Origin of the sequence: Burkholderia sp. B21-005 (genome assembly GCF_020843965.1) — a bacterium.
GTDB lineage: Bacteria > Pseudomonadota > Gammaproteobacteria > Burkholderiales > Burkholderiaceae > Burkholderia > Burkholderia ambifaria.
Map to the genome: position 1 here is coordinate 744849 of NZ_CP086303.1, position 57671 is coordinate 802519.

Annotated in this window: 45 protein-coding genes and 1 pseudogene (2 of these 46 cut by a window edge); 18 read left to right on the forward strand and 28 right to left on the reverse strand. The window is 66.3% G+C overall.

From position 1 onward, the window contains the following. The 7 genes from LMA02_RS33855 to LMA02_RS33885 form a co-directional block, all read left to right on the forward strand. Window positions 1-912 carry the 3' portion of an iron-containing alcohol dehydrogenase gene (locus LMA02_RS33855; protein WP_228910239.1) on the forward strand. The gene continues 255 nt to the left of window position 1, outside the view, so 912 of the gene's 1167 nt are visible here — the last part of the coding sequence; the start codon falls outside the window, past its left edge; the stop codon is at window positions 910-912. Beyond that, entirely contained in the window at window positions 909-2192 is a 1284-nt protein-coding gene (locus LMA02_RS33860; protein WP_228910932.1) for a four-carbon acid sugar kinase family protein, read from the forward strand. Before LMA02_RS33855 ends, LMA02_RS33860 begins: the two co-directional genes overlap by 4 nt. Window positions 2193-2203: 11 nt before the next feature. Further along, a complete protein-coding gene (gene pdxA, locus LMA02_RS33865; RefSeq protein ID WP_228910240.1) occupies window positions 2204-3229 on the forward strand; it encodes a 4-hydroxythreonine-4-phosphate dehydrogenase PdxA in 1026 nt (341 codons plus the stop codon). Between the two features lie 130 nt (window positions 3230-3359). Continuing rightward, a complete protein-coding gene (locus tag LMA02_RS33870; protein WP_228910241.1) occupies window positions 3360-4778 on the forward strand; it encodes a sodium:solute symporter family protein in 1419 nt (472 codons plus the stop codon). Window positions 4779-4801: 23 nt separating this feature from the next. Then, window positions 4802-5989, forward strand: a complete 1188-nt coding sequence (locus tag LMA02_RS33875) for a sialidase family protein (RefSeq protein WP_228910242.1) — start codon at window positions 4802-4804, stop codon at window positions 5987-5989. A gap of 104 nt (window positions 5990-6093) precedes the next feature. After that, the gene (locus tag LMA02_RS33880; RefSeq protein WP_228910243.1) at window positions 6094-6900 is read left to right on the forward strand and encodes a DeoR/GlpR family DNA-binding transcription regulator; all 807 of its coding nucleotides are present in this window, start codon (window positions 6094-6096) and stop codon (window positions 6898-6900) included. 11 nt (window positions 6901-6911) lie between these two features. After that, window positions 6912-7622 (forward strand): SDR family NAD(P)-dependent oxidoreductase, encoded by a 711-nt coding sequence (locus tag LMA02_RS33885; RefSeq protein WP_228910244.1) that lies wholly within the window; start codon window positions 6912-6914, stop codon window positions 7620-7622. A gap of 30 nt (window positions 7623-7652) precedes the next feature. Here the strand turns inward: LMA02_RS33885 and LMA02_RS33890 are convergent, their stop codons facing one another. Continuing rightward, complete coding sequence (locus LMA02_RS33890; protein WP_228910245.1) at window positions 7653-8708, reverse strand: aldo/keto reductase; 1056 nt, start codon at window positions 8706-8708, stop codon at window positions 7653-7655. Between the two features lie 473 nt (window positions 8709-9181). Then, a complete protein-coding gene (locus LMA02_RS33895; RefSeq protein ID WP_228910246.1) occupies window positions 9182-10222 on the reverse strand; it encodes a lipase family protein in 1041 nt (346 codons plus the stop codon). 390 nt (window positions 10223-10612) lie between these two features. Between LMA02_RS33895 and LMA02_RS33900 the strand changes: the two genes are divergently transcribed. The 3 genes from LMA02_RS33900 (at window position 10613) to LMA02_RS33910 (ending at window position 12920) form a co-directional block, all read left to right on the forward strand. Beyond that, window positions 10613-11359 (forward strand): SDR family oxidoreductase, encoded by a 747-nt coding sequence (locus LMA02_RS33900; protein ID WP_228910247.1) that lies wholly within the window; start codon window positions 10613-10615, stop codon window positions 11357-11359. Between the two features lie 102 nt (window positions 11360-11461). Continuing rightward, entirely contained in the window at window positions 11462-12316 is an 855-nt protein-coding gene (locus tag LMA02_RS33905; RefSeq protein ID WP_228910248.1) for a DJ-1/PfpI family protein, read from the forward strand. 121 nt (window positions 12317-12437) lie between these two features. Further along, entirely contained in the window at window positions 12438-12920 is a 483-nt protein-coding gene (locus LMA02_RS33910; protein ID WP_228910249.1) for a YybH family protein, read from the forward strand. Between the two features lie 66 nt (window positions 12921-12986). Here LMA02_RS33910 and LMA02_RS33915 read toward each other — a convergent pair whose 3' ends face one another. Continuing rightward, window positions 12987-13934, reverse strand: a complete 948-nt coding sequence (locus tag LMA02_RS33915; protein WP_228910250.1) for a GlxA family transcriptional regulator — start codon at window positions 13932-13934, stop codon at window positions 12987-12989. 59 nt (window positions 13935-13993) lie between these two features. Continuing rightward, window positions 13994-14392, reverse strand: coding sequence for a RidA family protein (locus LMA02_RS33920; RefSeq protein ID WP_166724516.1), 399 nt, complete (start codon window positions 14390-14392; stop codon window positions 13994-13996). Between the two features lie 126 nt (window positions 14393-14518). On the opposite strand from LMA02_RS33920, the gene LMA02_RS33925 reads away from it, so the two are divergent. Continuing rightward, the gene (locus LMA02_RS33925) at window positions 14519-15436 is read left to right on the forward strand and encodes a LysR family transcriptional regulator (RefSeq protein WP_228910251.1); all 918 of its coding nucleotides are present in this window, start codon (window positions 14519-14521) and stop codon (window positions 15434-15436) included. Between the two features lie 65 nt (window positions 15437-15501). Here LMA02_RS33925 and LMA02_RS33930 read toward each other — a convergent pair whose 3' ends face one another. The 5 genes from LMA02_RS33930 to gltP form a co-directional block, all read right to left on the reverse strand. Next, window positions 15502-16377: an HpcH/HpaI aldolase/citrate lyase family protein gene (locus LMA02_RS33930; RefSeq protein ID WP_228910252.1), complete on the reverse strand. Its 876-nt coding sequence runs from the start codon at window positions 16375-16377 to the stop codon at window positions 15502-15504. Continuing rightward, the gene (locus LMA02_RS33935) at window positions 16367-17326 is read right to left on the reverse strand and encodes an electron transfer flavoprotein subunit alpha/FixB family protein (protein WP_228910253.1); all 960 of its coding nucleotides are present in this window, start codon (window positions 17324-17326) and stop codon (window positions 16367-16369) included. The genes LMA02_RS33930 and LMA02_RS33935 overlap by 11 nt, the downstream gene beginning before the upstream one ends. A 16-nt stretch (window positions 17327-17342) precedes the next feature. Further along, window positions 17343-18092, reverse strand: coding sequence for an electron transfer flavoprotein subunit beta/FixA family protein (locus LMA02_RS33940; protein ID WP_228910254.1), 750 nt, complete (start codon window positions 18090-18092; stop codon window positions 17343-17345). A gap of 175 nt (window positions 18093-18267) precedes the next feature. Continuing rightward, window positions 18268-19545: an aminotransferase class V-fold PLP-dependent enzyme gene (locus tag LMA02_RS33945; protein ID WP_228910255.1), complete on the reverse strand. Its 1278-nt coding sequence runs from the start codon at window positions 19543-19545 to the stop codon at window positions 18268-18270. Window positions 19546-19598: 53 nt separating this feature from the next. Continuing rightward, window positions 19599-20927, reverse strand: coding sequence for a glutamate/aspartate:proton symporter GltP (gene gltP / locus LMA02_RS33950; RefSeq protein WP_006762250.1), 1329 nt, complete (start codon window positions 20925-20927; stop codon window positions 19599-19601). A 176-nt stretch (window positions 20928-21103) separates the two neighbouring features. Here gltP and LMA02_RS33955 point away from each other — a divergent pair, with 176 nt between their 5' ends. From LMA02_RS33955 to LMA02_RS33965, 3 genes are all read left to right on the forward strand, one after another. Next, window positions 21104-22021 carry a LysR family transcriptional regulator gene (locus LMA02_RS33955; RefSeq protein ID WP_228910256.1) on the forward strand — a complete coding sequence of 306 codons (918 nt, stop codon included), beginning with the start codon at window positions 21104-21106 and terminating at the stop codon, window positions 22019-22021. 311 nt (window positions 22022-22332) lie between these two features. Continuing rightward, window positions 22333-23640, forward strand: coding sequence for a dicarboxylate/amino acid:cation symporter (locus tag LMA02_RS33960; protein ID WP_175734489.1), 1308 nt, complete (start codon window positions 22333-22335; stop codon window positions 23638-23640). Between the two features lie 13 nt (window positions 23641-23653). Further along, window positions 23654-24595 (forward strand): amino acid ABC transporter substrate-binding protein, encoded by a 942-nt coding sequence (locus LMA02_RS33965; protein WP_228910257.1) that lies wholly within the window; start codon window positions 23654-23656, stop codon window positions 24593-24595. Between the two features lie 80 nt (window positions 24596-24675). Here LMA02_RS33965 and uvrA read toward each other — a convergent pair whose 3' ends face one another. The 13 genes and pseudogenes from uvrA to LMA02_RS34030 form a co-directional block, all read right to left on the reverse strand. Continuing rightward, a complete protein-coding gene (gene uvrA, locus LMA02_RS33970) occupies window positions 24676-30579 on the reverse strand; it encodes an excinuclease ABC subunit UvrA (protein ID WP_228910258.1) in 5904 nt (1967 codons plus the stop codon). Between the two features lie 221 nt (window positions 30580-30800). Then, a complete protein-coding gene (locus LMA02_RS33975) occupies window positions 30801-32261 on the reverse strand; it encodes an amino acid racemase (protein WP_228910259.1) in 1461 nt (486 codons plus the stop codon). Then, on the reverse strand, window positions 32258-33532 hold the full coding sequence (locus LMA02_RS33980) for a dicarboxylate/amino acid:cation symporter (protein WP_228910260.1): 1275 nt from the start codon (window positions 33530-33532) through the stop codon (window positions 32258-32260). Before LMA02_RS33980 ends, LMA02_RS33975 begins: the two co-directional genes overlap by 4 nt. Window positions 33533-33715: 183 nt before the next feature. Then, window positions 33716-34630 (reverse strand): LysR substrate-binding domain-containing protein, encoded by a 915-nt coding sequence (locus LMA02_RS33985; RefSeq protein WP_228910261.1) that lies wholly within the window; start codon window positions 34628-34630, stop codon window positions 33716-33718. A gap of 124 nt (window positions 34631-34754) precedes the next feature. Further along, window positions 34755-35068, reverse strand: a pseudogene (locus LMA02_RS33990) (high-potential iron-sulfur protein). Window positions 35069-35098: 30 nt separating this feature from the next. Beyond that, on the reverse strand, window positions 35099-35440 hold the full coding sequence (locus LMA02_RS33995) for a cytochrome C oxidase subunit IV family protein (protein ID WP_166724102.1): 342 nt from the start codon (window positions 35438-35440) through the stop codon (window positions 35099-35101). Between the two features lie 8 nt (window positions 35441-35448). Then, window positions 35449-36171, reverse strand: a complete 723-nt coding sequence (locus LMA02_RS34000; RefSeq protein WP_228910262.1) for a heme-copper oxidase subunit III family protein — start codon at window positions 36169-36171, stop codon at window positions 35449-35451. Next, the gene (locus LMA02_RS34005; protein WP_228910263.1) at window positions 36168-36779 is read right to left on the reverse strand and encodes a cytochrome c oxidase subunit 3; all 612 of its coding nucleotides are present in this window, start codon (window positions 36777-36779) and stop codon (window positions 36168-36170) included. The genes LMA02_RS34000 and LMA02_RS34005 overlap by 4 nt, the downstream gene beginning before the upstream one ends. After that, on the reverse strand, window positions 36776-38536 hold the full coding sequence (gene ctaD, locus LMA02_RS34010; protein ID WP_228910264.1) for a cytochrome c oxidase subunit I: 1761 nt from the start codon (window positions 38534-38536) through the stop codon (window positions 36776-36778). The genes LMA02_RS34005 and ctaD overlap by 4 nt, the downstream gene beginning before the upstream one ends. 13 nt (window positions 38537-38549) lie before the next feature. Further along, complete coding sequence (locus LMA02_RS34015; RefSeq protein ID WP_228910265.1) at window positions 38550-39698, reverse strand: c-type cytochrome; 1149 nt, start codon at window positions 39696-39698, stop codon at window positions 38550-38552. A 351-nt stretch (window positions 39699-40049) separates the two neighbouring features. Then, window positions 40050-40565 carry a hypothetical protein gene (locus LMA02_RS34020; protein WP_228910266.1) on the reverse strand — a complete coding sequence of 172 codons (516 nt, stop codon included), beginning with the start codon at window positions 40563-40565 and terminating at the stop codon, window positions 40050-40052. A gap of 238 nt (window positions 40566-40803) precedes the next feature. Continuing rightward, window positions 40804-41313 (reverse strand): DUF1269 domain-containing protein, encoded by a 510-nt coding sequence (locus LMA02_RS34025; RefSeq protein ID WP_228910267.1) that lies wholly within the window; start codon window positions 41311-41313, stop codon window positions 40804-40806. A 48-nt stretch (window positions 41314-41361) separates the two neighbouring features. Next, window positions 41362-41604, reverse strand: a complete 243-nt coding sequence (locus tag LMA02_RS34030; RefSeq protein ID WP_228910268.1) for a DUF3820 family protein — start codon at window positions 41602-41604, stop codon at window positions 41362-41364. A 142-nt stretch (window positions 41605-41746) separates the two neighbouring features. On the opposite strand from LMA02_RS34030, the gene LMA02_RS34035 reads away from it, so the two are divergent. Further along, a complete protein-coding gene (locus LMA02_RS34035) occupies window positions 41747-41935 on the forward strand; it encodes a hypothetical protein (RefSeq protein WP_006756519.1) in 189 nt (62 codons plus the stop codon). A 210-nt stretch (window positions 41936-42145) separates the two neighbouring features. On the opposite strand, the gene LMA02_RS34040 is transcribed toward LMA02_RS34035, so the two are convergent. Together LMA02_RS34040 and LMA02_RS35490 are read right to left on the reverse strand one after the other, a co-directional pair. Then, window positions 42146-42808: an OmpA family protein gene (locus tag LMA02_RS34040; RefSeq protein WP_228910269.1), complete on the reverse strand. Its 663-nt coding sequence runs from the start codon at window positions 42806-42808 to the stop codon at window positions 42146-42148. A gap of 125 nt (window positions 42809-42933) precedes the next feature. Further along, a complete protein-coding gene (locus LMA02_RS35490; protein ID WP_229050919.1) occupies window positions 42934-47607 on the reverse strand; it encodes a YadA-like family protein in 4674 nt (1557 codons plus the stop codon). A 1465-nt stretch (window positions 47608-49072) separates the two neighbouring features. Between LMA02_RS35490 and LMA02_RS34060 the strand changes: the two genes are divergently transcribed. Continuing rightward, on the forward strand, window positions 49073-49906 hold the full coding sequence (locus LMA02_RS34060) for a response regulator (protein ID WP_228910270.1): 834 nt from the start codon (window positions 49073-49075) through the stop codon (window positions 49904-49906). Next, window positions 49899-52226, forward strand: coding sequence for a sensor histidine kinase (locus tag LMA02_RS34065; protein WP_228910271.1), 2328 nt, complete (start codon window positions 49899-49901; stop codon window positions 52224-52226). Before LMA02_RS34060 ends, LMA02_RS34065 begins: the two co-directional genes overlap by 8 nt. Before the next feature lie 95 nt (window positions 52227-52321). On the opposite strand, the gene yjfF is transcribed toward LMA02_RS34065, so the two are convergent. The 4 genes from yjfF to LMA02_RS34085 all read right to left on the reverse strand — a co-directional run bounded on the left by yjfF (window position 52322) and on the right by LMA02_RS34085 (window position 57097). Beyond that, a complete protein-coding gene (gene yjfF / locus LMA02_RS34070; RefSeq protein ID WP_175741084.1) occupies window positions 52322-53410 on the reverse strand; it encodes a galactofuranose ABC transporter, permease protein YjfF in 1089 nt (362 codons plus the stop codon). Beyond that, entirely contained in the window at window positions 53407-54447 is a 1041-nt protein-coding gene (locus tag LMA02_RS34075; RefSeq protein WP_228910272.1) for an ABC transporter permease, read from the reverse strand. Before LMA02_RS34075 ends, yjfF begins: the two co-directional genes overlap by 4 nt. Beyond that, window positions 54444-55958 carry a sugar ABC transporter ATP-binding protein gene (locus LMA02_RS34080; RefSeq protein ID WP_228910273.1) on the reverse strand — a complete coding sequence of 505 codons (1515 nt, stop codon included), beginning with the start codon at window positions 55956-55958 and terminating at the stop codon, window positions 54444-54446. Before LMA02_RS34080 ends, LMA02_RS34075 begins: the two co-directional genes overlap by 4 nt. 176 nt (window positions 55959-56134) lie before the next feature. Continuing rightward, window positions 56135-57097 (reverse strand): ABC transporter substrate-binding protein, encoded by a 963-nt coding sequence (locus LMA02_RS34085; protein WP_228910274.1) that lies wholly within the window; start codon window positions 57095-57097, stop codon window positions 56135-56137. Between the two features lie 509 nt (window positions 57098-57606). Between LMA02_RS34085 and LMA02_RS34090 the strand changes: the two genes are divergently transcribed. Then, window positions 57607-57671, forward strand: the beginning of a protein-coding gene (locus tag LMA02_RS34090) for a DNA topoisomerase IB (protein ID WP_228910275.1). It continues 1012 nt past the right edge of the window; 65 of the gene's 1077 nt are visible here — the first part of the coding sequence; its start codon is at window positions 57607-57609; its stop codon lies off the right edge, out of view.

The window sequence follows — 57671 nt, forward strand, 5'->3', positions numbered from 1 at the left end:
CAGATCGCGCCTTTTGCACCGCAGGCGATTCTGTCCATCGGCGGCGGCAGCGTGCTCGATGCGGCGAAGCTGTTCGCGGTCCGGCTGACCAACGACGAACCGCTGCGCAACTGGCTCGGCATCGACCTGATCAAGCACCCGGGCGTGCCGATGATCCTGGTGCCGACGACCGCCGGAACCGGCTCCGAAGTCACGCCCAACGCGATCGTGACGCTGCCGGACGAAGCGCTGAAGGTGGGAATCGTCAGCCGTCACCTGCTGCCGCAAATCGTGATTCTCGATGCGGAGCTGACACTCGGCCTGCCGAAGCCGATCACAGCCGCGACCGGCATGGACGCATTCGTGCATGCGCTCGAATCGTACATCTCGACGAAGGCGAACCCGATCAGCGACATGTACGCGATGGAGTCGATGCGCCTGATCGGCGCCAACATCGTCGAAGCGTACGAAAACGGCCGGTCGCTGAAAGCACGCGAAGCGATGATGCTCGGATCGATGTACGGCGGCCTCGCGCTCACCGCCGCCGGCACGGCAGCGGTGCATGCGCTTGCCTACCCGCTCGGCGGCATGTTCAACGTCACGCACGGCGTCGCGAACGCGATGCTCCTGCCGCACGTGATGGCCTTCAACCTCGATGCGATCGAAGGCCGGCTGTCGAACGTTGCGCGCGCACTCGATCTGGCATCGAAAACGGACGCGGACCCGGTCGCGGCGCGCAAGCTGATCGACAAGATGGAGGAATGGACGGCGGCCGTCGACATTCCGCAGGACCTGCGCAAGTTCGGCGTGTCCGAAGAACATCTCGACGCGTTGGCGGTCGCGGCATCGAAGGTCAAGCGCCTGCTCGGCAACAATCCGAAGGCGCTGACGCTCGACGACATGAAATCCATCTACAGCCGCCTGCTGCCATGAACGCGAACGCGGTCGCACAGCACGCGGCACGGCTCCTGATCGTCGCCGACGACCTGTCGGGCGCGGCCGATTGCGCGGTGGCCGGGCTGCGTCACGGCTTGACGGCGATGGTCCTGCTCGACACCGAGCATGCGCGGGCGCCGACGAACGGCGTGGACATCCTGTCGGTCGACGTGGACTCGCGCCGTGCATCGAAGGACGAGGCCGCCCGACGCAACGTCGCCGCCGTCGAGTCGCTGTCGCACGCCGGCACGCGTATCTACAAGAAGGTGGACTCGACGCTGCGAGGCAATGTCGCGGCGGAGGTCGCCGCGCTGGCGTCGCAGCTTGGCATGGCGATCGTGTGTCCCGCCTACCCGGCATCCGGCCGCGCCACGCGGGACGCGCGGCAATGGGTGCGCGGCGTGCCGGTCGAAGCCAGCGAATACTGGCGCAACGAAAACATCCCGGGCAAGGCCGACCTGGTTGCGCTGCTCTGCGCCGAACATCTGCGCGTCGCCTACGCGGCAATCGGCACGGTGCGCGGCGAACCGGGCGCGCTCACGGCGTGCCTGCGGGAGATGCAATCCGAGGGCGCGCAAGCCGTCGTGTGCGATGCGGAGTCCGACGACGATCTGCAACGCATTGCCCGCGCATCCGCGGCGCTCGACAACGTGTTCTGGGTCGGCTCGGCCGGCCTGGCCCCCGCGGTCATCGAAGCGCTGGTGCCACCCCGCGGCATCACCGAACCGGCAGCCAACGGTGACGCTCCGCAAGGACCGGTGCTCACGGTCGTCGGCAGCATGTCGAGCATCTCGCATGCGCAGGTGGAGTACCTCAAGGCCAACGCCGGTGCCAGTCTCGTTGCGCTCGAGGTCGCCGTCCCCGCGCTGGATGACCCGCGCAGCGACGTGACGACGGTCGTATGCGACGCCCTGCGCCGCGGCCGGCATGTGGTGGTCTCGTTGAGCCAGACGCAGCGCGGCGACGTGAAGGACGGCCTGCTGTTCTGCAATCGTCTCGCGTCCTTGCTTGCGCCCGCCGTGCGCCATGCAGGCGCGATCATCGCGACCGGCGGCGAAACGGCGCGCGCGCTGCTCACCGCGGCCGGCGCGAGCGCGTTGCGCGTCATCGACGAAATCGAGGACGGCATGCCGCTGCTCGAATGCCGGCTGCAAGGAAAGACACTCCCCGTCGTGACCAAGGCCGGCGGCTTCGGCCAGCCCGGGTCGATCCATCACGCGTGGCGCCGGCTTGCGAATGAAGGCAAGACGGCCAATACCGCTCAAACCAATTTGTGAAGGGAACTGCCATGGACAACCGTCCGATCATCGGCATCACCATGGGCGACGCAGCCGGCGTCGGACCGGAAATCATCATGAAAAGCCTTGCCCATGCGTCCGTGTATGAGGAGTGCCGTCCCGTGGTCATCGGCGACGCCGCGCGCTTGCGGGACGCCGGCCGCAGGGCGGGCGTCGATCTCGAGGTGCGTGCCGTCGGCCGTCCGTCCGACGGCGCGTTCCGCGTAGGGGTCGTCGATTGCATCGACATGGCGCTCATTCCCGCCGACCTGCCCTATGGCAAGCTGTCCGCGGTCGCCGGAGACGCCGCCTATCAATACATCGCCCGCACCGTCGAGCTGACGTCGAAAGGCGAACTCGACGCGATCTGCACAGCGCCGCTCAACAAGGAAGCGTTGCATGCCGGCGGCCATATTTTCCCCGGACACACGGAAATGCTCGCGCATCTGACGGGCATCGACGAGGTGTCGATGATGCTGGTCGCGCCCAACCTTCGCGTGATCCACGTGACGACGCACATCGGCCTGCTCGACGCGATTCGCAAGATCGAACCGGGCCTCGTGCAACGCACGATCGAGCGCGCACATGACACGCTGGTTCGCGCCGGCATCGCGAATCCCCGCATCGGCGTATGCGGCATCAACCCCCATGCCGGCGAGAACGGCCTGTTCGGCTACGGCGAAGAGGAAGAAAAGATCGTTCCGGCGGTCCAGGTCCTCCAGGCACGCGGGTGGGACGTGGAAGGCCCGCTGCCGGCGGACACGCTGTTCTTCCGTGCGGGCCGCGGCGATTTCGACGTGGTCGTCGCGATGTATCACGACCAGGGACACGGGCCGGTGAAGGTGATGGGCCTCGAAGCCGGCGTGAACGTGACGGTCGGCCTGCCGGTCATCCGCACATCGGTGGACCACGGCACCGCGTTCGACATCGCCGGCAAGGGCATTGCCGACGAACGCAGCCTGCTGGAGGCGTTCCGCCAGGCCGTGGAGCTCGCCACGCGACGCAACGAGCCGGCACCCGTCGCCAGCGCCGCGTAAGCGGCATCCGCACCGACACGCAACGACACGCAACAACCCGCATCGACCAAGGGGCGATACCGGCAGGCACATGCCGGATCGCCCGACATACCCGAACGCATATCAACCGAAGGTAACGTGGAGACAAGCGATGGCCACCTTCAGTTATTGGGACACAGCCACCATCATCGGCATGGTTGTCGCCTACATTGTGATTACGAGCGTGATCAGCATTCGCCTGCGCAGCCGTAATTCCGAACAGTTCATGGTGGCCGGGCGCTCGATGCCCGCGCTGGTGGTCGCCATCCTGCTGATGTCGGAATTCATCGGCGCGAAATCGACGGTCGGGACCTCGCAGGAAGCGTTCTCGGCCGGCATCGCCGCGTCGTGGTCGGTCCTGGCTGCGGCCATCGGCTTTCTGTTGTTCGGTCTGTTCATGGCCAAGCGCCTGTATGCATCGGGCGAGTTCACGATCTCCGGCTTCATCGCGCAACGCTATGGCAACGGCGCGAAGCTCGCCGTGTCCGCGATCATGATCTACGCGCTGTTCGTGGTGAACGTCGGCAACTACGTGAGCGGGGCGGCGGCCATCTCGACGGTCATGCGGATCAACCTGCCCACGGCCGCCATCATCACCGCCATCGTCAGCACCGTCTACTTCGTGTGGGGCGGCCTCAAGAGCGTCGCGTACCTGACGGTCATTCACAGCGCCGTGAAGCTGCTCGGCATCGCCATCCTGGTCGGTGTCGCGTGGAAGCTGTCGGGCGGCATCCAGCCGATGGCGCAGAACATGCCCGCGCACTATTTCACGTGGTCCGGTGCGCTGTCGGGCGGCACGATCGGCGCATGGATCATCGGCACGGCCGGCGCGATCTTCTCGACGCAGTTCATCATCCAGGCCATCTCGGCCACCCGCAGCCCCGAGGGTGCGCGCGCGTCTTCGCTGATCGCCGCGCTCCTGTGCGTGCCGATCGGGCTCGCGCTCGGCTTCATCGGCGTGACGGCCAAGTACCTGTATCCGAACATCAAGAGCCTGTACGCGCTGCCGGTGTTCCTGCAGCACATGAACCCCATCCTGGCCGGCATCGTCACGACGTCGCTCGTCGCATCCATCTTCGTGAGCGTCTGCACCGTCGCGCTGGCGATCGCATCGCTGATCGTCAAGGACTTCTACGTGCCGCGCTTCAAGCCGACGCCCGACGTCGAACTGAGAATGACGCGCTGGATCTCGCTGGTCGTCGGCTTCCTCCCGCTGATCTTCGTGCTGTTCGTCCCGCAGATCCTCGCGCTGTCGTTCTTCAGCCGTGCGCTGCGTCTGTCGGTGTCGGTCGTTGCGCTGATCGGTATCTACCTGCCGTTCTTCAGCGGCAAACGCGGCGCCGTCTCGGCCCTGATCGTCGCGACGCTCGCCACGACGGTCTGGTACCTGCTCGGCAATCCGTTCGGCATCGACAACATGTACGTCGCCCTGGTGACGCCCGCCATCGTGCTGGTCATCGGCAAGCTGTTGTTTCATGGCGAGGGCTCGAATCTGCGCGACAAGCCGCTCACGCATCGCGAATCGCACTAACCTCGCCACTCGAGACACATTTCATGAGCACGAACCTCGTTGAAGCGGCGAGCGCCGCGTCGGATCACTGCGTTCGCACGGCGTATGCCGACGCGGAACGGCAAGAAGCGTTTCTGCCCACCGTCTGCGTGCAGAACCATGCGGCCAACCTGCATTGCCTCGAAAACGGCGACCTGCTGTGCGTCTGGTTCGGCGGCACCCAGGAAGGCATTCCCGACGTCTCCATCTATCTGTCGCGTCTCGCCGCCGGCGCGAACGCGTGGTCGTCGCCTCAAAAGCTGTCGGACGACCCGACCCGCTCGGAACAGAACCCGGTGCTGTTCACCGCGCCGGACGGCCGCCTGTGGCTGATCTACACCGCGCAACTGTCCGGCCATCAGAACACCGCGATCGTTCGCCGCCGCGTGTCGACGGACGGCGGCGTCACCTGGGGCCCCGTCGAGACCCTGTTCGATCGCCCCGGGACATTCGTCCGCCAGCCGATCATCGCGCTCGACAGCGGCACGTGGCTCTGCCCGGTATTCCTGTGCCGCACGGCGCCCGGTGAACGCTGGGTCGGCAACGACGACGTCAGCGCGGTCATGGTCTCCGACGACCAGGGCGCGTCATGGGCGCTGCACGAGGTGCCGGACAGCGTCGGGTGCGTGCACATGAACGTTCACGTGCTGCGCGATGGCTCGCTGCTGGCGCTTTACCGCAGCCGCTGGGCGGACTTCGTCTACGCGAGTCGCTCGACGGATGGCCGCACGTGGAGCGCGCCCGAGCCGACCGATGTGCCGAACAACAACTCGTCGATCCAGTTCACGGTGTTGCAGAACGGCCACCTCGCACTCGTGTTCAACGAGAGCGATGCGTCGCACGGTAACGCGCGTCGCGCGTCCCTGTACGACGACATCGAAGACTCGGAGGACAGCGGCGAGCTGCGCGACCAGAAGGCGTCCGCGCGCGGCACCGCTTTCTGGGGCGCTCCGCGCGCGCCGATGTCGCTGGCCATCTCCGAGGACGGCGGCAGGACATGGCGCCGCCGCCGCAACCTGGAAATCGGCGACGGGTACTGCATGACGAACAATTCCGCGGATCAGCGCAACCGGGAGTATTCCTATCCGTCCATCGTGCAGTCGCAAGACGGCGCATTGCACATCGCCTTCACCTGGTTTCGGCAGAAAATCAAATACGTGCGCGTCGACGAGGCGTGGGTTCGCGGGCGATGACACCCGTCGAAGCAACTGGCCGGTCACTGCGGCAATTCGATAAACTTGTCGGTCGGGATGCGCAGACTTGCGCGCCAATGCGATCAGACCAGGAAATCACGCACATGAAAGTGACCAGGCGCCGGGAGGCGATGCTGCAGGCCGTGCTCGGGGGCATGACGGACGTTGCGACGTTGTGCGAGCACTTCGGGATGTCGGAAGCGACCGTTCGCCGGGATCTGCGTGCGCTCGCGAGCGACCGTCGCATTCTGCGCACCTACGGCGGCGCCGCCGCGGTGGGCGGCCATGAGCCGGAGCCCTCGCTCGAGGAGCGGCGCGTCAGTTCGCAGGAACAGAAGGAAGCGATCGCGCACGCGGCGAGCGCGTTCGTCGAGGACGGCGACACCGTATTCCTCGACGGCGGCACCACGACCGCGGCGCTGGCGCGCCTGCTTGCCGGGCGGACAGCCGTTCACGTCGTCACCAACAACCTGCTGGTCGTGAGCCCGCTCGCCGCGTCGGGCGTGCAGGTGACGGTGATCGGCGGCGACGTCCGGTCGTCCAGCATGAGCACGCTCGGGCCGCTCGCGCAGATCGCGCTGAGCCGCCTGAGCGTCGACAAGGCGTTCCTCGGCGCGGATGGCGTCGTCGCGGAACTGGGCTTGTGCGAGGCGAGCAGCGAACAGTCGTATCTGAAGGAGTGCGTGATGCGGCAGGCAGCCGAGGTGTTCGTGCTCGTGACCGCGGACAAGCTCGGACGCGCGAGCCAGCAGCACTGGACGCCGCTCGAGCGCGACTGGACGCTCGTGACGGACGACGCGGCCCTGCCCGAGCAGCTCGCGCCGTTCCATTCGCAAGCGCGGATCACCGTTCACGCGGTCAGCACGAAGACTGCGACGACATCCGGCGGTTCATCGCAGGTTCAAACGTAGCAGGAGCGATCGTGGGTCAACGGGAGCAGTCGGGTTCGGGTTCGGGTTCGCGCCATGCAGTCGTGACGGGCGCGTCGTCGGGAATTGGACGAGCGATCGTCGACCGTCTGCTCGCCGACGGCTGGCGCGTCACGGGACTGTGCCGCTCGCACATTGAAACGACGCATGGTTCCCTGAACATCGTGCCGGTCGACGTCACCGACTTCGCGGCACTCGGGCCCATGTGCGATGCATTGGGTGCGGTGGACGCGCTGGTGCATGCGGCCGGCTTCATGCGTACCGCGCCGCTCGGTCAGCTTTCACACGAGGACGGCGCGGCCATGTGGCGCCTGCACGTTGAGTCCGCCACCTTTCTCGCCGATCGCCTGGTGCCCCGGATGCCCGCCGGCGGACGCATCGTGCTGCTGGGCAGCCGCACCGCCAACGGTGCGGCCACACGCAGTCAGTATGCGGCGACCAAATCCGCGCTGGTCGGCCTGGCGCGGTCCTGGGCCGCGGAACTCGCACCGCGGGGCATCACCGTCAATGTCGTCGCGCCCGGCGCGACGGACACGCCGTTTCTGCGCGATCCGGCGCGCGCGGCAACGCCTCCCCGCCTTCCGCCAATCGGGCGATTCATCACGCCCGAGGAAGTCGCCGCGCTGACCGGCTTCCTGCTGAGCGCGGATGCGAGCGCGATCACGGGGCAGCAGATCGTCATGTGTGGTGGCGCGTCGCTTTAACGCGCAGGGATGGACCCGGCGTCGCCGATCCTAATTCGATACGACGCGCGAGAATGGCTTCGGCCGCCTGCCCGACTCCTGACGATCGATCATCCAGCCCGGATAACACGGGGGCAAAGCACTCACGGCGTCGAGACGCGCCAACTCGTCATCGGTCAGGACGACATCGACCGCGCCGAGATTGTCTTCGAGCTGTTCGACCCGTTTGGCACCGATGATGACGCTCGTGACATGCGGCTTGGCGAGTAACCACGCGAGCGCGATCCGGGCGACCGACACCCCTCGCGCGTCGGCGATGGCGCGCATCGCCGCGACACACGGCCACGCCCGGTCAAGATCGACCGGCGGAAAATCGAAATGGCTGCGCCGCGAGCCTTCTTCCGTGGGCGCCCCGGGACCAAACTTCCCCGACAGCAATCCGCCGGCGAGTGGCGACCAGACGAGCAGCCCCATCCGCTCCTCGATCGCGAGCGGCACCAGTTCGCGCTCCACGTCACGTCCGGCGATCGAATAATAGGCCTGGAGCGTCTCGAAGCGCGTCGCGCGGAGCGCTTCGCTGAGCCCGAGCGCCTTGCCGATCTTTCCCGCGCGCCAGTTCGAGACGCCGACATAGCGCACCAGCCCCTGGCGCGTCAGAGCGTCGAGCGCCCGCAGCGTCTCCTCAATCGGTGTGACGGAATCGTTCGCGTGGATTTGGTAAAGGTCGATATGGTCGACCTGCAGCCGTTCCAGGCTTCTCTGCACCGAATCCATGATGTGGCCGCGCGACGCGCCCTGATCGTTGGGCTTCGGGCCCATCACGCCGGCCGTCTTGGTCGCCAGCACGATCTCGCCGCGCGGGACGCCGAGGTCCCGGAGCGCTTGTCCGACGAGGCGTTCGGCGTGGCCAAACGAGTAAATATCGGCGGTATCGATGAAGTTGATGCCGGCGGCCAGTGCGCGGGCGATCAATCGGGTCGCGTCGTCCTGACCGACCGCGCCGATCGCCGCCCACATGCCGGCATCGGCATTGCCGCCCAGCGTCATCGTGCCGAGACACAGCTCGGAGACATACAGGCCGGTGCGGCCCAGTTGCTTGTATTGCATGAGCGTTTCCTTGTGGATCGGCTGGAAAGAATGCGGCGGTGTCCGGTCCGGCACGCACCGCACACCTGGATTTCAGCGGATTCGAGCGTGTGCTGCCCGAAATGGGCCGGCACTCGTTGCGACACGTGCGCCATACCGGCGTGCCGTCTCGAGATGCCCGGGCGACAAAGTGTGTTGCGTCATGCCTGGCTTCCTTTCATTCAGGTTGTCGCCGGGCGTCGACATGGGAAAGCACTCTACTGAGTCGCAAGCGGGTGATAAATGACGGCCGATTGAACGTTCTGTTACTTCCGGAGTGAACAATGCAAAGCACGCGACGTGCGCTTGATCTTTGCCAAGCGTCGATCCCACGACATATCGACGGCGGCAACCCAGGCCATTACGGCCCGGCATAAACCGGCCATGAAAAAACCCGCCGAAGCGGGTTTTCTCACTGCGTGCCAGTGTTCTTATGGGTTTTGCTTCGTGCTGCTTCACACGGGCGTTTTACCGACCTTGGGGTTGACCTGTGGCAGCGGGGGGAGATCAATGTCGCTGCGGGCCATACCCAGGCAGGCAATGTATCCGTCGATATGCTGAAAGCCAACCTGCGCCTGGAAATCCAGAATGGCTACATTGACGTCCGCCTTCAGCTGATACTCCATCGCCGTCGCCACGGGCCCTGATGGTTCGGACGTTCCCCATTGGGTGTACTTCAGCGACTTTGTCGCAATGCTGACCATATCGACAGCAATTTTCACGTTGTCAGGGGTGTCATGGTAGGGAACGTCGCTGTAGACGTGTTTCACCTTCTGGAGGCTGTCCGCATTCCATGCCATCGGCACGATATCCCGCGTCGTGAATATGCGTACCGCATTGCCTCGCATCTGCTCGTCGAAATAGCCGGCGAACACATCGTTGCCTGCTGTCGGCGCGGCAAACGTCTGGCAGTGGTACGTCAGAGACTGCAAGCCGCTCTGATTCTTCAGGTACAACACGATCCCGGATGCCAGCGCGCCTCCGAGGCTGTGCCCGACAACGTTGACTACCGATGACGGTGGCACGGTTCTCAGGAATTCGACGAGCGTCAGATGACTTTCATCAGGCGTCTTCAGTACCTGGTACAACGCTCCGTTCGTACCCGCCGATATGCGTGCGTCCGACGGGCAGTTCGGCACATACGCGCTGAACGGCTCGAGGGTGTCATAGGAAAAATCGCTCAGAACATCAAGCGGGGACGCGAAATTGGTGCCGCTCGTCACCACTGTATATTCGCCGGTACCGGCCAATTGCAAGACGACGGTGACATTGGCAGCTTCGCCATTCGGATCCGATACGATCGCCGGCCCCCAGGCAATTTCGAACCGATCGTTCCGGGTCATCTTCGATCCGTTCAGGCGATCCACGATGATCTTTTTGACCTGCGACGCAGTGGGATGCTTGAGTTCCCTCCCGACTCCGTCGACTGCTGCGTTGTTAAGAACATAGGCCAACGTGAGATTGGCCTGCATTTGCTCGAGTCTGCTGGATGTCATGGTTCGCCTCGTCGTTGCGCTGCGGAAGGGGGTCATTGCGAACAAGCCGATCACCCCCTGTTGCGCCGCAGCGGATCGGAATGGGGCTTGATTGCACGGAACGCAAGCGGGGCAGGCTCGCAATGAGCACGCAAATCATCGCGCGCGCGGTACGGCGGAACAACCTGTCGAGATTGGCAGGTACCGTCGGCCTGTCACGGCCGCGCGGGGCGACTCGTGCTTCCGGCCGACGTGCGGCTTGAATGGCGCTTTTTGAGGGTTATACGACCTTTGCGCCATTTGTCTCACATTCCATACTTCACATCGAAGATCACGCCGGGAAAGGCGCACGACCGCGAGTGCGTTTCGAGCGTTCGCCCGGATCAATCACGATATGGAAAGGAATGGAAGATGAGGCTCAAGAACAAGTCCGCGTTGATCACGGGCGGAACCAGCGGCATCGGTCTTGCAACCGCGAAGCTGTTCATTGCGGAAGGCGCGCGAGTAGCGGTTACGGGTCGCGACGATTCCGTATTTGAGCGGGTGAAGGCCGAGCTTGGCGAGCACGCGCTCGTTCTCAAGGGCGACGTGCGTTCGCTCCAGGACATGCGAGCGATTGCCGCCGACGTAAACGAACAATTCGGCGGCCTGGATGTCGTGTTCGCCAACGCCGGCTGGGCTTATCCGTCCGCGGTCGCCGACATCAACGACAAACTCTATGACGAGATCATGGACGTCAACGTCAAGGGCGTGGTGTTCACGCTTCAAGCGGCGCTGCCGTACTTGCGAGAAGGTTCCTCAGTGATCCTCAACACATCGTTCGTTGCGCAGACCGGCAAGCACGGCATCTCGTTGACCGCCGCGGCGAAGGCCGCCGTGCGTTCGCTTGCGCGCAGCTGGTCCTACGAGTTTCTCGACCGGAAAATCCGCTTCAACGCGATCGCGCCCGGCGTGATGAACACGCCGTTGATCACCAAGTGGGGCATGTCCGACGAATGGGTTAACGATCGTCGGGCCGAGTTCGCCGCGACGATTCCGGTGGGCCACTTGGGCAAGGCCGAGGACATTGCCTATGCGGCGCTCTATCTCGCCAGCGACGAGTCCTCCTACGTCGTCGGCACCGAGCTGGTCGTCGATGGCGGTGCGTCGCAGCTTTAAGCCTGCGGTTCACGTCCGCCACGCGGTTCGTCGTGGCGGTTATTCAATCCGGCCCAGCCCGGTGGCACTCGCCGAGCGGCCGAAGTGCAAGGAGAAATCATCTTGACCGACAGTAGCGATAACAATGCTTTCGTAAAGCCACTCACCCGAGCAGGTCGCTCGCGCCGCGATGTGCTCAAGCTTGGAAGCGCCGCCACGCTCGGCGCCGTGCTGGGCGGCAGCGCGTTGCTCGGGCACGCCACACCGGTTAGCGCCCAAGCAAGCAGCGAGGGGTTACTTGCCCCGACCGCCCCGCTCAACATTTTGATCGTCAATTACGACGGCGGTACGCTGCTCGACTTCGCCGGCCCCAGCGAGATTTTCCACCGGCTACCCAATACGAACGTTCGCTACGCGAGCCTCGATGGAGGCAACGTGACGCTCGAATTCGGCGTCGTGTATGGCAACACCGAACGACTGGCCGATATCGAGCAGACCGACGTGATCCTCGTCCCCGGCGGGTCCGATCTGACGGCGCCGATGCGCCCGGCGTATCAGGCGCAGATCCGGCGTCTGGCGCAAAGCGCCAAGCACGTCACGTCGGTATGCAATGGATCGCTCGTGCTCGCCGCGACCGGCGTGCTCAACGGCAAGCGAAGCGCCTGCCATTGGGCCTTCGTCAACAAGCTGTCCGAATACGGCGCCATTCCCGTTCCCGAGCGCTTCGTCGAAGACGACAACGGCCGGTTCATGAGCGGTGGCGGCGTGACGGCGGGCATCGACTTCGCACTTCGCGTGGCGGCGAAACTGCGCGGTCGACAGGCCGCCGAATTCACGCAGCTCGCGATCGAATATGACCCCGCGCCGCCGTTCCACTCCGGTCATCCGAGGGACGCACGGCCGGAAGTCATCGCGATGGTCGACAAGAAACTGCCCGGCGCATCTAGGGGGCTCGCACGGATCCCCGGCGTTCGCTGAAACGCTCGTCTGCAACAGGTGCAGGCCGCCGCCGGCCTCGATGAAGGCCGCGGCCACCTGCCCGCTCCACCGGCCCATTTGGCGCCGTCCTTTCTATTCACGCCCGTTCGGGAATCACACGATGCAACAGATCCGTCTTTGTACCGCTGCGCTGGCAGCCTGCGTCTCCTTTTTCGCATTCACGGCGCCGGCCACGGCCGGTGGCGCGCAACGTCCGCCCGAAGCGGCCATCAAGGCCGAAAACGCCCGATGGGCGAATGCTTTTGCGCGAGGGGACTATGAGGCGATCGGCCGCCTCTACACCGACGACGGCACGCTCCTGCCGCCCGGAGGCGACAAAGTCACCGGGGGCCGCGCGATCGCCGAGTACTTAACCAAGGGCTATGCCGGAACGAAACCGGGCACCGTATCGTTCAGCCATTACGAGTTCTACGGTGACGACCGGATGGTGACGGAGGTGTCGGATGCGGAGGTGCGCGACCACGATGGAAAGCTCCAGATCCGCGGCAAGCAGATCCTCGTGTTTGTGAAGCAGGCCGGCGAGTGGAAGCTGCATCGCGACATGTGGAACGACTACCCTCCGGTCAAAACCGCCGACCATTGAGCGGCCGGCGAAATCGCCCGTCAGACGGGCGTTGACCACGCAGCGCGCCGATCAGCCGGCGGTCGATCAGCGCGCGCCGTTCGATCTGCTCTCGCGTCGAATCGCTTGCGGTGGATGCCCGTGCAGTTTGATGAAGGCCCGTCGCATCCGCTCCGGATCGGTGAACCCGACCGCCAACGCGATCTGTTCGATCGGTTCGCTGCCGCTCTGCAGGCGCAGCCTCGCGGCTTCGACGCGCAAACGCTCGACTGCCTTGGCGGGCGTTTCTCCTGTTTCCCGGCGAAAGGCGCGGCCGAACTGTCGCAAACTCAATCTTGCGGCTTCGGCAAGCCGTTCGACCGGCAATGCTTCAGCCAGATGCTCCCTGGCAAAATTCAGCGCGATGCGGATGCGATCCGATTCCGGTTCCATCTGCGACATGGCGGAGAATTGCGACTGCCCTCCCGGCCGACGATACGGAACGACCAACAGCCTGGAGACCGCGCGCGCGGTCTCCGCGCTCATGTCTCTTTCAATCATGCCGAGCGCCAGGTCTATTCCGGAGGCGATGCCCGCCGACGTCCAGACGCGCCCGTCCACCACGTAGATGCTGTCGCCGTCGACCCGGGTGCGAGGAAAGCGCGCCTGCAATAACGCGGCGTACCGCCAGTGCGTCGCGGCTCTCAAGCCATCCAGCAAGCCCGTTTCCGCGAGCAGAAACGCGCCCGTACACACGCTCGCCACCCGCGATGCCTTGGCGGCCAATTTTCTGGCGGCGGCGATATTTTCCGATGTCTGCATCGGCTCGATATCGCCGCCCACGAAAACGACGGTGTCGAACGTGCGCCTTCCGCTCGGCTTCGTGTCGATCGACAGGCCCGTATTGCCATGAACCGGGCCGCCGGATTGCGAGATGACATGAAGATCGTAGGGCGTATGGCCCGCGGCCGTGGCCACCTGATTGAAGGCCGCCAGTGGGCCGCCCAGATCAAGCGCATCGTAGCCACGGCAAACGAAGAATCCGATTCGATGCATGACAAGCGGTTACCGAAAACTCAAGAAAGGCCAATTTTACCGGGAACCCTCGAATTGCGTCATTCGGCAACCGGAAGCTTCGCCACGACCTTGATCTCGAAGTCGAAGCCGTAAAGCCAGGTCACGCCGACCGCGGTGAGCGCCGGATGCGGCGCGTCGCCCCAGAACTCCGGCACGACCTGCCAGACGCGCTCGAAGGTCGATTGCGGATCGACCATGAACACCGTGACGTCGACCACATCGTCGAACGTGCAGCCGGCCGCGTGCAGGATCGCATTCAGGTTTCGAAAGGCGAGCCGCACCTGTTCCTGCAGATCCGGCTCGGGCGTCCCGTCCTCACGACTGCCCACCTGACCGGAGACGAACAGCAACCCGCCCGCCCGTACGGCCGGAGAGTACCGGTTGCGCTCGTACAGCGCCCGACGTCCCGGCGCAAACACCACATCGCGCTTGCCCACCTTCACCTCCATGGATCACTGGTTTCGATCGGCCCACTGTACCGACCGACACCCGCGCGATAAACGACCATCCCTGTCCATGACCGTTTGTAAAATGCAAACAATTCAAATGCGAGGCACACACTCATGGATCGCTTCGATGCGATGCGCGCTTTCGTCCGGGTCGTCGAGGCGGGCAGCTTCACGAAGGCCGCCGAGACGCTGCATATGAGCAAGACCACGGTCACGCAGCTGGTCCAGCAGCTCGAGGCGCGCTTGCGGGTCCGGCTGCTGAACCGGACGACGCGCAGGATCAACGTCACGCCGGACGGCATCGCGTACTACGAGCGCGTGACCCGGCTGCTCGCCGATATGGACGACGCCGAAACGAGCCTGTCGAGCGCAGCGGCGGTGCCACGAGGGCGCCTGCGCGTGGACGTGCCAAGCCCGTTCGCGCGCCTGATCCTGATCCCCGCGCTGCCGGCATTCCTCGCCCGCTATCCGGACATTCAGCTCGACATGGGCGTGAGCGACCGCACCGTCGACATCATCGGCGAGAACGTGGATTGCGTCGTGCGCGGCGGCGAGCCGAACGATCAGTCGATGGTCGCCCGGCGCGTGGCGGACCTGTCGCTCGGCATCGTTGCGTCGCCCGGCTATCTCGCACTCGCAGGCACGCCTTCGCATCCGGCGGAACTCGAAAACTCGCATCACCGCATCGTCGGGTTCTCGTGGGGACGCGCGGGCAAACTCTATCCGCTCGTCATGCATCGCCACGGCGAGACCGTCGCGGTGCAAGGCCGTTACGCGCTCGCCGTCGATGACGGCAATGCCTATCTCGCGGCCGGCGTGGCAGGCCTCGGCATCATGTGGCTGCCGCACTATATGGCGAAAGCGCATCTGGAACGCGGCGAACTCGTCACGCTGTTCGAAGACTGGCAACTCGATCCGATGCCGCTATACATCGCGTATCCGCCGAACCGCCACGTCAGCGCCAAACTGCGTGCGTTCATCGACTGGGTCGTCGAGCTGATGAACGGCCCTGCTCCCGTGGAGCCGCAATGAGCACGTTACGTGCGTCATGCGCGAGCCGCGCCCTTCGTCCGGGTGGCGGCGGCATCCGCGTCGGATCATGCGCGAGCCGCCCCCTCCGCTGCCGCGCCGGCGGATGAGGCCAGCTCGTCGATTCGCGTCGCACGCAGCAACACGGGCCGATCGACCATCTTCCCGTCGACCGTCACCACGCCGCCATTCGACTCGCGCATCGCATCGAGCACCTGCCGCGCCCAGCGCACCTCATCCTCGCTCGGCCGATAGCACTTGTGCACGAATGCGATCTGTTTCGGGTGAATGCACAGCTTCGCGCCGAACCCCAGTTGCTTCCCGTTGAACGCGTCACGCGCGATCCGTTCCCCGTCGTGAATGTCCGGCGTCACGCCGTCGACCGGCGACTCGATGCCGGCCACCCGCGAAATCAACGTCAGTTGCGACCGAAAGTGATTGAGCGAAACCCCATCGTCCGACATGCCCATGTCCGCGATGAAATCGAGCGTGCCGAACATCAGCCGCGCGACGTACGGCGCTTTCGCGACGTCGAGCGCGTTCCACATGCCGTGCGCGCTTTCGATCAACGGATAGATGGGTACACGCCGGCGCGCAAGCGCAACGGCCGCGCACACATCGTCCGCACACGCGGCCTTCGGCAGCACGATACCCGCCACACCCTTCAACGCGCCAAGCGCGGCGTCGGCGTCGAACCACGGCGTGTTCCGCGCATTGATCCGCACCAGCACCGGATGCTCGGGCGAAACCCACCGTGCGATCGCGTCGCGCGCCGCCGCTTTCGCGTCCGGTTCGACAGCATCTTCGAGATCGATGATGACCGCGTCGGCGCCGCTTGCGAGCGCCTTGTCGAACCGCTCCGGCTTGTTCCCCGGCACGAACAGGTATGACTGGGCAGGTGCCGAGCGTCCGACACTCGCGCGCACCGCGGCATCAGACGGCATCGACCACCTCCGGAACCAGCGCGAACAGGTCGCCGACGAGGCCGTAGTCGGCCACGCTGAAGATCGGCGCTTCCGGATCCTTGTTGATCGCGACGATCACCTTCGAATCCTTCATGCCGGCCAAGTGCTGAATTGCGCCCGAGATGCCGACCGCGATGTACAGCTGCGGTGCGACGATCTTGCCGGTCTGGCCGACCTGGTAGTCGTTCGGAACGAAGCCGGCGTCGACTGCGGCGCGCGAGGCACCGAGTGCCGCCGACAGCTTGTCGGCCAGCGGCTCCAGCACCTTCGTGTAGTTCTCGCCGCTGCCCAGACCGCGGCCGCCCGACACGATGATCTTCGCACTGGTGAGCTCCGGACGGTCCAGCTTCGTCACTTCACGGCTCACGAACTGCGACTTGCCTGCATCGGCTGCCGCTTCGATCTTCTCGACCGATGCGCTGCCGCCTTCGGCTGCTACCGGATCGAAACCCGTCGCACGCACCGTGATCACCTTGATCGGATCGCTCGACTGCACCGTCGCGATCGCGTTACCTGCGTAGATCGGGCGCTCGAACGTGTCGGCCGAATCGACCGCCGTGATGTCCGAGATCTGTGCAACGTCGAGCTTCGCGGCGATGCGCGGCGCGATGTTCTTGCCGTAGGCCGTGGCCGGCGCGAGGATGTGCGAGTAATCCTTCGCGATGTTCAGCGCGGTCGCTTCGACGTTTTCCGCCAGACCCGCTTCGAGCTGCGGCGCGTCGGCCAGCAGCACCTTCGACACGCCTGCGATCTTCGCTGCCGCGTCGGCTGCGCCTTGCGCGTTGTGGCCCGCGACCAGCACGTGAATGTCGCCGCCAATCTTCGCTGCCGCCGCCACCGTGTTCAGCGTCGCGGCCTTGATCGACGCGTTGCCCCCCAAGGGGGCTTCCTTCGGGGCGTCGCACTCTGCAATCACCAGAATCGTCATTTCTTTCCGCTCCCTCTTACAGCACCTTGGCTTCGGTCTTCAGCTTCTCGACCAGCGTCTTCACGTCCGGCACCTTCACGCCGGCCGCGCGCTTCGGCGGCTCGACCACCTTCAGCGTCTTCAGACGCGGCGCGACATCCACGCCGAGGTCTTCCGGCTTCACGGTTTCCAGCGGCTTCTTCTTCGCCTTCATGATGTTCGGCAGCGTCACGTAGCGCGGCTCGTTCAGGCGCAGGTCGGTGGTCACGACCGCCGGCAGTTGAAGCGACAGCGTTTCCGCGCCGCCGTCGACTTCACGTGCAACGGTTGCCTTGCCGTCGGCGATCGTCACCTTCGACGCGAACGTCGCTTGCGGCAGACCGGCCAGCGCGGCCAGCATCTGGCCCGTCTGGTTCGAATCGTCGTCGATTGCCTGCTTGCCGAGGATCACCAGTTGCGGCTGCTCCTTGTCGACCAGCGCCTTCAGGATCTTCGCGACGGCCAGCGGCTCGACGCTGTCATTCGACTCGACCAGGATCGCGCGATCCGCGCCAATCGCCAGCGCCGTGCGCAGCGTTTCCTGCGCTTGCGTGACACCGACCGACACCGCGATCACTTCGGTCGCCACGCCCGCTTCCTTCAGGCGCACGGCTTCTTCCACCGCGATTTCGTCGAACGGGTTCATCGACATCTTCACGTTCGCGATGTCGACGCCCGTGTTGTCCGACTTCACGCGGACCTTCACGTTGTAATCGACCACCCTCTTCACCGCCACTACGATCTTCACGCGCTGCTCCTCCATCGGGTCATTGGCCTCATCCGGTATCGCGAGCCATTACACGCGCAATCCCACATGGCGACAACTATCGATTCGCTCTGCCGGTCATAGCCCGAACCTATTGCGCGGCCCTTTTCCGGCGCCGGATGCGACACGGCCCGGAAGATCCGGGCCGTGTCGTCAATCAGCGGTTCGCCGCCAGCGCCCCGGTAATCGCCAGGAATCGCGCGATATCGTCCGGCGCATGACAATGGAGCGGTGAGATCCGCACCGCGCCGCCAAGCCGGAACGATTTCAACATCCGGCCCGAATACAGGCTCGACGCGACGCGTTCATAGACGATCACGCCGTCCTTCTCGTATTCCCGCACCGCTTGCGTCGGTTCGAGGTGCGCGAAGCCGATCCCGACGATCAGGTCGCGCTTCGTCAGGTCGTCGTGATCCCAGTAGACCTCGACGCCGTCGATCGAGCGCAACCCGCGGCGGCCGCCGCACCCGTCGAGCAACGCGGCCAGCAGCGCGCGCTCATGCAGTTCGATCCGGTGCATGCCCTCGACGAACAGCGTGCGGCGATCGTCCGAATCGACGAAATACCTGCCGATCCACGTGACGTAATCGACGATCGACGTCACGACCGCGAACTGCGCGGGCGCCGGGCTGCCCAGTTCCCAAACGCCGCGCTCCTTCGCGGCGAGCCGGTGATGCGGCAACGCGGCCGCACGCGGCGACAACCACGAAATGCCCGAGCCGCGGCACCCGAAGAACTTGTACGGCGCGAAATTGATCCCGTCGACCGGCGTACGCTGCAGGTCGATGATGCCGTGCGGCGCATGCTGGACCGCGTCGACGACGATGAACAGGCCGGGCTTCTTCTCCCGCGCACGCGCGACGATCGCCTCGATGTCGAATTTCGCGCCCGAGATATTCGACGCGAACATCACGCTGAGCAGCGCGGTATCGGCGTCGATCAGCGACACGATCGCGTCGACGTCCACGCCGCCGGTCTCCGGATTGCTCGGCGCGATGCGCAGCGTCTTGCCGGTACGTTCCGCGTAGTACGTCATCGCGTCGTAGGACGACGGATGCTCGAGAACGGTCGTCACCGCATTGGTGCCCGGCACGTTTTCCATGATCGCGCGCACCATGTCGAACATCGCGCCCGATGCCGTCAGCGACGCGTATACCGTGCCGCCCTGCGCGTTCAGGATCGTTCGAACGTCGTCCTCGCCGCGCGACTGGATCGCCTGAAGGTCGAGCGCACGCTCATGGATGCGCTCCGGGCAATCGGGCAGCGCATCGATCCGCGCATACGCGTCGACCGCGGCCTTGAGCCGGAACGATCCGCCCGCGTTATCGAAGAACAACCGCGCGCGACCGTCGAGATCGTGATCGACGTGATGAAAGCGCGCCTTGACCTGCTGCATCAATGCGTCGGGAAAAAATGCTCCATGGGTACTGCTCATCTTCGATGCTCCTGTTTGCTTCGGAATGTTGTGCGATCCAGGCATGGCGGCGTTCACCCGCGCAGCGATTCCAGGTACGCGCGGCCCTTGCCGGCGTCGTACTGGCCTTCCCATTTCGCGATGACGAGCGGCGCGAGCGCGTTGCCGACGACGTTCAGCGCGGTGCGGCCCATGTCCATGATCCGGTCGACACCGGCGATGAAGGCCAGCCCTTCGAGCGGCAGCCCGGCGCTCGCGAGCGTCGCGAGCATGATCACGAACATGAAGCCCGGCACGCCCGCGGCTCCCTTCGACGTGACGACCATGGTCAGCGTCAGCAGGATCTGCTGCTGCCAGTCGAGATGCACGCCGTAGAGCTGCGCGACGAACAGCGTGCCGATGCCGAGATAGATCGACGCGCCGTCGAGGTTGAACGTGTAGCCGGTCGGCACCACGAACGTCGTGATGCTCTTCGGCACGCCGTAGTCCTCCATCTTCTTCATCAGTTGCGGCAGCACGGTCGCCGAACTGCAGGTCGAAAACGCGATGATCAGCTCGTCCTTGATCACGCGCAGCAGCGTCAGGATGCGGAACCCGAACAGCCGCGCGGTCACGCCGAGCACGGCGATCGCAAACAGCAGGATGGCGAAGTAAGTCACCGCGACCAGCTTCAGCAACGGCAGCAGCGACCCGAATCCGAAGCTCGCGACCGTCACCGCGATCAGCGCGCACACGCCGACGGGCGCATAGCGCATCACCATGTTCGTCACCTTGAACATGGTGTCGGCAACGCCCTTGAGCATCGCGATCACCGGCTTGCGATGTTCGTCCGGCACCGATTGCAACCCGAGCCCGAACAGCAGCGAGAAGAAGATCACCGGCAGCAGGTCGCCCTTCGCCATCGACGCGACGATGTTGTCCGGGATGATGCCGAGCACCAGCGCCATCAGCCCGTGGTGCGCCTGTTGCACCTGTTGCGTCGCTTGCTGGTAGCGGGAGATGTCCGTGTGCCCGAGTTGCGACATGTCGGTGCCGACGCCCGGCTGCAGCACGTTGCCGATCACGAGCCCGAGGACGATCGCGATCGTCGTGATCACCTCGAAATAGAGGAGCGTCTTGATGCCGATGCGGCCGAGCGACTTGCCGTCGCCCACGCCGGCGATGCCGATCACCATGCTCGTGAACACGATCGGCACGACGATCATCCGCACCAGCTTGATGAAGATGTCGCCGGCCGGCTGCAGCAACCCGGACACGGCCGTGTCGCGCAATGACGGGAACCGGTTCAACACGAACCCGGTCGCGATGCCGATGACGAGCCCGATGACGATCTGCCATGCGAGGCCGATGCGCGGCTTGCGCGCCGCGTCGCCCACGGGCGGGGATTCGATGACGGTGTCCATGCTGTCTCCAAGTAAAGGGGTTCGATTGAACGCTGGCGGTGATGCGACGCGCTTTCTGGGCGAACGCACTCGGCAAGCAATGCAATGGCTGAACCTTAAACAGCCGATATATGTAAAAAAAGCGATTTTTTGGTATGTGAAAATATCGCTTTTTCTCATCTATTGAGGGCGACGCGATGCTCACGTTCAAGCAGATGGAAGCGCTGTACTGGATCGTGCAGCTCGGCTCCTTCGACGCGGCGGCCACGCGCCTCAACACGACGCAATCGGCCGTCTCGAAACGGATCCAGGAGCTCGAACGTGCGTTCGACCTGACCGTGTTCGACCGCGCGCATCGTAGCGCCCGGCTCACCGACAAGGGCGCCGAACTGTTCGACCATGCGAAGGAATTGCTCGAGCAACGCGACCGCGTCGTCGAGCGGATGAGTTCGAAGGAAGCGCTGGTGCGGCATGTCCGGATCGGCGTGACCGAACTGACCGCACTGACCTGGCTGCCGCGCCTGATCGCGGCGATCCAGGCCGCGTATCCGCGGGTGCACGTCGAGGCCGAGGTGGACCTCACCGCCACGTTGCGCGAGCGTCTGGCGGCCGACACGATCGACCTGATCGTCGTCCCGCAGATTCATGCGGCGGAATCGTTCGCGGCGACGGTGGTCGGCGAGGTCGACAATGCGTGGATGTGCGCGCCCGGGTTCATGCCGAAGCGCAAGACGGCCATTTCGTTGACGGACATCGCGCGGTTTCCGCTGATCCTGCAAGGCACGCTGTCGGGCACGGGTCACCTGTACACGCGCTTTCTGCAGGAACATGGCGTCGCGATGCAGCGCGTGCTGACGAGCAATAGCCTGATCGCGCAGATCGGCCTGACGCTGTCGGGGCTCGGTGTCAGCTATCTGCCGAAGGCGTGCGTCGCGCATCTGGTCGCGTGCGAGGCGCTGGACATCGTGCGCACGCGGCCTGCGCTGCCCCCGGTTCGCTATGTCGCGCTGCACCGGGCCGAGCGCGCGCATTCGCTGACCGCCGACATCGTTCGGCTCGCGGCGCAGGCGTGCGATTTCAGCACGAGCCTGCTGGACCCTGGCGCCCATGACTAAGGCACGACGTCCCGCCGCGGGCCATCACGCGATGCATGCCTGCATGACTCGCGCCCTCATTGGGAGGCTCCGGCATCCGCTCACGGCGATCACGGCGCGGTCAAACGGCCACCGCGCTGCGCCACACAAATCGGGCATCGGGTTGCACCGCTTCCGGGCATCGGGGCGCTACCGACGCAATCGTCGCCGGGCCATCCGTCGCGACCCGGCGCTAGCGCAAACCCCGACCCCGGTTGCACTGTTCATCGCCGTTCGTGTCCTGTATTGTCCTTCCATCCCCGGTTGCCGAACCGGTGCATGGGAGGCTCACGATGCAGAAAAAGAATGCTGCAGCCGTCTGGATCCTGATCGCGATGGTGGCGGGCATCGTGATCGGCTACATGATCTACACGAGCTTTCCCGACAAAAAAGCCACCACCGAAATCGCCGGTTACATCTCGCTCGTGTCCGACGTGTTCCTGCGCCTGATCAAGATGGTGATCGGCCCGCTCGTGTTCTCCACGCTGGTCGTCGGCATTGCGCACATGGGCGACGCGGCATCGGTCGGGCGCGTGTTCGTGAAGGCGTTCGGCTGGTTCGTCACCGCGTCGCTGATCTCGCTGCTGCTCGGCCTGTTCATGGCGAACCTGCTGCGGCCCGGCGACAACCTCGGCTTGCCGCTGCCGGACATCGGCGCCTCGGCGAACCTCGCGACCTCCAAGTTCACGCTGAAGGATTTCGTCGGCCACATGGTGCCGAAGTCGTTCGCCGAGGCGATGAGCAACAACGAGATTCTGCAGATCGTCGTGTTCTCGATGTTCTTCGGCGTGGCGCTCGCCGCGCTCGGCGAGCGCGGCAAGATCCTCGTGGCCGCGATCGACCAGCTGTCGCACGTGATGCTCAAGATCACCGGCTACGTGATGAAGCTCGCGCCGCTCGCCGTGCTGGCCGCGATGGCCGCGACCGTCGCGGTCAACGGGCTGTCGGTGTTGCTGAAGTTCGCGGTCTTCATGGGCGACTTCTACCTCAGCCTGTTCCTGCTCTGGGCGCTGCTCGTCTGTGCGGGGATGGCGTTCCTCGGGCGACGCGTGTTCAAGCTGCTGGCGCTGATCAAGGAAGCGTTCATGCTGTCGTTCGCGACCGCCAGCTCCGAAGCCGCATACCCGAAGATCCTCGATGCGCTCGACCGGTTCGGCGTGCGGCGCAAGATCTCCAGCTTCGTGATGCCGATGGGTTATTCGTTCAACCTCGACGGCTCGATGATGTACTGCACGTTCGCGTCGCTGTTCATCGCGCAGGCGTACAACGTCCACCTGTCGCTCGGCACGCAGATCACGATGCTGCTGGTGCTGATGCTCACGTCGAAGGGCATGGCCGGCGTACCGCGCGCATCGCTCGTCGTGATCGCCGCCACGCTGCACCAGTTCGGGCTGCCGGAGGCCGGGCTGCTGCTGATCCTCGGCGTCGACACGTTCCTCGACATGGGCCGCTCGGCCACCAACGCGGTGGGCAACTCGATCGCCAGCGCCGTGGTCGCGAAGTGGGAAGGCCAGCTCATGTCGGAGGCGGAAGCCGAGGCCAACCTGGCGCGCATCGAGGCGGAGCAGGAAGGCACGATCGCACATCCGGCGGACGTCTGACGGAGGCCCGGCGATGAAGATGCAGCGATTCTGGCGCGCGCTCGCGCTCGCAGGCCTGCTTGCCGCGGGCGCAACCGCGCGCGCGGACGATGCGCCGTCACCGCCGCCGCGCGTCGAGCCGCTCGCGCCGGCCCAACTGACCGGCACGCTCGCGAAGGTGCGCAGCAGCGGCACGATCGCGCTCGGCTACCGCGACGCGTCGATACCGTTCTCGTACCTGAATGCGCGCAACCAGCCGATCGGCTATTCGATCGAGCTCTGCAAGGCGCTCGTGTCGTCGATCGAGGATGCGGTCAACAAGAGCCTGACGATCCGCTGGGTGCCGGTCACGTCCGACAACCGCATCGACGCGGTGGTCAGCGGCAACGTCGATCTGGAGTGCGGCTCCACGACGAGCAACCTGGAGCGCCAGCAGCGCGTGGCGTTCTCGCCGATCATCTTCGTGGCCGGCACGAAGGTGATGGTGAAGCGAGGCTCGCCGATCCGCTCGTTCCGCGATCTCGCCGGCAAGAAGGTCGCGGTGACGGCCGGCACGACCAACGAGAAGGCGCTGCGCGACCTGGACGCACGGTTCAAGCTCGGGATCCAGTTGCAGGTGGTGCCGGATCATGCGCAGGGCTTCGCGCTCGTCGCGAGCGGCCGCGCCGATGCGTTCGCGACGGACGACGTGCTGCTGTACGGCCTGATTGCCGAGAATGCGGGCAAGGGCGGCCAGTACGACGTGGTGGGCGATTTCCTGTCATACGACCCGTACGGAATCATGTTCCGCAAGGACGATCCGCAGCTCGCGCAGGTCGTGAAGAGCACGTTCGAGGAGCTGGCCGTCGACGGCGAGATCACGCGTCAGTACAAGCGCTGGTTCCTGCGTCCGCTTCCGTCAGGCGTGAGTCTGAACCTGCCGATGAGCCAGCAACTGCAGACCATCATCGACGCGATCGGCGTCAAGAGCGATTGAGCGCGGCGGCGCGAATGACGAAATGACAACGGCCCCGGTGTCTTGCCAGACACCGGGGCCGCTCACCGCAAGCACCGCGCTTAACCGACCCGCGCTTCGTCCTGCCGCTCCGCTTCACCGCCATCCGCAGCCGTTCGCGCCAGCACGGGCTTCAACGCCTGCCCGGTATGGCTCGCGCTCACCTGCACGAGCCCTTCCGGCGGCGCCGCCGCGACGATCGTGCCGCCGCCCACGCCGCCTTCCGGACCGAGATCGATGATCCAGTCGGCTTCCGCGATCACGTCGAGATCGTGCTCGATCACGACGACGCTATGCCCGCCGTCGACCAGCCGGTGCAGCACGCGGATCAGCTTCGCGACGTCGGCCATGTGCAGGCCGACCGTCGGCTCGTCGAGCACGTACAGCGTGTGCGGCGCCTTCTGGCCGCGTCGCGTGATGTCGTCGCGCACCTTCGTGAGCTCGGTGACGAGCTTGATGCGCTGCGCCTCGCCGCCGGACAATGTTGGCGACGGCTGGCCGAGCGTCAGGTAGCCGAGGCCGACGTCCTTCATCAGCTGCAGCGGATGCGCGATGTTCGAAATCGGCGCGAAGAACTCCACCGCTTCGTCGATCTCCATCGTCAGCACGTCGCCGATGTTCCGGCCGCGCCACGTGACCGCGAGCGTCTCCGGATTGAAGCGCTGCCCGTGGCACACGTCGCACGGCACCTTCACGTCGGGCAGGAAGCTCATGCCGATCGTGCGCACGCCCTGCCCTTCGCAGCCGGGGCAGCGCCCGTCGCCGGTGTTGAACGAGAAACGCGACGCCGTGTAGCCGCGCGCACGCGCTTCCAGCGTATCGGCGAACAGCTTGCGGATCGTGTCCCACACACCGATGTAGGTGGCCGGACACGAGCGCGGCGTCTTGCCGATCGGCGTCTGGTCAACTTCGAGCACGCGGTCGATCCGCTCCCAGCCGCTCAGCGACGCGCAACCCTGCCACGCATGCGTGACGTTCAGCGACGGCCGCGGCGCGCTGCGCGCGAGCACGCTCGAGCGGCGGTTGGCAGCCGGCGCGTCCTGCTGCGCGGCCTTGCGCGCGCGCCGCGTGGCCGGCGACGACAGCACCGAGCGGCCAACCGCATCGAGCAGGTTCGTCATTAGCACGTCGCGCGCGAGCGTCGACTTGCCCGAGCCGCTCACGCCCGTCACCGCGACGAGCCGCGCGAGCGGAATGCCGACGGTGACGTCGCGCAGGTTGTGCAGCGTCGCGCCGTGCACGGTCAGCCAGGCTTCCGGCACCGCCGGTGCGCCCTTCTTGCCCGCCAGGCTCACCGCGCGGCGCGGTTGCAGCGGGTGCGTCATCGGCTGCGCGAGCAGGCGCCCCGTCACCGAATCCGGCTGCGCGGCCAGATCGGCGACCGCGCCCTCGGCGACCAGCGTGCCGCCGCGCTTGCCGGCGCCCGGGCCGACGTCGATGATGTGATCGGCGCGCCGAATCGTGTCCTCGTCATGCTCGACGACGACGAGCGTGTTGCCCTTGTCGCCGAGCTTGCGCAGCGCGTCCAGCAGGATCCGGTTGTCGCGCGGATGCAGGCCGATCGTCGGCTCGTCGAGCACGTAGCACACGCCCTGCAGGTTGCTGCCGAGCTGCGCGGCGAGCCGGATGCGCTGGGCTTCGCCGCCCGACAGGCTCGGCGCCGCGCGATCGAGGCTCAGGTAGCCGAGCCCGACTTCCTCGAGAAACGCGAGGCGGCTGCCGATCTCGCTGACGATGTCGCGCGCGATCTGCGCGTCGCGGCCGGTCAGTTCCAGCGCGTCGATCCAGCGGCGCGTATCGGACACCGTCCACTGCGCGACCTCGACGATCGGATGCGCATCGAACGTGACCGCGCGCGCGGACGGGTTCAGGCGCGTGCCGCCGCAATCCGGGCACGGCTCGTTGCCGACGCCTTCCGGTTCCTGCTCGTCCGACGGCAGCGTCTGCTCGCGGCCGCGATCGTCCCCGGCGCGCACCGTATCGTCGTACGCCGCGCGCTGTTCGCGCGTGAGCGTGACGCCCGTGCCGACGCAGGTCGTGCACCAGCCATGCTTGCTGTTGTACGAGAACATCCGCGGATCGAGTTCCGGATAGCTCGTGCCGCACACCGGGCACGCGCGCTTGACCGACAGCACCTTGACCTCGCCGACGCGCGCGGTCGAATGATCGTTCTGCATCGCGTGGTGCAGCCCGTCGAGCGGCGCGAGCAGGTGCATCACGCCCTTGCCGAGTTCGAGCGTCTCGTCGAGCACCCGCCGCAATTCGGCCTCGTCGTCCGGCGACACGACGATATCGGCCACCGGCAGCTCGATCGTGTGCTCGCGGAAGCGATCGAGCTTCGGCCACGGATCGACCGTCACGAATTCGCCGTCCACGCGCAGATGCGTGCTGCCGCGCGCCTTCGCCCATTTCGCGAGATCGGTATACACGCCCTTGCGATTGACGACGAGCGGCGCGAGCAGCCCGACGTGCTCGCCGCGATGATCGCGCAGCAGCTGCGCGGCGATCGACTCGACGGTTTGCGACGTGACCGGCGTGCCGTCGTGGATGCAATGCTGGAGGCCGAGCTTCACATACAGCAGCCGCAGGAAGTGCCAGACTTCGGACGTGGTCGCGACCGTGCTCTTGCGGCCGCCGCGCGACAGGCGCTGCTCGATCGCCACCGTCGGCGGAATGCCGTACACCGCGTCGACTTCCGGCCGCCCGGCCGGCTGCACGATCGAGCGTGCATACGCGTTCAGCGATTCGAGGTAGCGGCGCTGGCCTTCGTGGAAGAGGATGTCGAACGCGAGCGTCGACTTGCCGGAACCCGACACGCCGGTGATCACGTTGAACTTGCCGTGCGGGATGTCGACGTCGAGCGCCTTCAGGTTGTGCTCGCGTGCATTGACGATCCGCACGACGTCCTCGCCCTCGATCGCGCGCCGCTCGCGGGCGGCGTTCAGCACGGCCTGCAGCGGCACGCCTTCGTCGGCCAGCGCCGTTTCGCCATCCATCGCGCGGTCGTACTGCAGCAGCGCGACGCCGGTATGCGATTCCGCGCAGGCCTTCACGTCGTCGGGCGTGCCCGCGCACAGCACGCGGCCGCCGCCGTCGCCGCCTTCCGGGCCGAGATCGATCAGCCAGTCGGCCGCGCGGATCACGTCGAGGTTGTGCTCGATCACGATCAGCGAATGGCCGGCCGCGAGCAGCTTGCCGAACGCCTGCATCAGCTTCGCGATGTCGTCGAAGTGCAGCCCGGTGGTCGGCTCGTCGAACATGAACAGCTTCGCCCGCGCGACGCGCGCCTCCTCGCTGGCGACGCGGCGCCCGCCGGCCGCCGCCGCCGATTCGGCGAGGAAGCCGGCCAGCTTCAGCCGCTGCGCTTCGCCGCCGGACAACGTCGGCACCGGCTGGCCAAGCTTCACGTATTCGAGACCGACGTCGACGATCGGCTGCAGCACGCGCAGCACCTCGGCGTCGGTCGCGAAGAAGGCGGTCGCTTCGCTGACGGTCAGGTCGAGCACGTCGGCGATGTTCAGCGCACGGCCGTCGCGCTCGATGCGTACTTCGAGAATCTCGGCGCGGTAGCGGCTACCGTCGCAGTCCGGACAACGCAGGTAGACGTCGCTCAGGAACTGCATCTCGATGTGCTCGAAGCCCGAGCCGCCGCACGTCGGGCAACGGCCGTCGCCCGAGTTGAAGCTGAACGTGCCGGCGCCGTAGCCGCGTTGCAGCGCGAGCGGCGCCTTCGCGAACAGCTTGCGGATCTCGTCGAACGCGCCGACATAGCTGGCCGGGTTCGACCGCGTGGTCTTGCCGATCGGCGACTGATCGACGAACACGACATCGCCGACCTGGTCGGCGCCCGTCAGGTCGCGGAACGCGCCCGGCGACTCGGTCGCCTTGCCGTGTTGGCGCGCCATCGCCGGATAGAGCACGTCCTGCAGCAGCGTCGACTTGCCGGAACCCGATACCCCCGTCACGCACACGAGCCGCTGCAGCGGAATCTCGACCGTCACGTCGCGCAGATTGTGCTCGGTCGCGCCTGCGAGCACGATGCGCGGCGTGTTCGCGTCCACCGGACGGCGCGCCCAGTTCGACGCATGCGCGACGTGCTTGCGGCCGCCGAGATACTCGCCCGTCAGCGTGTTCGCGGAACGGATGTCGCCCGGCGTGCCGTCGTAGACGATCGTGCCGCCGCGCTCGCCCGGCCCCGGGCCCATGTCGATCAGCCGGTCGGCCGCGAGCATCACCGACGGATCGTGCTCGACGACGACCAGCGTATTGCCCGCGTCGCGCAGCCGCTGCATCGCCTCGACGATTCGCGTGAGGTCGCGCGGATGCAGCCCGATGCTCGGCTCGTCGAGCACGAACAGCGTTTTCGTGAGCGACGTGCCAAGCGCCGTGGTCAGGTTGATCCGCTGGACCTCGCCGCCGGACAGCGTGCGGCTCTGCCGGTCGAGCGTCAAGTAGCCGAGCCCGACGTCGCACAGGTATTTCAGGCGCGTGCGCACCTCGGCGAGCAGCAGCTTCAGCGCGTCGTCGAGCAGCGCGCTCGGCAGGCTCACGTCGTCGAAGAAACGGCGGATGCGCTCGATCGGCAGCAGCATCAGGTCGTGCACCGTCAGGCCCGGCAGCGCCTCGAGCTGCGCGCGCGTCCAGTCGACGCCGCGCGGCAGGAAGCGATTGGCGGGCGCGAGCACCGCGTCGGCGTTCGCCTTCGAGCCGAGCCGCCACTGCAGCGATTCCGTCTTCAGGCGCGCGCCGCCGCACACGTCGCACGGCGTGTAGCTGCGGTACTTCGACAGCAGCACGCGGATATGCATCTTGTAGGCTTTCGATTCGAGATAGCCGAAGAAGCGTTTGACGCCGTACCACTGGCTCTGCCACTTGCCGTTCCAGTCCGGCGAGCCGTTGATCACCCATTCGCGCTGGGCGTCCGTCAGGTCGGACCACGGCGTGTCGCGCGGGATGCCGGCTTTCGCCGCGTAGCGCATCAGGTCGTCCTGGCATTCCTTCCAGGCGGGCGTCTGCATCGGCTTGATCGCGCCGCCGCGCAGCGTCTTGCGCGCGTCGGGGATCACGAGGCCGAGATCGACGCCGATCACGCGGCCGAAGCCGCGGCAGGTTTCGCACGCGCCGTAGGCCGAGTTGAACGAGAACAGCGCCGCCTGCGGCTCCGCGTAGCGCAGGTCGCTGTCGGGATCGTGCAGCCCGGTGGAGAAGCGCCACACCTGCGGCTCGGCGGTTGCGGCGAGCGCGGTGTCCGCGTCCGGCGCCAGCACGTAGACGTTCACGCGGCCGCCGCCGCGCTTCAGCGACGCCTCGATTGCCTCGACCACGCGCACCTTGTCGGCCTGCTGCACGCGGAAGCGGTCGGCCACCACGTCGAGCAGCTTGCGCGGGCCGGTGGGCGACGCGACTTCGCGCTGCGCCTGCACGCGCGTGTAGCCGCTCGCGGACAGCCACTGCGCGACTTCGTCCTCGGACGCGCTTTCCGGCAGCTCCACCGGAAACGTGACGACGACGCGCGGATCGTCGGCGCGCGTGCGCTCGACGAGTTCCGCGTAGATCGTCTCGGGGGTGTCATGCCGCACCTGCCGCGCGGTCTGGCGGTCGAACAGCTCGGCCGCGCGCGCGTACAGCAGCTTCAGGTGATCGTTGAGCTCGGTCATCGTGCCGACCGTCGAGCGCGAGCTGCGGACCGGGTTGGTCTGGTCGATCGCGATCGCGGGCGGCACTCCGTCGACGCGCTCGACCTGCGGGCGGTCCATTCGGTCGAGGAACTGCCGCGCATACGCGCTGAAGGTCTCGACGTAGCGCCGCTGGCCTTCCGCGTACAGCGTGTCGAATACGAGGCTCGACTTGCCGGAGCCCGACGGGCCGGTGACGACCGTCATTTCGCCGGTACGCAGATCGAGATCGAGGTTCTTGAGGTTGTGCTGACGTGCTCCGCGAATGCGGATCAGATTGCTGGATGACAATTTGCCTGCCCGTCTGAATGAGTTAGCCGGAATCACGGTGCCGGAACGCTGCGGCGGATGCCCGCAGACGCGGCGCACGTGCCGCACGGGTCATGCCCGCGCCGCTCGAGTTCGACGGATACTATACTGTATATTCATACAGTTTTCCACGAGCGGCGCGAAGGGGCGAAAACGGGCCGGATCACTCGGCTCATCGACGCCCGCCCCGATCAGGAACCGACTCAGCCGCCGGCCGCCGTCGCATACGCAATGCACGTGCGGGCAAGCACGTCGGTCGGATCGACGAGCGTCGCCCGGCGCCCGTTCCGCGCGACATATTCCCCACCCGGCAGCAGGATCGGCAGTTCGGTGCATCCGAGCACGATCACGCTCACGCCTTCGTCCATCAACGCGTCGATGGCCGCGCCGATATCTTCCTCGCACCGTCCGGTCGTGAAGCCGGCCTTGACACCCTGCCTGCCGTAGATCGCTTCCATCACGCGCGCCTGCAACGCCGGCCCCGGCGCCACTTGCCGGAGTCCCTGCGATTCCAGCGCCTTCTGGTAGACCCCGCTTTCGATCGTGCCGGACGTGGCCAGCACACCGACCTCCCGCAGCGCCGGATAGGCGTCGCGCAGGTGGGCGACCGTGACGGTCAGCATGTTGACGATCGGAATGCCGAGCCAGGGCTGAATCCGCTCGACGAACGCATGCGCGGTGTTGCACGGAATCGCGATGACGTCGGCATCGCCATCCTCGAGTTTCTTGCAGGTCGCGTACAGGGAGATCGTCGGATCCGCGCCGGCGCCCACCAGGTTCTCGGTTCGATCGGGAATCTGCGGATTCTGTTCGACCAGCAGCTTGATATGGTCCTGATCGCGCGATGCCGGCGTGTTGCGCACGATCTTGTCCAGAAAATCGACCGTCGCGGCCGGGCCGACGCCGCCGACCACGCCGATCTTGAACGTCGCCGCGCGCGAACCCGGTTGCCCGGCCACCGCGTACTGCGCATACGCCAGGTTCGAATCCACGAGCGGCACGCGCTGCGGGCCGATTTCATCGGCGACCAGCGCGATCTCGGTCAGCCCCGGGACGATCACCTGCACGCCCTGATCGGCAAGGTCCTCGCATGCGCGGCGCAGCAGTTCGACCGGACGGCCTCGGAGATTGCCGCGCTTGATGCCGTCGCGGCCGTAGATCGCTTCGGTCACGAGGTCGATCCCCTCGTGCGACCGCGGATGGACGATGTCGAATTGCGGCGCCGGGAAATACGCTTCGAAGAGTCGCTTGGCCCGCACGTAGTCGGACGCCAGCACGCCGATACGCGTCGCGTCGGGATACTTGCGCCGCACATGGCTGCGTACCGCTTCGACGATATCCACGATCGGCAGGCGCGTGTTCGCCTTCAGCTCGTCGATGAACGTGTGGCTCAGGAAGCACGGCAGCACGACCGTCGTCACGCCCCGCTTCTCGAACGCACGGATCATGTCGAACACGTACAGCTTGCGTTCGATGGTCGCCGCACTGCCCGACCCCGAGCCCTTGAACGGGTATTGCTCGAAAATCAGCTCGACGTGCTCCTCGTCGGACGACGCAGGCGTCGCCTTCACCATCTTGAAGAACACGTCGGCACTGCCCAGCGGCCCGAGGCCGCCGACCACGCCGAACTTGCGCCGGGCATTCACGCCATCCGTGTGCATCATGCGTTCTCCGGCTGATCGAATACGGCGGCGGCTTGCGACTTCGCAGCGCGCCGGCTCTCCCACTTCGCGATCACCGCCGTCGCCACGCTGTTGCCGATCACGTTCGTCATCGTGCGGCCCATGTCGAGAATCTGGTCGATCGCCAGAATCATCGCGACGCCGGCTACCGGCAGATGGAACATCGGCGCGACCGCCGCGACCACGACCACCGAGCCGCGCGGCACGCTCGCCATCCCCTTGCTGCTCAACATCAGCACCAGCAACATGAAGACCTGCTCCGACACCGGCATGTGCACGCCGAACGCCTGCGCGATGAAGATCGCGGCAAACGCCTGATACATCATCGAGCCATCCAGGTTGAACGCGTAACCCAGCGGCAGCGTGAAGCCCACCACCTTCTTGTCCACGCCGAACTGCTCGAGCTGCTCGGTCAGGCGCGGATAGGCGGCCTCGCTGCTCGCGGTCGAGAATGCGATCAGCGCGGGTTCGCGTACGGCCTTCAGCAGGCTGCCGACGCGTCGCCCGAGAAACACGTAGCCGGCGCCGATCAGCAGCGTCCAGAGGACGAGCAAGCCGAGGTAGAACGCGCCGATCAGCTTGCCATACGTATAGATCACGTCGAGCCCGCGCAGCGTGACCGACGCGGCGATCGCACCAAATACGCCGAGCGGCGCCGCGCGCATCACGTAGTTGGTCAGGCGCAGCATCACCGGCACCATGCCGTCGATCGACTGGATCACGACGCCGACCCGCTTGTCGTGCTTCAGCGCGCTCAGCCCGATGCCGAGAAAGACCGAGAACACCAGGATCTGCAGGATGTCGTTGCGCGCCATCGCGTCGAGCAGGCTGGTCGGGAACGCATGCGTGATCACGTCCCGCGCGTTCAGTGCGGCGGTATTCAGTCCGGTGTCGACCTCGCCGGCGGATGCCGCGAGGTTCAGGCCCGCGCCCGGCTGCAGCGCATTGGCCATGACGAGGCCCAGGCTCAACGAAATCAGCGACGCGCAGACGAACCACCCGATCGAGCGCAGGCCGATGCGGCCGACGTCCTCGCCGCTGTCCATGCCGGCCAGGCCGGACACGAGCGTGACGAACACCAGCGGCGCGATGATCATCTTGATCAGGCGCAGGAAGATGTCGGTGACGATCGAGAAATAGCCGGCAACGGTTTTGAGGGTGCCCGGATCCGCGATGTGGGTGTGGCACGCATAACCGGCGACGACACCGAGGATCATGCCGACTGCAATGCTGAAGGTAAGGCGATTTTTCATGTCCATTCGTCCTTGGGTGGCGCCCTGCCGCCGGAGGCGGACGAGCGCTGCGAAGAAGGCCGCGCGACGCCGGTCACGCGTCACGATTGCCGTTGGAACGAATGGTAGGGACGGTCGATAAAACCGTGATGCCGGTGCAACATGGCGGTATGCGAGTCCCGCATAAGGCGGGAAAACCCTGATTCAGCCGAGCCGGGAAGGCGCCGCGCGCAGGTGCTGCCACAGCGTGTCGAGGAATTCACTGCGGTTGGACACGTCGCGATACACGCGCAACTCGACTTCCAGGTTCCACGCCGCAGGCCCGGCCGGGACGAGTTCGCCGGCCGCCAGCTCGGCGGCGATTGCGCTGCGGGGCAGCCACGCGACGCCCTCGCCTTCCATCACGAGTTTCTTCAGCACCTCGGCCATGTCCGACTCGTAGTGCAGCTGCAGGGCCGGCGTATCGGGGGCACGGCCGAGCAGCAGCGCGAGACAGCGGCCGAAGTAGCTGGTTTCCGTATAGGAGATCAGCGGCAGCGGGCTCTGCTTCGTTCCGGGCAGGCGAAACGCGGGCGCCGAGCGCCGGTTCGGCCGGCATGCCGGCATCAACGTGTCGAGGCCGACCGTCAGGTGCTCGTACTTCGCCGGGTCGAGATGGAGCGGCAGCTCGGGATGGTGATAGGCAAACATCAGCTCGCAGTTGCCGTTGACGAGCATCAGGATCGAGTCATGCACGTTGGTCGGAATGACGCGCGCCCGCACTTCGCCGAAATGCGGGGCGAGCGCCTTGAGCCAGCCCGGCAGGAAACTCAGCGCGATGGTATGGCCCGCGGCGATCTGCAGGCTCTTGCCGGCAATCCGTTGCTCGGTGCGGATGATGGCCCGCGTGTCGAACAGGCGGCTGAGCACGTCTTCGGCCGTCTCGCGAAACAGCCGGCCCGCCGGCGTCAGCACCGGCGGAAAGCTGCTGCGGTCGATCAGTTCGGCGCCGATCCATTGCTCGAGCGACTGGATGCGACGGCTGAAGCCCGACTGCGTGACGTTGCGAAATTCAGCCGCACGGGAAAAGCTTTGATATTGAGCGAGCGCGAGGAAGTCCTCGATCCATTTGATTTCCATGTTGGCCTTGGCGGGTCGCGGGCGGAGCGGCCCGCGCGTCACCCAGGTCATGGCGAAGCGCAGGCCGACGGACGCTCACATTGTATGTGCTCGATCCGGTGCGCCGCGCGGGCAGCCCTGCTCGCTACGCCTTTTTCGCATAGGCGCTGCACCAGCCTTTTGCATTGACCTGCTTGCCGCCGAAAATGGCGCACGGCGCCATCGCGGCATCGGCCTTGCCCTGGTAGAACTGGCAATTCGCGCAGGCCTCGCCCGGCTGAAATTTCGGAACTTCTTACGGTCGACCCGGCTGGCGTCGGTCTTGTAGCCGAGGGCCTGCGCGTTTGCATCGGATTCCTGCACGGCAACGGCATCCGCCACCGCCGCGCGACGGCCCACGGCCAGCACGGAAGCCAGCACGGTGGTGGCTGTAAGGAAACGTCGGCGTGAAAATTTCATGAGAGTCTCCCTTGAACGGATGCGCTGGGATCAGTGAAAGAAGAGTTCCCGCATGCCGAACGTGTGATGCGCTTCGGCGGCCATCAGCACCATGAGCACCAGCAGGCACAGCGGCGGTATCAGGATCGCGTACACCAGCGCCAGCCGCTCCCACATCATGTGCATGAAAATCGACACGATCAGCCCGGCCTTGGCGATCATGAGCACGACGATCAGCACCCAGCGCAGCAGGCCCTGCACGTGGAAGTAGTCCACCAGGTACGACAACGTGCTCAGAACGAACAGCAAGCCCCAGATTTTCAGGTAGACGCCGATCGGATGCTGCTGGCCGTGCGCGGCCTCGGGTCGATCGGCGGGATCGGTATGGTCCATGGCCTGCCTCACCACAAATAGAACAGCGCGAAGATGAACACCCACACCAGGTCGACGAAGTGCCAGTACAGGCCGGCAATCTCGACGATCTGGAAGTTGCCGTGCTCGGTGAACCCCGGCTGCAGCACCTTGCGTGCGATCAGCAGCAGGTAGATCACGCCGCAGGTCACGTGAAAGCCGTGGAATCCGGTGATCGTGAAGAAGCACGCGCCGAACTGCGCCGCGCCCAGCGGGTTGCCCCACGGGCGGATCCCTTCATGGACGATCAGCTTGGTCCATTCGAGCGCCTGCATCGACACGAAGGCCGCGCCCAGCAGCGCGGTCGCCAGCAACAGCACGGCGGCGCGTTTGGCGTTGCGTCGGTAGCCGAAGTTGACGGCCATCGCCATCGTGCCGCTGCTGCTGATCAGGATGAACGTCATGATGGCGATCAGCAGCAACGGCACATCCACGCCGCCCACCGTGAGCCCGAATACCTTGGACGTATCGGGCCACGGCGCCGTGGTCGAGATGCGCACCGACATGTAGCCGATCAGGAAGCTGCTGAAGACGAAGGTGTCCGACAGCAGGAAGATCCACATCATCGCCTTGCCCCACGGCACCTTGAAGGCTTCGCGGTCGCCCGCCCAGTCGGTGACGATGCCGCGCCAGCCGTCGGGCCCGGCGTCGGCGCGGGCGATGTCGGCCGATTCGCCGACGGATGATTCAGTGGGGAGCGTGGGCACGGTCATGGCGCGGCTCCATACAGCGGCCCGCAGATGGCGGCGACGATCGCGGGGGTCATCCACCACATCGCCGCCAGCAGCACGAGCCAGACAGCCAGCAGGAAATGCCAGTAGGTCGCGCACAGCGCAATGGCGCGCTGCGCCCGGAACGGGTCCGCGCGCCGCACAAGCGCGATCGTGACGACCCAGGCCACCAGTCCGCCCAGCACATGCAACGCGTGCAGGCCGGTGAGCAGGTACAGGAAGCTGTTGGAAGGATTGACGTTGACGGTCTGCCCGGCGGCGGACAGCACGCGCCACGCGGTCAGTTGCCCGATCACGAACAGCGCCGCCAGCACGCCGCCGGATACCAGCCACGCCGTGCGGTGCAAGGTCATCCGCCGGGCGCGCTGCATCGCGATGCTGGCCAGCACCAGCGCACCGGTGTTCCACCACAGCAGCGCCGGATGCGGGATCGGCTGCCAGTCGGGCTCGCGCATGCGCATCCCATAGGCGAGCAGCAGCAAGGAAAACAACGTCGTGGCCACCGCCATGAAGACGATCAGGCCCGTGCGGCCCGCATTCGGCAAGACCGGTTGCGCGTCGGGACCGAAGGGGCGCGGCAGCGTGGTCATTCGTGTGCCTCGCCGGAGTGAAGCGTCGGCCGGGCCGGCGCGGGCTCGGGCGCCGTCGCGGGCGGCCGGTTCTGCGGGACGAAGTCTTCCTCCTGCCCCGCCGGACTGTATTCGTATGCCCAGCGATAGACGACCGGCAGCGCCGCGCCCCAGTTGCCGTGCGCCGGCGGCGATTGCGGCGTCTGCCATTCCAGCGTGGTGGCCCGCCACGGATTGCCGTCGGCACGCTTGCCGTGCACGAGGCTCCACGCCAGGTTGAACAGGAACAGCAGCTGCGCCACCCCGACGATCAGCGCCACGACGGTGATGAACGCGTTGAGCGTCTGCGCCGAATGCGGAATGAAGCTGTAGCCTTCATACGCGTAATAGCGCCGCGGCATGCCGAGCACGCCGAGATAGTGCATCGGGAAGTAGATCGCATAAGTGCCGACGAACGTGAACCAGAAGTGCAGGCGCCCGAGCGTGTCGTTCAGCATGCGGCCCGTCACCAGCGGATACCAGTGGTAGAGGCCGCCAAACACCACCAGGATCGGCGACACGGCCATCACCATATGGAAGTGCGCGACCACGAAGTAGGTGTTCGACAGCGGAATGTCCACGCTCACGTTGCCGAGGAAGAGCCCGGTCAGCCCGCCGAGGACGAAGGTGCTGATGAAGCCGATCGCGAACAGCATCGGCACGGTCAGGTGGATATCGCCGCGCCACAGTGTCAGCACCCAGTTGTAGACCTTCAGCGCGGTCGGCACGGCGATGATCAGCGTGGTGGTGGCGAAGAAGAAGCCGAAGTACGGATTCATGCCGGCGATGAACATGTGGTGAGCCCAGACCACGAAGCTCAGCGCGCCGATCATGACGATCGCCCACACCATCATCCGGTAGCCGAAGATGCTCTTGCGCGCGTGCGTGCTGATGAGGTCCGACGCGATGCCGAACGCCGGCAGCGCGACGATGTAGACCTCCGGATGCCCGAAGAACCAGAACAGGTGCTGGAACAGCAGCGGGCTGCCGCCGGCATGGTTGAGCGTCTGCCCCATCGACACCACGGCCGGCACGAAGAAACTCGTGCCGAGCGTCTTGTCGAACAGCATCATCACCGCCGACACGAACAGCGCCGGAAACGCCAGCAGCGCCATGATGGTCGCGGTGAAGATGCCCCACACCGTGAGCGGCATGCGCATCAGCGTCATGCCGTGTGTGCGCGCCTGCAGCGTGGTGGTGACGTAGTTCAGGCCGCCCATCGTCGCCGCGACGATGAAGATCGCCAGCGACACCAGCATCAGCACGATGCCCCATTCCACGCCCGGCGTGCCCGGCAGGATGGCCTGCGGCGGATACAGCGTCCAGCCCGCGCCGGTCGGCCCGCCCGGCACGAAGAAGCTCGCGGTCAGCACCAGCACGGCCAGCAGGTAGACCCAGTAGCTCAGCATGTTGAGAAACGGGAACACCATGTCGCGCGCGCCCAGCATCAGCGGGATCAGGTAGTTGCCGAAGCCGCCCAGGAACAGCGCCGTCAGCAGGTAGATCACCATGATCATCCCGTGCATCGTGACGAACTGGTAGTAGTGGTTCGCGTCGATGAACGCGAACTTGCCCGGAAAGCCGAGCTGCAGCCGCATCAGGTTCGACAACACCAGGCCGACGAGGCCGATGGCGATGGCCGTCAGCGCGTACTGCACGGCGATGACCTTGTGGTCCTGGCTCCAGACGTAGCGGGTCCAGAAGCTCTGCGGGCCGTGATCGGAGTGCGCGTAGGTCATGGGGTGTGCTCCGCTAGCGCTGCGCCGCGCTGCTGGCGTCCGGCCCGGCTTGCGCCTTGATATAGGCCACCAGGGCGGCCAGTTCCTGATCGCTCAGGTCGAAGTGCGGCATGATCGGCGAGAAACCCTTCACGACGCGGGCCGTCGGGTTGCTGATGAACGCGCGCAGATAGGCGTCGTCCACCTTCGCGGTGCTGCCGTCGGCCATCGTTTCGGTCTTGCCGTACAGGCCCTTCCACGTGGGGCCCACGCGCGGCGTGCCGTCCACGGTATGGCAGGCGACGCAGCCCTTGGCCGCCGCGAGCGCCTTGCCCTGGTCGGCCAGCGCCTGGGCGCTGCCGCCCGCGGCGGCCGGTGCGGCCTGCACGTTCGCCTGCTGCCGCTGCGTGAACGTCGGCTGCCGCGCGAGCCAGCGCGCGAACGAGGCTTCGTCTTCCACCACCACCACGCCGCGCATGTTCGAGTGCCCGATGCCGCAGAGCTGCGCGCACAGGATGTCGTAACGCCCGGCCTTGGTCGGCGTGAACCAGAAGGTGGTCACCATGCCGGGCACCATGTTCATCCGCGCGCGGAACGGCGGCACGTAGAAGTCGTGCAGCACGTCGCGCGACCGTGCCAGCACCTGGACCGGCCGGTTGAGCGGCAAGTGCACTTCGGACGCGTCGATCAGGTAGTTGTCGCGGCCGTTGGGGTCGCCGGGGTTCAGGCCGAACGGGTTGTCGTTGCTGATGTAGCGCACGTCCGTCGTGCCCAGCTTGCCGCCGGGGCCGGCGAAGCGGAAGCGCCATTGCCATTGCTGGCCGAGCACTTCCATCTGCAGCACCTTGTGCGGCGGTCGTACGTAGTCCGCATAGACGAAGAGCCCCGGTGCCAGCAATGCGGCCACGCCGACCGAGGTCAGGCCGATCAGCCACCATTCCAGCCGCCTGTTGTGCGGCTCGTAGGCGGCGCGACGGCCGCTGCGATGGCGGTAGCGCACCAGTGCGAGCACGATGAACAGGTTGATCGCGATGAAGAACGCGCCGGTGATCACGAGCGTGATCGTCAGCATGTCGTCCATGCGCACCCAGTTCGACGCGATCGGCGTGATCCACCACGGACTGGCAAAGTGAAACCCCACCGCCACTGCGATGATCAGGACCAGAGCAATCGCAAGGGCCATAGGCCGCCTCGCTGCGTGTCACGCACCCGAGCCGCCGACACGACGCTGCTGGCGTCGTCGCGCCGCGTCGGCGCATGTCGCATTCGTCGTATCGTCCGCGCCGGCACCTGTGCCGGGACCGCTTCGCGACGCGCTGCCCACGACGGCTCTTAAGAAAAGGTAGTCCTCGGCCCTGCATCGTGCAAGGCGGCGAAACGCGGACGCGCATGCCGCGCACGAACCGCGCGAACGGCGGCGTCGCATGCGGCGATGCGATGCAAAAACGGCCGCCGCCGGCAGGGATTGCCGACGCGGCCGTCTACGGGGCCGACGTGTGTTCAGGGCCGGCGCGGCGTCAACAAAAGCGCCGCGTCACTCCATCCTGCTCGGCCTGCGCCATCGCTCCAGTTGGCCATAGGCGACGGCGGCAACCACGCCGAACAGCAGGTTCGCCAGCAAGGGGCCGGAACCGCGCTCCGAGATGAACCACGGGAACACGGCCGTCATCACATAAAAGTTCCACAGGTACGCGACGAGCCCGAAGGCCAGCCCGATCACCGCCTCCATGCCCACGCTCGAATCGAACCGGAAAGGCGCCATGATCGCGGCGAGCATCATCCCCATGATTGCGCCGAGCACGTAGTGCAGCAGCAGCGCCATCGCGACGATTTCAAGGCTGAATTGCGACAACTGGCTGAGCGCACCGCGGCCCATCACCATCGCCGCGATCTTGTGGGTCGGTCGCCACGGGCTTTCATGGAGCACCAGCGTCGACCAGAAGAATTCCAGCGCGATCACCAGCGCACCGCCCGCCAGGCCGGCCACCGCCGCGGAGACCCAGTCCGGCGTGCGCCGTTCCCAATAGTGCGATTGCATGTGCAGTTCCATATGACCTCCTTGCCGACGGTTCAGCTTCAGCACTCAGGTTCAGAACGCGCCCTTCGCGTCAAAAAGTGTGTTCCGTGTGCGATTCGGAATCGCGACACGTTCGCCCCGCGATTCGGTAACGCCACGGGCGGCCGCGTCAAAACGCAACGCCATGCCGCCCACGGTCGCGATAACGCGAACACGCGTCCGACGAATCGCGTCGATGAGCGCAGGTGTTCGCGTGTGCCGGTTTTCGCTGTCAGGGGAAGATCGGCGTCGTGGGCTCGCCGCCTTCCATGTCCGCCTGGGGAAAATGCTGGGCGACCATCTGCGAGATTTCCTCCTCTCGCAGCGGCGGCACGTCGGCCATGATCAGGATCTGGCCTTCGCGGATGGCCTCGCGAAAGCGCGCGAGTCGCCCATTCGGTTCGGCAATGCCGATCATCGCGGCCGTCCACGCGCCGAAGCCCGCGCCCGCCACCGTCAATCCGACGACGGCGCCCCCCGCGATCACGAGCTGCGCGGGAGGAAATACCAGCGCGACGAGACCGATAAGCGCGCCTGTCGCGCCGCCGAGTGCGACGCCTCGCTCGAGCGCGTGCACGACATCGCTGCTTTGCAGCAGAGATGCTTCGGGCAACTGATCGAGCGTGACGCTGTGATCGGCGAGGACGTGAATATGGCGCCAGATGATGCGAGCGCGCAGCAAGTCATCGACGATCGCCTTCGCCATCTGCGTATCGGGTACGAGAAAATAAAGGCGTCTCATGTTGGCACCCCTCTTTTGCCAGCGGCTTATCCGCGACAGAGCCTTTTGTTATTTTATGTCAGCATCGGCGGCTGGATAGCCGGGTTTGCGCAGGGGCGCCAGGAGTTCCCTCAGACCGTTGTGGTCGATCTCGTGCATCAGCGCGAGCTGTCGGCCGAGTCCGCCGCGCGGGAATCCTTCGCGTGCCAGCCAGTTGAGGTAAGGCCCGGGCAGGTCGGCAAGGAGTCGGCCCTTGTATTTTCCGAAGGGCATGGTAACGGTGACAAGGCATTCAAGGTCTGGGGCGCGCATGCCGGTATTGTGCACGGCTTTGCGCGCGACGGCCTCCGCGCCGCGTTGCTCACCGATTCGCGCCGACCGACGGTCGGACCACCGCCGCCCGCCTTCCTGCCTGCTAGACTGGAATATCCCCCTGCAAACCCTGGAGGGAATCATGATGTCCGTGTACGTCGTGAAGACCGGCGAGCAGTTCCTCTGCACCGCCGAGGACGGCGATATCGGCATGGCACCAGCGATTGAAAATGCCACGTCCTTCGGTTCGTATGAGGAAGCCGAAAAAGCGGCAAACACGCATGCTGACCCCGGATACGAAATCGTGGCCGTCTGCGTGATCAGGCACTGATCGGCTGCCCGGTGCGGATGATGGTCCGCGTGCCGGACGCAAGTCGCCATGCGGCAGCGTTGTCCATGCGACGACGACGGCGACGTTGCGCACGCACCGCGTGACGCATTGCCTTCGTCGACGTCGCGCATCCACGCACGGCACCGCCGCCGCCGCAAGCGAGCCGTCCGGTTTCGACGGCCACGCATGCGGCGACCCGGTCGCCACGTCTTACTTCTGCAGCGAGATTTCCACCCGGCGATTGCGCGCCCGCCCTTCGACGGTATCGTTCGATGCCGCCGGATTGGCTTCTCCATGCCCCGTCGCGGCAAACGAATCCGCCTTCAGCCCGTGTTCACGCAGATACCCCGCGACCGCATCGGCCCGACGCTTCGACAGCGTCTGGTTGTGCGTATCCGAGCCGGTCGCGTCGGTATAACCGTCCACTTCCACGCGCGCGAAATGCCTGTCGCCTTGCTGGTTCAGCAGTTTGTCGAGCGCGGCGGTGGCGGCCGACGTCAGCACGGCCGAGTCGGTCGCGAAATAGGCATCGCCGGTCAGGCTCACCTTCTCGACCGCGGCGGGCGCCGGCGCGGCGGCCGCGGCGACCGGCGCGGCTGCCGCGCCGCACTGGAACACCATCGCGTGCGGATCGGCGCCGTCGCGATACGGCGTCGTGGAATCGACCACGCGCACGGCCTCGTTGCCGCACATGCGCGTCGCGACCTTCATGCAGGTCTGCGCGCTCGACAGGATGCCGTGACAGTCGACGCGGAAGGTGCGGATGCCGTCACGGGACTGCAGTTCGTATGCGTTGTACGTCGGCCCCGACGCGCTCGAACAGGCAGCGAGGGAAACGACGGACGCCAGCAGGGCAAGATGGATGTTTTTCACTTGATTACTCCGAAAATGCGATGGGCGCAGCGCGTGCGGCGCGATGGCGCGGCCGCATCCGCGTGCGGTTGCGTTCGACGCGGTCCGCTCCGGCAACGCGTGCCGGAACGGACCGCCGCGCGCGATTACTTCCACTGATACAGCACGCCCGCGCCGACGACGCGCTGGCTGCCGGCGAAGCCGCCGTTCAGCGTCGCCTTCAGGTTCTCCGTGAGGCGCGCCTGCACACCGACGGCCATGGCCTTCTGACCCTGGAACGTCGCCGTACCGACCCCCATCGCGAAGTTCGAGTCGCGGTCCATGTGCGGGATCGACGCCAACGCGGCCGTCGCGGCGATCCCCTCACGCGCCATCGAATCCGTCTGCTGGATCTGCTGCTGCATCTGCGTGAGCTGGTTGTTGACCGTGTTCAGCGACTGCGTGAACTGGTTCGAGACCGCATTCAGCTGGTTCACGTTCACCGCATCGGTGCCCTGCGTGCCCGCCGCGACGTTGACGACCTGTCGCGGCGAATCCGCCGAGCCGACCGCGACGACGTTCGAGCGGCCGCCGTCGTTGCTGCCCGTGCCGATCGCCGTCGAGTTGTTGCCCGATGCGGTCGAGCCGACGCCGATCGCCGTCGAGCCGTTGCCAGACGCCGTCGACGCGTTGCCGACCGCCGTGCTGTTCGAGCCCGATGCGACCGCCCCCGAACCGCCCGCCGACGAATTCGAACCGCTCGCCCCCGGCGGCACGTTGCCGCCGGGCGGGTTCGTCGTGTACTGCCCGCCGAGATTGGTCGTGCGCTTGTCGATCAGCGTCGTCAACTGGTTCGCGACCGAGTCGAGCTGCGACACGTTCACCGCGTCCGTGCCGTTCTTGCCGGCGGCCAGGCCGGTGATCTGCCGGTTGCCGATGTTCACTTCACCGGCCGACGACTGCGGGCTGCTCAGGCCGTACGCGACGTAGTTCGTCAGCGCGCCGACCGTGGTCAGCGAACCGGCGCCCAGCGCGACGCTGTTCGCGAGCGTCGCCGATGCGCCGGCGCCGAGCGCGAGCGCATCGGTGGCGGTGCTGTGCGCACCCGAGCCGAGCGCGACGCTGCCCACGCTGACCGCCGACGCATTGGCACCCTGCGCGACCGACTGCGCGCCGAGGGCCGACGCACCGCTGCCGAGCGCGATCGCGTCGGCCTGCGCGGAACTCGCGGCCTGCCCGATCGCGACGCCGCCGGGTGCGGTCTGGTCGACGATCGCCCCGTTGCCGATGCCCACGCCGTTGTCGCCGTTCACGACCGTCGTCGGCCCGACCGCGACCGATTCCGCGCCGACCGCGAGCGAGTCGCCGGCCGTCGAATTCGCGTGGAAGTACTTCTGGCCCGTGACCGCGAACGACTGCAATGCACCGGTAAGCTGCCGTACCGTCACAGCGTCCTGCTGCCCGGTGCCGTCCGCGACGTTGGTGATCTGGCGATACGTGCGGTTCGTCGTGTCGCCCACCGACACCGCGCCGAGCAGCGTCTGGTCCGTCGTGTTGAACGGGATCGCCGCGGTGCCGTTACGGATGATGCCCGACGACGGCGCCGTCGGCCGATCCGCGACCGAACCGGAACCGAGCGCGATGCTGCCGTTCACGAGCGAGATCGCGTTCGGGCCGATCGCGACGCTGTCGACGCCGATCGCCTGGCTGTCCGGCGCGGTCGAGTTCGCGTGGAAATACTTGATGCCGTGCGCGTTGATGTTGTCGATCGCCGAGCCGACGCTGTTGTTGATGATCGTCGAGCCGTCGCTGTTGTACGTCACGTACGATGGCGCCGAAATCGTGCCGGTCGTCGGGTTGTAGGTCGAGCCGCCGCCGATCGCGCCGGCCGTGCTGTTGCCGAGATTGGTGTTGTTGTTCACGATCGAGCTCAGGCCCGTCGACAGCGAACCGATGCCCGTCGACGTGGCGGTCGACAGCGACGTCAGGTTGCTGTTCGTCGCGCTCAGGCCGGTGGACAGCGAGCCGATGCCGGTCGACGTCGACGTGGACAGCGACGTAACCGTGCTGTTGGTCGAGCTCAGGCCGGTCGAGAGCGAGCTGATGCCCGTGGACGTCGACGTGGACAGCGACGTGACCGCGCTGTTCGTCGAGCTCAAGCCGGTGGACAGCGAACCGATGCCCGTGGACGTCGAAGTCGACAGCGACGTGACCGCGCTGTTCGTCGAACTCAGGCCGGTCGACAGCGAGCTGATGCCCGTCGAGGTCGACGTGGACAGCGACGTGACCGTGCTGTTCGTCGAACTCAGGCCGGTCGACAGCGAGCTGATGCCCGTTGAGGTCGACGTGGACAGCGACGTAACCGTGCTGTTCGTCGAACTCAGGCCGGTCGACAACGAGCTGATGCCCGTGGACGTCGAGGTCGACAGCGACGTGACCGCGCTGTTGGTCGAGCTCAGGCCGGTGGACAGCGAACCGATGCCCGTGGACGTCGAAGTCGACAGCGACGTGATCGCGCTATTCGCCGACGACAGACCCGTCGACGTGGAGGTCGACAGCGACGTCACCGTGCTGTTGGTCGAGCTCAGGCCGGTGGACAGCGAATTGATGCCGGTCGACGTCGAAGTCGACAGCGACGTGATCGCGCTGTTGGCTGACGACAGCCCCGTCGACGTGGAGGTCGACAGCGACGTCACCGAGCTGTTCGTCGAGCTCAGGCCGGTGGACAGCGAATTGATGCCGGTCGACGTCGACGTGGACAGCGACGTGATCGCGCTATTCGCCGACGACAGACCCGTCGACGTGGAGGTCGACAGCGACGTCACTGAACTGTTGGTCGAGCTGAGGCCTGTGGACAGCGAATTGATGCCGGTCGACGTCGACGTGGACAGCGACGTGATCGCGCTATTCGCCGACGACAGCCCCGTCGACGTGGAGGTCGACAGCGACGTCACCGAACTGTTCGTCGCGCTCAGGCCGGTGGACAGCGAACCGATGCCGGTCGACGTCGAAGTCGACAGCGACGCGACCGAACTGTTGGTCGAGCTCAACCCCGTCGACAACGACGAAACCCCGGTCGACAACGACGTGATGCTGGACAACGTCGACGTCGACAGCGAATTCACCGCCTGGTTCGTCGCATCGAGCTGCGAGCCGTTGATCGCATCCGTACTCGTCGGACTGATCCGCCCTGCCGCGACGTTGGTGATCTGACGCTCGGTTCCCACCGCGCCGACGCTGACGACGCTGACCGGATTGACGCCGTTGAACGTATACGTGACGCCGCCGATAGTGCCTGTGGCGGTCGGATTCGGCGCGGCCGTCACCGAACCGGAGCCGAGCGCGACGTCGTTTGCACGGGTCGCCACGGCCGACGCGCCGAACGCCACCGCGCCCGCCGCCGCCGCCGTCGACGTATTGCCGAGCGCGAGCGAGCCGGTACCTTGCGCGTTGTTCGAATTGCCGATCGCCACCGCGCCGTCGCCGTTCGCGGTGTTGTTCGAACCGGCCGTGACCGCGCCGGTGCCGATCGCGGTGCTCGGGTCGCCGATGGCGACCGCGCCGTTGCCGCTGACGGTCTGGCCAAAGCCAAGCGCGACGGCGCCGGTGCCGCCCAGGACCTTCGACAAGTTGCCGCCGGCGATCGAGCCGGCACCTGCACCCGCGGCGACCGAGTTGCTGTCGCCGATCGCGACGGTCGATGTCGCCGCCGCCACACTGTTGATGCCGATCGCGGTTGAATTCAGCGCCGCGGCCGTCGCGCCGGAGCCCAGCGCGCTGGCCGACGTGCCCGTCGCGAGCGCGAGATCGCCGAGCGCAACACCGAACTGCTGCGTCGCGGTCGACTGCACGCCCATCGCGATAGAACTGACGCCCGATGCATTCGCGTTCAGGCCGAACGCGACCGCGTTGTTGGCGCCGGCCGTCGTCCCCGAGCCCATCGCAATCGAACTGGTGCCGAGAGACTGCGTGCCCGAGCCCGGCACGCCGGCGGTGCCGCCCCAGCCGATGGCGATCGACGACGTGCCCTTCGCACCGCTGTTGACGCCCATCGCCACCGCCGAGTTTCCGGAAGCCAGCGCGCCGCTGCCCACGGCGACACCGGCCGCGCCCGAGCTGGTCGACTGGTTGCCGAGGGCGACCGCGCCCGTCAGGTCGGCATGCGACGCATAGCCTAGCGCGATGCTTTGCGCCCCCGCCGCGCTCGCCCCGAGCCCGAGTGCCGCCGCATACTGGCCCGACGCGAGCGCATTGTTGCCCAGCCCGATCGCGGACACGCCGGTCGCCGCCGCACCGCTACCGAGCGCCACCGAGCCGCTTTGCGTCGCGCTCGACAGGTTGCCGAGCGCAACCGCGTAAGCCCCTGAACCGAGCGCCTGCACGCCCATCGCCACGCTATTGACACCGGTCGCCTGCGAGTTGATGCCGATGGACGTTCCGCCATCCGCCATCGCGTGCGCACCCGGGCCGATCGCCGTGGACGACAGGCCCGCCGCCGTCGCCAGGTTGCCGAACGCGGTCGCATTCGTCTGCGAGGCAAGCGCGCCGTTGCCGACCGCGGTCGAACTGGCGCCGCCCGTCGCGGAGCCGCCACCCGCCGAGTACTGCGCGTGGGCGCCCGTCTGAAACAGTCCGAGGTACGCGGCCGCCATCATCACGACCAGTCGCCGGGGCGACAACCCAGGCGGCGTTGCCATGCTCGCGGCGGCGCCTTCGTGGGCAGCCTGCTCGCCCGCACTCCTCGACGACGCCACGCGCTTGCCGCGCGCACGATCGAGCTCGGACGTCGCAACCCACGCCCCCAGTGCTTCGTTCCAGATCGACTTGAACGACTTGTTCATCTTGTTTTCCCTCAGTTCACATGTGCTGGATGACGCAACAGCGAACGCGGCCGGGAGCTGACCGTCTCCACCTTCCTTGTCTCCCGTCTCGCGACGCCCCGCTACTTGATTCGGATATCTAACTTAACTGCTCAACGGCTCTGCACGACACGCGCGACACACGTCGCGATCACACGACCGCACGCCGCCCGTGTCGGACGACACGCTGCACGGCGACGATCGCGGGTTATCGAATCATGGAAGTCGAGCTCGCCGATCAGGCGGCATGCCGGGCGGCGCAGCGCGGGAAAGCGCGTGCGCACGCCGTCGCGCCAACCCGTGGGCGGCGAACTCGAATTTCATGTGGAAGCGTCGTTCAGACGCCGGTGGGACGGAAGCCGCGACGAATCCGCCGGGCGGCCCGTCCTGGGTCATTCAGGGGGAGGATGACGTCGTGCGGCCCCGGGGAATGAAGCATGCGCCGCCGGACCGCGGACGCTGACAGCCGCCGCCGGTTCGGGCGAACCGGTGCTGTGATCTGCCGAGCCTTTCATATTCATGTTTTTCGTGCCGCCTGATTCGAGAGCGCGCCCGCGCGACCGCCGCCTGAAGGACCCGGCGGTCGACGCGAACCCACTCACCCCTTTTCCATCCAGGCACGCGCCGCGGATTCCGGATTTCCGGAAAAACCGACGATTGGCCGGACGACCCCTGCATCGAATTAATCGACTGACTTTCTTTGACTATTTCTGGTTGCCTTGTATGTCACACTCTCATCAGCTTCTACGCCATTCCCTTCGTCTCTTATATCAACCCATTCGAAGGGCGGGAAGCTTGCATTGCCCTCGTGCCGACCCTCGTCGCAGCACCGGAATCCCGGAATTTGAGATTGTCAGCACTCAATGTCACATTGAATATTGCGCACTCAAACATGCCGCCGCGACAAATGAAATTCGCGTGGAACGCCGTTCTGCCGAACAACCGATCCAGCCGCATCGGGCCTAGTGTGCCGGGACTCCGGCGCTCGAACCTTTTCCCGAGCGGACAAATTGTTTTCCCGGCCGGACGATATTTACATTCATACATTCCGGCCTCCCAATCGACTTAAATGTGAAAGCATTTTTACCAGCGATCAATAAAAAATTAATCACAGTGACACGGAATTGATGGACGCGATCCGCATCGAAATCGGCTGCCTGCACGACACATTTCAACTCGATTCATCATTCGGGCCAATTCCATTTACGTCAATTGAAATCGGCAATAACGACCGGTATTTAATATCCAATTCGGCACTTTTTCCCAGGCCATTTTCCCGGCGCGGCCGCGCTGCCACGAAGGTTGCGCACGCTGTCAAACATGCCCACACGCGACGCACGGAATCCCCACCGCGGGCGCTATTGTCGACATATAATTTTTTGCAACAATCGTGCACATAGATGCATCGAGTCCGACCCCGGCCTACCTCCCCAACGCGTTCGCAACCATGTCATCCCGCTCGTCCAGTCCGGCGTCGCTGCGCGCCACGCCGGATCTCGTTGGCGCACACATTCTTGTCGTAGACGACCGACCGAACGACCTGCGGCTCCTGACGGAGATCCTGCGTTCGGCGCGGTGCCGGATCAGTGTCGCGTTCGACGGCCTGCAGGCCTATCACCGCGCGCAGGCAGTCTCGCCCGACCTGATCCTGATGGATGTCCGGATGCCGCGCATGGACGGCTTCGCCGCGTGCCGCCTGCTGGCATCAACGCCGTCGACGCAGAACATACCCGTCATCATCCTGACCGCCGCCGCCGATCTCGACGATCGCATCGCGGGGCTCGAAACCGGTGCGCTCGACTACATCGTGAAGCCGTTCGAACCGGTCGAGGTCATTGCGCGGATCCGCAATCATCTGAAGCGCGCGCGGCGCAGCCAGCCGTTCGCGCACCTGCCCGAGCTGCCCGACCATCCGGACGCCGCGCTGGTGCGCGCGGCGAGCGACGTCCTGCTGCGCGAATTGCGCAATCCGCCGACGCTCGAGGAGCTCGCGCGGCAGGTCGGCACGCACGAAAAGCGGCTGTCGCGCGTGTTCCGCGATCATCTCGGCCAGACCGTGTTCGAATACCTGCGCGACACACGGCTGCGCGCCGCGAAGCACTTTCTCGCGGAGACGTCGATGGGGATCGGCGACATCGCCGAGGAAATCGGCTTCTCGACGCCGGGCAATTTCGCGACGGCGTTTCGCGAACGGTTCGGCATCACGCCGTCCGACTGGCGGCGCCAGCGTCCGACGGTCGACGCACTGCCCGCATCGCATGATCACCCGCGCGATGCCTAGGCGCCGCGCGTCGGGCTGGCACACCTTCCTGCTGCTCGCGGTGGCGCTGATCGCCTGCGCGACCCACCGTGCCGAAGCGACGGAAAACGCTGCACAACTGGACGCGGTTTCGATCGTCGAGGATCCGGGCACCAAGATGTCCGCCGACCAGATCGCCGCGCGACTCGCGGCTGCGCCACGCGGCGCGTCCGCGGCGCGCCCGTCGTTCAACGTCGAGTTTTCCCGCTCGGCATGGTGGGTCGGCACGACGCTGGTCAATCACGACAGCGTCGAGCGCCCGCTGGTGCTGGAGATTCACGACGCCCGTCTCGACCATGCAGACTTCTATGTCGAGCGCGGCGGCGCGTGGACGCTCGCCGGACGCTTCCCGGCCGACCTCCGCGACGCGGACCATCCCGCTTCCCGATATCCGACGCTCGACACGACGCTGCGCCCGGGCGAGCGGATGCCCGTGCTGATCCGCATCACGTCGCGCAAGGAAATGCGACTCGCGCCGTCCGTGTACACCCCCAATGCATGGCATGCGCACGAACTGCGCGCCGCAATGTGGAACTTCGCCTTCTTCGGCGGCCTGCTGGCACTCGTCTGGTGCGCGCTGCTGATCGGATTCTTTTCGCGCAGCGGCGTGTTCGTCGTGCTGGCCGTGGTGGCCCTGAGCATGACGCTGTTCGAGGCGACGTACCGCGGCTATACCGTGATGTATCTGTGGCCCGGCGCGTACGAATGGTCGGCACGCGCCGAGGTGATCTTCGCGTATCTGTCGGTCGCGTGCTTCTTCGCATTCATCCTGATGGTCGCGCACCGCGAGAAGGCCGGCATGCCGATGCGCGCCGTCTACATGGCGTTCTTCGCGCTCGAATGCATCGGCATGGTCGGCGCCGCGTACGGCGACCTGCTCACCTTCACGTGGTTCTGCCTGCGGTTGAACAGCGTGACGGCGGTCGTGAACATCGGCCTCGCGCTGACCTTCGCGATCCGGCGCACGCCGACCGGCCGCGTGATGCTGCTCGCCGTCATGTTCGCCAGCTTCAACATGCTGGTGCGCGTGCTCGACGGACGCGATGCGATACCGGCCTGGCTATTCTGGCTGAAATCCGACGTCCATCCGAATCCCGTGATCTCGATCCTCGGGTTCGCCACGCATCTGGTGGTGCTGGCCGCCTGGATCCACCACGTGGGCCGTCAACGCACCGAGGCGCGCAAGCGGCTCGAGCAGTGGCAGCTCACCGAACAGGATCGCCTGCGCGACGAGGTCGCGAAACGCACGTTCGCGCTCAACGACGCGCTGCACCAGGCGAGGACGCACATGCAGCAGAAGATCGAAACGCTCGGCTATGTGAGCCACGACCTGCGCGCACCGCTGTCGACGATCAACGGCTACGCGAAGCTGCTGCTGCAAAGCGCGACCCGCAGCCAGGCGCGGCTGATCCGCTCGATCGACCGCAGCATCCGCTACCAGCTCACGCTGATCGACGAGTTGCTGCAGTACACCAAGTCCGAACTGCAGCCGCTCGGCATCTCGCCGGATGCGACCGACCTGCCCGGCCTGCTGAACGACATCGGCGACTATGCGCTCGCGCTGTGCTCGCAGCAGGACAACCGGTTCGACTACCGGCCGCTGACGCCGCTGCCGCGCAAGCTGTCGATCGACGGCATCCGGCTGCAGCAAGTGCTGCTCAACCTGTTGTCGAATGCGTCGAAGTTCACGCGCGACGGCACGGTCACGCTGTCGGTCGGCGCGTATCCGCACGAGCATGCGTGGCGCATCGTGTTCGAGGTCGCCGATACCGGGATCGGGATCGACATCGGCAAGACGACCGACATCTTCCGCGCATATCAGCAGGTTCAGGCGGTGAATGGCGGAACCGGGCTCGGGCTGTTCATCGCGCAGCGGATCGTCGGCGCGATGAACGGCGAGCTCTCCGTGTCGAGCCAGCCGGGTGTCGGCACGACGTTCACGTTCCAGATCGTCGCACCGGCGCTCGGGCATGCGCTGATCCCGGCGTCGGCGCTGATGCGGCCGGCCGAGCCCGTCGAACCCGACGAACCGCTGAGCGCGGCGCATGCGATGCGCTGCCCGCCGCCCGGTGCGCTCGACGAGCTGGCCGTGCTCGCGAGCGAAGGCCGCCTCACCGATATCGAGGAATGGCTCGGCCAGCATGCGCATGCGCCGCGCCATGCCGCGTTCGTGCAGGCGATGCGCGAGCGTCTCGACGCGCTCGATCTGCACGCGATCGAGCGGCTCGCCGAGTCGCTGAAACGGATGGGCATCGTCGATGCGTCGTTCGATGCGGAGCCGGACATGGCACGGTCGGCGTGATCGACGCCTGCGCCGTGCTGTCGCGCCGCCGATGAAGCCGCCGACAGCGGAGCATGCACGCCATCCCAGGTGCGTGCAGACGAACGCGACGGTCGTTACAAGCGCCGCATCGTCGACACCAGCGCCGCGTCGTCGCCCGCCGCGGCCGGCCTGACCTGCGCGGCCTCGCGCTTGCGGCGTTTCGGATCGAGCCCGGTGCCGCCGGTACGCCGCCGCGCCGCATGCCGCTCGATGACCCGCTGCAGCAGGCAGAACACGCACAGCAGCGCGCCGATCACGATCCGCGTCCACCACGAGCTCAGCGTGCCGTCGAACGTGATCAGCACCTGGATCGTGCCGAGAATGCCGACGCCGAACACCGACCCGATCACGTAGCCCACGCCGCCCGTGAGCAGCGTGCCGCCGATCACCGTCGCGGCGATCGCGTCGAGCTCCATCCCCTGGGCCTGCAGCCCGTAGCCGGACAGCACGTACAGCGTGAACACCACGCCGCCGAGCGCCGAACAGAAGCCGCTCAGCGCATACACGCCGACCTTCGTGCGCGCGACCGGCAGCCCCATCAGCAGCGCCGAGCGCTCGTTGCCGCCGATCGCATAGACGTTGCGGCCGAAGCGCGTGAAATGCGCGACGTAGATCGCCGCGGCCAGCGTCGCGAGCGCGATCAGCGCGCCCGCGCTCAGCGTCCCGCCGCCGATCGGCACGCTGATGCCCGCGAGCGCATGGAACGTCGGCTCGTTGATCGTAATCGACTGCGTCGTGATCAAGAAGCACGCGCCGCGCGCGAGAAACATCCCGGCCAGCGTGACGATGAACGGCTGCAGCCGGAAGTAATGGATCAGCGCGCCCATCGCCGCGCCGTACAGCGCGCCGAACACGAGCACGAGCGGCACGATGGCCCAGACGGGCCAGTGCAGCCGCTCGGCGCCGACCGCGCAGAAGATCGTTGTCAGCGCAACGACCGAGCCGACCGACAGGTCGATGCCGCCCGACACGATCACGAACGTCATCCCGATCGCGACGATCAGCAGGAACGCGTTGTCGACGAGCAGCCCGGTCAACACCTGCATCGAGAAGAAGCCGGTGTACATCACGGATCCGAAGCCGAACAGCGCGGCGAACAGCACGATCGTCACGACGATCGGCAGCGTGCGCGGGTCGGCGAGCCGGGCGAGGAATCGGTTCATCGGGGCGTGGCTCCGGTGGTGGCGCGCGAACGCGCGGAAGGCAGCAGCCGCGACGCGTGGCGGAGCACCAGCGCGCGCGCCGCGTCCGACTGGATCAACGTCACGACGATCACGACGATCGCCTTCACGACAAGCGTCGCCTCCGGCGGCACGCCGATCGAATAGGTCGTGTAGGTGAGCGTCTGGATGATCAGCGCGCCGAGCACCGAGCCGGCGAGGCTGAAACGGCCGCCGAGCAGCGACGTGCCGCCGAGTGTCACCGCGAGGATCGCGTCGAGCTCGAGCAGCAGCCCCGCGTTGTTGCCGTCGGCGCTGCGCACGTTCGAGCTGGCGAGGATGCCCGCGAGCGCCGACATCACGCCGGAACACAGATACACGCCGAACACCACCGCGCCGGCGCGCAGCCCCACGAGCCGCGTCGCAACCGGATTCACGCCGATCGCGCGGATGAACAGGCCGAGCGCGGTACGGTTCACCAGCAGCGCGGTCGCCGCGATCGTCGCGATCGCGATCCAGACCGAGCACGGCACGGCCGCGAGATAGCCGCCGCCGATCTCCAGATAGCCGGGCGCACCGATCGGGATGATCTGCCCGCCCGTCAGCAACTGCGCGATGCCGCGTCCGGCGACCATCAGGATCAGCGTCGCGATGATCGGCTGCATCCCGACGAACGCGACGAGCACGCCGTTCCACGCGCCGGCGAGCACGCCGACGCCGAGCGCGGCGGCCAGCGCCACACCGAGCCGCGACGGATCGCCGTCGAGCACGATCGCCGCGGCCGCGCCGGCGATCGCGACGATCGCGCCGACCGAGATGTCGATCCCGCGCGTCGCGATCACGAGCGTCATGCCGAGCGACACGATCACGAGCGGCGCCGCGCGGTTGAGGATGTCGATCGGCGCGCCGAACAGGTGGCCGTCGAGCAGCGAGATCGACAGGAAGCCCGGCCGATGCGCGACGTCGAGCGCGAACAGCAGCGCGAGTGTCAGCACCGGCCATACGAGCGGATGACGAAGCAACGTGCGTAGCCGCATCATGACCGGCCTCCCGCGATCAGTTGGTACACGTGTTCCTCCGACGCGTCGTCGCCGCTCAGTTCGGCGACCTTGCGCCGGTCGCGCAGCACCGCGATCCGGTGGCTCACGCGCACGACTTCGCTGATCTCCGACGAGATGAACAGGATGGCGAGCCCCTGCGCGCACAGCGCGAGCACGCGCTCCATGATGTCGAATTTCGCGGCGACGTCGATGCCGCGGGTCGGCTCGTCGAGGATCAGCAGCTTCGGTTCCGTCGCGAGCCAGCGCGCGAGCAGCACCTTCTGCTGGTTGCCGCCCGACAGCAGCCCGATCGGCTGCTCCGCGTCGCGCGCCTTGATGCCGAGCCGCGCGATGTAGGTATCGGCGAGCTCGCGCTGGCGCGCGCGGCTGATCAGCCGCCACCAGCCGCGCCGCGCCTGCAGCGCGAGCACGATGTTCTCGCGGATCGACAGCGCGGCGACGATCCCCTCTTTCTTGCGATCCTCCGGGCAATACGCGATCCCGTTGCGCACCGCGTCGTGCGGCGACGCGAGCCGCTTGCGCGCACCGTCGATCTCGATCGCGCCGGTGTCGGTGCGCTCCGCGGCAAATGCAAGCCGCGCGGTTTCCGTGCGTCCCGAGCCGAGCAGCCCGGCCAGCCCGACGATTTCGCCGGGCCGCACGTCGAGATCGAGCGGGCTCATCATCCCGCGCCGGCCGACCTGCTGCATCGACAGGAACGGCGCGGCCGCGCCGGCATCACGCTGCACGGCCGCCGCACCGGCCTGCAGCGTGCCGGACATCGGCGCGCGGCCGGTCATCTTCGCGACCAGGCTGTCGACCGGCAGGTCGCGCGCGAGATACTCGCCTTCGCGCTCGCCGTTGCGCATCACCGTGATCCGGTCGGACACCGCATAGGTCTGTTCGAGAAAATGCGTGACGAACAGGATCGCGATGCCCGACGCCTTCAGCCGGCGCAGTACGTCGAAGAGCCGCGCGACCTCGCCGTCGTCGAGGCTCGACGTCGGCTCGTCGAGTATCAGCACGCGCGCGTCCACCGACACGGCCCGCGCGATCGCGACCATCTGCTGCACCGCGATCGGATACGCGTCGAGCGAGCGCGTGACGTCGAGCGACAGGTCGAGCTCGGCGAGCGCGTCGCGCGCACGCGCATGGATCGTCTTCCAGTCGATCGCACCGCGCCGCATCGGCTGCCGGCCCGCGAAGATGTTCTCGGCCACCGACAGGTTCGCGCACAGGTTCACTTCCTGGTACAGCGTCTGGATCCCGGCCGCCTCGGCCTCGCGCGGCGCGGCGAAGCGCACCGGCGCGCCGCCGACGTGAATCTCGCCCGCGTCGTGCGCATGCACGCCGGTCAGCACGTTGATCAGCGTCGACTTGCCCGCGCCGTTCTGGCCCATCAGCGCATGGATCTCGCCCGGAAACAGCCGGAAATTCACGCGCTGCAGCGCGTGGACACCGGGAAACGCCTTGTCGATGCCGATCATCTCGACCACCGGCGGATTCGTCATGGAACGACCTCGCTTCGAAGCGGTTGCCGGACGGCGGCAGCCCGCGCTACCGCCCGCGTCCGTTGGGACTCTCAAGAAAACGCCGGGCCGCCCCAAGTTTTCCGCCCGGTACGAAGTCCCCTTGGGGGATTGCCCCCCTCGGGGGGCCTGTCGCGAAGCGACAGGTTTGGGGGCGCTCAGTACTTGCGGGTCGGCAGCACCTGCGCCGCGACGTTCATCGGGAACACCGTCTCGTTCGTGACGATGCGCTTCGGCAACTGCTTGCCGGCGACCACGTCCTTCACCGCCGTCATCAGCTGCGGGCCGAGCAGCGGGCTGCATTCGACGTCGACGTTGATCTTGCCCGCGACCATCGCCTGGAAGCCGCCCTTGGTCGCATCGAACGACACGACGCTCACGTCCTTGCCGGGCTTGATGCCGGCTTCTTCCATCGCCTGGATCGCGCCGAGCGCCATGTCGTCGTTGTGCGCGTAGACGACGTTGATCTGCTTGCCGTAGGTCTTCGCGAACGCTTCCATCACCTGCTTGCCGCCGGCGAGCGTGAAGTCGCCGCTTTGCGACGCGATCACCTTGAACTTCGGATTGCTCTTGATCACCTCGAGCAGGCCCGCGCGGCGATCGTTGGCCGGCGCGGAGCCGACCGTGCCCTGCAGCTCGACGATGTTGATCGGGCCCGGGTCGTTCTTGTAATGCTCTTCCATCCAGTGGCCGGCGCGCCGCCCTTCCTCCAGGAAGTCGGAGCCGATCATCGTCACGTACAGCGACGGATCCTTCACGTCGACGCCGCGATCGGTCAGGATCACCGGGATATGCGCCGCCTTCGCTTCGGTCAGCACCGGCTCCCAGCCCGACTCGACGACCGGCGAGAACGCGATCACGTCGACCTTCTGCGCGATGAACGAGCGGATCGCGCGGATCTGGTTCTCCTGCTTCTGCTGCGCGTCCGAGAATTTCAGGTTGATGCCGGCGTCCTTCGCCGCGCCCTTCACCGACACGGTGTTCGCCGTGCGCCACGCGCTCTCCGCGCCGACCTGCGAGAACCCGAGCGTGATCGGTTTTTGCTGCGCGTGCGCGCCGGTGGCCAGCACCGTCGCCGCGGCGACGATCGCGCCGACCGCCAGCTTCCTGATGAATGTCATGGTCCGTCTCCGATGGTGTCGTTGTATGCCGCTGCGCCGGCCTTGCGCGGTGTCTGCTGCGCTGTTCTGGTTCTGCGTGGCGCGGAAGCGGTGCGGGGCTGCCCGGCCGGCGCTTGCGCGCCAACCCGGTATACATGCCCCGGATCAGTCTAGGAACAAGTCCGATAACCTTCCAATGAAATCTTGGATTGAAGCGATATCGGTATCGGCATACGTATAAACACCTAAGTGGTTGGTGGGCCGCTGCATCACGGCTGGCAGGCACGGCCTCGACCGGCGTCGCCCGCGTTTTGGCGGTCGCGGCAGCGGCCCCGTTGTGCAGGCAGCGCGGAACGCGCGAAGTCGGCTCGGTGGCAAACGCGCCGACGGCGCACGAATCTTGCTGCCGCGCTGGCAGGACCGTTCGCGCATCGCGGCGGCCCGCCTGCAACAAGGAGAACAACAATGCCCGCCATGCATGAACGCAGCACGCTGCGCGCGGATGTTCCGGTCGACTGCCGCATCGCAGCATGAAGACGCGTACGCCCCGCGGTGCCGCCGAAGCCCTTGCAGCAGCCGTCGCGAGTTCGGCCGC

What these genes read in the sequence shown, in the direction of transcription:
- LMA02_RS33955 (WP_228910256.1), top strand. Translation starts at nt 21,104, where the DNA reads ATGCTCACGTTCAAGCAGATGGAAGCGCTGTACTGGATCGTGCAGCTC.
- LMA02_RS34015 (WP_228910265.1), bottom strand. Translation starts at nt 39,698, where the DNA reads ATGGCCCTTGCGATTGCTCTGGTCCTGATCATCGCAGTGGCGGTGGGG.
- LMA02_RS33960 (WP_175734489.1), top strand. Translation starts at nt 22,333, where the DNA reads ATGCAGAAAAAGAATGCTGCAGCCGTCTGGATCCTGATCGCGATGGTG.
- LMA02_RS33980 (WP_228910260.1), bottom strand. Translation starts at nt 33,532, where the DNA reads ATGAAAAATCGCCTTACCTTCAGCATTGCAGTCGGCATGATCCTCGGT.
- LMA02_RS33985 (WP_228910261.1), bottom strand. Translation starts at nt 34,630, where the DNA reads ATGGAAATCAAATGGATCGAGGACTTCCTCGCGCTCGCTCAATATCAA.
- LMA02_RS34020 (WP_228910266.1), bottom strand. Translation starts at nt 40,565, where the DNA reads ATGGAACTGCACATGCAATCGCACTATTGGGAACGGCGCACGCCGGAC.
- gltP (WP_006762250.1), bottom strand. Translation starts at nt 20,927, where the DNA reads ATGGACACCGTCATCGAATCCCCGCCCGTGGGCGACGCGGCGCGCAAG.
- LMA02_RS33895 (WP_228910246.1), bottom strand. Translation starts at nt 10,222, where the DNA reads ATGACATCCAGCAGACTCGAGCAAATGCAGGCCAATCTCACGTTGGCC.
- LMA02_RS33860 (WP_228910932.1), top strand. Translation starts at nt 909, where the DNA reads ATGAACGCGAACGCGGTCGCACAGCACGCGGCACGGCTCCTGATCGTC.
- LMA02_RS34005 (WP_228910263.1), bottom strand. Translation starts at nt 36,779, where the DNA reads ATGACCACGCTGCCGCGCCCCTTCGGTCCCGACGCGCAACCGGTCTTG.
- LMA02_RS35490 (WP_229050919.1), bottom strand. Translation starts at nt 47,607, where the DNA reads ATGAACAAGTCGTTCAAGTCGATCTGGAACGAAGCACTGGGGGCGTGG.
- LMA02_RS33875 (WP_228910242.1), top strand. Translation starts at nt 4,802, where the DNA reads ATGAGCACGAACCTCGTTGAAGCGGCGAGCGCCGCGTCGGATCACTGC.
- LMA02_RS33870 (WP_228910241.1), top strand. Translation starts at nt 3,360, where the DNA reads ATGGCCACCTTCAGTTATTGGGACACAGCCACCATCATCGGCATGGTT.
- LMA02_RS33880 (WP_228910243.1), top strand. Translation starts at nt 6,094, where the DNA reads ATGAAAGTGACCAGGCGCCGGGAGGCGATGCTGCAGGCCGTGCTCGGG.
- yjfF (WP_175741084.1), bottom strand. Translation starts at nt 53,410, where the DNA reads ATGAACCGATTCCTCGCCCGGCTCGCCGACCCGCGCACGCTGCCGATC.
- LMA02_RS34080 (WP_228910273.1), bottom strand. Translation starts at nt 55,958, where the DNA reads ATGACGAATCCGCCGGTGGTCGAGATGATCGGCATCGACAAGGCGTTT.
- LMA02_RS33965 (WP_228910257.1), top strand. Translation starts at nt 23,654, where the DNA reads ATGAAGATGCAGCGATTCTGGCGCGCGCTCGCGCTCGCAGGCCTGCTT.
- LMA02_RS33900 (WP_228910247.1), top strand. Translation starts at nt 10,613, where the DNA reads ATGAGGCTCAAGAACAAGTCCGCGTTGATCACGGGCGGAACCAGCGGC.
- LMA02_RS33995 (WP_166724102.1), bottom strand. Translation starts at nt 35,440, where the DNA reads ATGGACCATACCGATCCCGCCGATCGACCCGAGGCCGCGCACGGCCAG.
- pdxA (WP_228910240.1), top strand. Translation starts at nt 2,204, where the DNA reads ATGGACAACCGTCCGATCATCGGCATCACCATGGGCGACGCAGCCGGC.
- ctaD (WP_228910264.1), bottom strand. Translation starts at nt 38,536, where the DNA reads ATGACCTACGCGCACTCCGATCACGGCCCGCAGAGCTTCTGGACCCGC.
- LMA02_RS33915 (WP_228910250.1), bottom strand. Translation starts at nt 13,934, where the DNA reads ATGCATCGAATCGGATTCTTCGTTTGCCGTGGCTACGATGCGCTTGAT.
- LMA02_RS34075 (WP_228910272.1), bottom strand. Translation starts at nt 54,447, where the DNA reads ATGATGCGGCTACGCACGTTGCTTCGTCATCCGCTCGTATGGCCGGTG.
- LMA02_RS33945 (WP_228910255.1), bottom strand. Translation starts at nt 19,545, where the DNA reads ATGAGCAGTACCCATGGAGCATTTTTTCCCGACGCATTGATGCAGCAG.
- LMA02_RS33935 (WP_228910253.1), bottom strand. Translation starts at nt 17,326, where the DNA reads ATGACGATTCTGGTGATTGCAGAGTGCGACGCCCCGAAGGAAGCCCCC.
- LMA02_RS34065 (WP_228910271.1), top strand. Translation starts at nt 49,899, where the DNA reads ATGCCTAGGCGCCGCGCGTCGGGCTGGCACACCTTCCTGCTGCTCGCG.
- LMA02_RS33930 (WP_228910252.1), bottom strand. Translation starts at nt 16,377, where the DNA reads ATGCCGTCTGATGCCGCGGTGCGCGCGAGTGTCGGACGCTCGGCACCT.
- LMA02_RS33975 (WP_228910259.1), bottom strand. Translation starts at nt 32,261, where the DNA reads ATGATGCACACGGATGGCGTGAATGCCCGGCGCAAGTTCGGCGTGGTC.
- LMA02_RS34060 (WP_228910270.1), top strand. Translation starts at nt 49,073, where the DNA reads ATGTCATCCCGCTCGTCCAGTCCGGCGTCGCTGCGCGCCACGCCGGAT.
- LMA02_RS34030 (WP_228910268.1), bottom strand. Translation starts at nt 41,604, where the DNA reads ATGCGCGCCCCAGACCTTGAATGCCTTGTCACCGTTACCATGCCCTTC.
- LMA02_RS34035 (WP_006756519.1), top strand. Translation starts at nt 41,747, where the DNA reads ATGATGTCCGTGTACGTCGTGAAGACCGGCGAGCAGTTCCTCTGCACC.
- LMA02_RS33925 (WP_228910251.1), top strand. Translation starts at nt 14,519, where the DNA reads ATGGATCGCTTCGATGCGATGCGCGCTTTCGTCCGGGTCGTCGAGGCG.
- LMA02_RS34025 (WP_228910267.1), bottom strand. Translation starts at nt 41,313, where the DNA reads ATGAGACGCCTTTATTTTCTCGTACCCGATACGCAGATGGCGAAGGCG.
- LMA02_RS34000 (WP_228910262.1), bottom strand. Translation starts at nt 36,171, where the DNA reads ATGACCGTGCCCACGCTCCCCACTGAATCATCCGTCGGCGAATCGGCC.
- LMA02_RS33890 (WP_228910245.1), bottom strand. Translation starts at nt 8,708, where the DNA reads ATGCAATACAAGCAACTGGGCCGCACCGGCCTGTATGTCTCCGAGCTG.
- LMA02_RS34085 (WP_228910274.1), bottom strand. Translation starts at nt 57,097, where the DNA reads ATGACATTCATCAGGAAGCTGGCGGTCGGCGCGATCGTCGCCGCGGCG.
- LMA02_RS33910 (WP_228910249.1), top strand. Translation starts at nt 12,438, where the DNA reads ATGCAACAGATCCGTCTTTGTACCGCTGCGCTGGCAGCCTGCGTCTCC.